Genomic DNA, 46,894 nt, shown 5'->3' on the forward strand with positions numbered 1-46,894 from the left:
GTGGTTAAATAATTTTATGTCCAACTAATATTTAAGTTTTTTGGTTCATAAAATGCTCTCAAAGATAATTTTTAATTAGTAAAAAACAATGCATGCATATAATTTTGAATTATTTTTATAAATAACTATAACGTTTTCGTAATAGTTTTAAGAAATTATCCGGAATCGTTCATATTACCAACTTTTTATCTAAATATTAAGAAAATAAATATTGATTAAAAAAATATAAATAAAAATCAAGTATATTTTTAATTGGAAAGCACTTTTTTTTCAGATCTTTATTTAGACAAATTTCATCAGAATTCCCACATGTTTTTTGTCCAGTATGACAATTTCACAAAAAACACAAGCCATAAGTACTTGGAATTTAGAAATTAACAGTAATTTTGCACTAAAACAAAAAAAATCGAAAGACTATGAAAAAGATTTTACTATTACTTACATTCATTTTAAGTTTACAGTTCTCAACAATCAATGCACAAAAAAAATTAGAAGTAGGCGGAGTTTCCATTCCAAGAACTCTTGATTTTAAAGGTAAGGCCCTGACGTTAAATGGTGTTGGGCAACGCTCTAAAATGTTTACAGAATTATATGTTCAGGCTTTATATTTATCACAGTTAACACAAGATGCCAATCTTATTTTAGAAAGTGATATCGAAATGGCTATCAGAATCCACATAACATCATCACTTGTTACCTCAAAAAAACTATCAAAAGCATTGGCAAAAGGGATGGAAAAATCTGTTGGTGAAGCAGGAATGCTAAAATTAACCAAAGAAGTCGAAGAGCTAGAAGCATTGATAGGCAGAGAAATCACAAAAGCTGGTGATAGCTTTAATTTGATCTATAACCCTTTAGACAGATCATTGTGGATTTATAAAAATGACAAATACGAAGGGAAAATTGAGAGTTTCGAATTTAAAAAAGCATTCTTTGGCATTTGGCTTTCAGAAAATCCAGTAGATAAAAATTTAAAAGAAGAGTTATTAGGTAAAAATAATTAAATCTGAAGCCTAAAACTTTATAATCTATATTTCTGCAAGAATAGAGTATTCGCATTAATCATTTCTATATATTTGCTAAAAATAAACATATCTCATTAAAATGAAAGATTTATTGCAGCAATTTGAAAATAAAGAGCCAGAAATTGTTTTTAACTGGAAAGATTCTGAAACAGAAGCTGAAGGTTGGACCGTAATTAATTCGCTTCGTGGAGGTGCAGCTGGCGGAGGTACCAGAATGAGAAAAGGACTTGATATGAATGAAGTCCTATCGTTAGCCAAAACTATGGAAGTTAAGTTTTCTGTTTCGGGCCCTGCAATTGGAGGTGCGAAATCCGGAATTAACTTTGACCCTAATGATCCTCGTAAAAAAGGCGTTTTACAGCGCTGGTACAAAGCTGTTTCCCCTTTACTAAAAAGTTATTACGGAACAGGTGGTGACTTGAATGTTGATGAAATTCACGAGGTAATTCCGATGACAGAAGAGTGCGGTGTCTGGCATCCGCAGGAAGGGGTTTTTAATGGACATTTTAAACCAACCGAAGCAGATAAAATCAATAGAATTGGACAATTACGTCAAGGTGTTATCAAAGTAATAGAAAACCCTAAGTTTTCTCCAGATGTAACGAGAAAGTATACTGTTGCAGATATGATTACAGGATATGGGGTTGCTGAAGCTGTTCGTCATTTCTATAGTACTTATGGCGGTGACGTGAAAGGTAAAAAAGCAATCGTTCAGGGTTTTGGAAATGTTGGTTCTGCAGCTGCTTTTTATTTAGCAGAAATGGGAGCGAAAATAATCGGGATAATTGATCGTGACGGAGGATTGATTAATGAAGGTGGTTTTTCTTTTGAAGAAATCAGAACTTTGTTTTTGAATAAAGACGGAAACAAATTGGTAGCCGATTATATGATTCCATTTGACGAAATCAATTCAAAAATATGGACCATTGGTGCTGAAATCTTTACACCTTGTGCCGCTTCAAGACTGGTTACTCAAAACCAAATCGACAGCCTGGTCGCAAACGGATTAGAAGTTATTTCATGCGGAGCGAATGTTCCTTTTGCCGATACAGCAATTTTCTTTGGTCCTATCATGGAGGAAGTAGATAATAAAGTAAGCCTGATTCCGGATTTTATTTCCAATTGTGGAATGGCAAGAGTTTTTGCTTATTTCATGGAGAAAAAGGTTCAAATGACAGACGAAGCAATTTTTAACGACACTTCGGATATTATCAGAAATGCAATTGTAAAAGCACATGTGATGAATCCTTCAAAAACAAATATCAGTGCCACAGCTTTTGAAATTGCACTGAAACAATTAGTATAAATTTAGTCTTTTATTGAAACGCTGTTATTTTATCAAGTTGTTAGGACTTTCCTAAATTGAAGAGAAACTAACAATTTTTGTAATATATTCGCGTTTCAATTACAAAGACAATTTCATATGAGTATACTGCTACAAACAGATAGTTTATCTGTTGCACAAAAAACTATGGCCGATGCCATTCCTGTAGAGAAAAAATTATCAATTATTGAACTCTTAACCAGCGGAGGTTTAGGGGGACAGCTAATCATGATTTCTTTATTCCTGATGTTTTTCGTCGCTTTATATCTTTATTTTGAGCGATTAATGGCGATCAAAAATGCCTCAAAAATAGATGCTAATTTTATGAACCAAATTCGTGATAATATACGAAATGGCCGAATTGACAACGCTAAAATATTATGTGCACACTCTACTTCGCCTGTCGCACGTCTCATTGAAAAAGGAATTTCAAGAATAGGAAAACCACTTGACAATATCAATACCGCTATCGAAAATGCTGGTAAATTAGAGATATACAAACTTGAAAAAAATGTAAGCATGCTGGCTACCATATCCGGAGCAGGCCCAATGACTGGTTTTCTTGGAACGGTTTTAGGAATGATTCTTGCGTTTCATAAAATGGCAAGCTCTGGAGGTCAAATTGAAGTTGGTGCCCTGTCTGAGGGTATTTATACTGCAATGACCACTACTGTTGTCGGACTGGTTGTTGGAATTGTTTCTTATGTTGGTTACAATCATTTGGTTGTAAAAACTGACAAAGTGGTGCACATGATGGAAGCCAATGCTGTAGACTTTTTAGATTTATTAAACGACCCCGCTTAGTTATGAATTTAAGAGGAAGAAATAAAGTATCGCCAGAATTCAATATGTCGTCCATGACCGATATTGTGTTTTTACTGCTCATATTCTTTATGCTAACATCTACAATGGTAACAACCAATGCGCTAGATTTAGTTTTACCAAAAGGAAAAGGAAAAACAGACAGTAACAAAAACATTGCCGTGAGTATTAATAAAAATTTAGAATTTTTTATTGATAAAGAACAGATCCCTGAAGCCGATTTAGAATCAAAACTATTAAGCATTTTAGGCACTGATAAAAACAAAGCTATTATTTTAAGAGCCGAAGAAGGTGTTCCTATTGAAAAAGCAGTAGGGGTTTTAGATATCGCTAACAGAAATCAAATAAAAGTTGTTCTGGCAGTACGTCCAAAATAGATTTACTTATATTTTATGAAATATTTAGAAACAGAAGAAGAAAAAAAATCATTTGCCATCACAGCAGTTTTGTTTGTGATTATGTTTCTTTTGTTTTTTTATTTAGGATTAACCTATATGGATCCTCCTCCTGAAAATGGCATAGCCATAAATTTTGGAACTACCGAAGTTGGCTCTGGTAACATACAGCCAACAGAAACAATTCAATCAGCTCCACAGCCAACAAACTCACAACCAACAACTGCCAATAATGAAGAGGTTTTATCTCAGGATATTGAAGAAGCAGTAGTAATGAAGGAATCAAAAAAAGCAAAAACAACCAACACCAATACAAAGGAAGAAGTTAAACCCAAACCCGTTGAGAGCCCTAAACCTTCTAAAAGCACCTCTGATGTGTTGTCCAGCTTTTTAAATGGCCCAAAATCTGATGGAAAAACAACTGGCAGTGAAGGCAATGATAATTCAGCAGGAGACAAAGGAAGTCCGAATGGAGATCCTTATGCAAATAGTTATTATGGAAATGGAGGAAATGGTAGTGGCAGCGGCTGGGGACTTAAAGGAAGAAAATTAAGTTCCTCCGGAAAAGAAACTCAAAAATGTAATGAATATGGAACTGTGGTTATTCAAATTACTGTAAATAGAAACGGTAATGTAATTGCAACCAAATATACTAAAGGAACCACAAATACCAATCCGTGTTTAATAGAGCCCGCAATTGCGACAGCTAAAAAATACAAATGGCAACCTGATCCCAATGCTCCTGAAACTCAAATTGGTTTTATAACAGTCAATTTCAAATTAAGCGAATAATTGCAACTAAACCTCTATGTCCGGAAAATCCATAGATTTGGCAGACTGAAAGCCTGCAAAGTTGTAATACTATTTATTAGCCACAAATTATACGAATTAGCACTAATAAATTTGTATAATTTTGTGTAATTTGTGGCTGATCCTTTTTTAGAAGCTAAAGTAAATAATTTTAAATTATATCTGAGACTAATAAAAAACTCAAGTATATTTGAGTTTTTTTTATTTATTTCCAAAATGACCTATCAAGAAACAACAGCCTGGATGTTTAATCAATTACCGATGTACCAGCTACAGGGTGCTTCTGCTTATAAAGAAGACCTGAACAATATTAAATTACTGGCAACGCATCTTGACAATCCTCAAAATCAATTAAAATACATACATGTTGCGGGAACCAATGGAAAGGGCTCTACCTCTCATATGCTGTCTTCGGTTTTGCAGGAAGCGGGATATAAAGTGGGCCTTTATACATCTCCACATTTAAAAGATTTCAGGGAAAGAATTAAAATAAACGGTAAAGAAATTTCAGAAGATTTTGTTTGCGAATTTGTTTCCAGGCACAAAGTGTTTTTTGAAGCAAATGACATGAGTTTTTTCGAGATGTCCGTTGGACTCGCATTCGATTATTTTGTTTCTAAAAAAGTAGATATTGCTATTGTCGAAGTTGGTTTGGGCGGACGATTGGATGCAACTAATATCATAACGCCTTTAGTTTCGGTGATTACCAATATAGATTTAGATCACACGCAGTTTTTAGGAAATACACCGGCAGCAATTGCGGGAGAAAAAGCCGGCATTATCAAACCTAATGTTCCGGTTGTAATTGGAGAGTATACATTTGAAACCCAACCTGTATTTTTGGCTAAAGCCGAAGAAAACAAGTCACCCATTTATTTTGCTTCCGATTTGATTTCTAAGGTTTTACCTTCCGATTTGATTGGAGATTATCAGTTTCACAATAAAAAAACAGTTCAGCAGACCATCAAAGTTTTAAATACTCAAAACGAATTTAAAGTTTCTGATGAAAATCTAAAAACAGGATTATTAAAAGTATCGAAAAATACTGGCTTGCAAGGAAGATGGCAGCAACTTGGAGAAAATCCAAAAATAATTTGTGATACAGCCCATAACAAACATGGATTATCCATTGTAATGAATCAGATTCAAAAAGAAACTTTTAAAAACTTACATATTGTATTGGGTGTTGTAAATGATAAAGACCTCAATTCGATTTTACCTCTTTTTCCTAAAAAAGCACACTATTATTTTTGCAGGCCGGATTCCTCCAGAGGCTTAGCTACTGAAATACTGAAAGAAGCTGCTAAGAAATATGATTTAATTGGAGAACAATACAACTCTGTGAATGATGCTTTTTCAAGTGCAAAGAAAAATGCTTCGGAAAATGATTTTATTTATGTTGGCGGAAGCACTTTTGTTGTCGCTGAATTGCCTTTGTAATAAGCTCAATCAAAATTGACCAAAAGAGGTTTAAAAAATTATCCTTATAATAAATTCAACATCAGCAATATATAAATCTTCTTAAAAAAAGTTTGAATATTTAATAGATTTTCTTTGCATAACTAAAAAACTAGCGTATATTTGCACTCGCAATAAGGCATTACACCTTATACGGGCGATTAGCTCAGCTGGTTCAGAGCACCTCGTTTACACCGAGGGGGTCGGGGGTTCGAACCCCTCATCGCCCACTATGAGGGATAACAGAAATGTTATCCCTCTTTTTTTGACATATAAGGTATTCTCTTTCCTCCATTTTTGTTGGGGAGAATATTAATCTAAGATCTACAATAGTCTTGGTTTTGGAGCTCCAGAGTAATTCTTGGGTTTCCGTATTGCTGTTAGCATTAAAGTATATTGAAGTAATTCCTTTTTTATTAAATCAGTTCTTCTCTGTGTTTCTAAATAACCTATCACTTCCAATTATAATAACTATGTAACTTACTTTCAAAACCCTGCACATCTTTTCAAACTAAACGCTTATCAATAGTCAGGAAGTTTAAAAAAAAATTAAATTTGCTTCTAGCTATATGAAAATCTGACAGTCATACAAATTGCCACAAACTCAATAACATAATTATGAATTTGAAATGTACTACTATGAAATTACCCTATAATGCTAAATACTATGTGTGTTTTTTATTTTTTTTTTTACTTTATAACAGCCTAAGTTGTTCTGCCCAAAATTTTGACCAAGGTAAACTAATTAATGGCCCCGGTTTCGGATACGGATTCATCAAAACTTTTGATGCCGACCGCGATGGCTATTTGGATGTATTAGCTTTTCCATACTTGTATTTTAATGACGGCCATGGCAAAAAACAAAAAATGGTGGTTATAGGAGATAGCAAAAAAGAACATGAACACTATTGTATTGAAGACATCGACGGCGACAAGGACTTAGATATTGTAGTATTATATAAAAGTGGTGAAATAGCGATTTATATCAATGACCCGAAAGGTTTTTCTAAAAAAGAGCAAAAAAACAAAATAACTTATTCCCCTTCTGAGTATGCCAAATTGTATTTATATGATGCCAATTCTGATGGTATTTGTGATATTATTATCTCTGGTCTGAGAGGAGTGCCAATTGCTTATGTAGGCAGTAAAAATCAGCAATACAGCTATTTCAAAACCTTCAACGATAATTTCCCTGACTTACATTTTGTTTTGGGAATTGATATAAATAAAGATGGGATTCAGGAACTGCTAGTGCCAAATTATTCAAATGAAAATGGTGAGAAGCGCTCCTTAAAAATCTATTCTTTCAAAGGAAATAAATATGTTTTAATAGATACCATTGTCCTTACAACTTCCGGAATGGACAATTTTACGTTAATGGATATGGATAAAGATGGTGATCTGGATTTAGTATATTCAGAAAATAATAGAAATCCTGGTATATATTGGATAGAAAGAAATAGTAAAGGCGGTTTCGGAAAAACACATACATTAATTAGTTCCCTTGAACTCGTGGATTTTCAACTTGGGGATTTTGATTCAGACGGAGATCTTGACATCGCTTATTTTACGCAACAAAACCAATACAAATTTATCAACTGGGCCGAGAATAAAGGAAATAATGTTTTTATCAAAAATCAGAAAAGTTTACTGCCAAATAGCAACGGATCTAAGGCATTCGTTTTTGAAGATTTTGACGGTGACAAAATAAAAGATATATTGTTTTACGATGACGATAAAGAACAAATCAGACCACGATACACGATGGTGTTACAGCAAAAAAATGGAGAAGTAAAAGAAAAGATCACCTGGGTTGTAAAATCTGATTGTTCCGGATTTCTTTTTACTGATTTAGACAATAATGGTACCAAAGATATTGTAGGCTATTATAATAATGAATTATTCTATACTTTGATAGACAATAAAGGAAAATATTCAGAAACATTAGAATTGGCAAGAAGTCCTTTTAAAATTGGAAATCTCAAATGTGGCGACATAGATAATGATGGAAAAGACGATTTAGTAATATATTCAGAAGATAGCGAAAATGGTAAACTAGGATGGTTTAAAAATGAAGGAAATATAAAATTTAATCATTTTGCCATTATACATAACGAAAAGGAAAGGCTTATAAACTTTGATATTATTGACTACGATAATGATGGCAATAAAGATCTGGCTGTAAACTACTGGACAAATGAAACACGAGGTTTTTATATCTATAAGAATAATGGAAATGGCGTTTTCAGCAAAACCAGAACTATGGTTACAGAAGTTAAAGATTCTTACCCTACAATTGCCGTATGGGATGTGAATGGCGATAAGACAGACGATTTAGTCGATCTGGGTTCAAAAACTTGGTTCAACTATCTGGGGAATGAAAAATGGGAGAAAAAATCAAGTCCGTTTGAAGAGCAATTTATTAAAGGCATTTATAAAGCAAGAGTAGATAATAATAATTCATCTGACTGCATAATGCTTTCAAGCAGCAATCTAAAATGGTTAAAGTATAACAATGGACAATGGCAAAGTAAAGTTGTGCCTGTTGATTTTGGCATTGATATGATAAGAGTTGGGGATATTAATGGAGACGGTTATGACGATATTGTATGCTTGGCTAATAAATATGATTTAGCCGAAGGATTTAACCAAGATATTGCTTTTAGCTACAAATATTCTATAATCTGCTTATTAAATGACAAGTCAGGTAATTTTACACCAAAGACATTATGCCCAGTTCCGGATTTAAGCAGCATTGGATTACAGGATATTGATAATGATGGTGATCTTGACATTCTCGCTTCTGTCAAATGGGGTTCGTCAGGTATTACAGTTTGGAAAAATTTACGCAATAATTGATTTATATACAATAAAAGAAAAATCTCGAAAGAATTTTGAGCCATAGTAATAGCCTGAGAATATATTCTCAGGCATTTGCATTAACCAGTAGCGGGAAGCATTCAAATATCTAACCATTTTATTGAGGATTATTATATGATTATTGCACTTGCGTCATAAATTAATATTGGAAAACTTTGAGAATTTGTTTGAAGAAAAAGAACTTAATTCATTTACAATTCTTTAAAGGTTTATTTAATTTATGTTTGTATTATAAATTTCTTGTTTTTTATTTTACGGCTAATAATATGTTTTTTTTATAAAATATGTATTATGAAATCTTTATGTAAGAAGAAGAGAAAGAAGTATTACTTATCAATCCTAAGCAAAAATTAAAAAAATTAGTAAACAATTGATTCAAATAGATTATCTAATCTTTTGCCTAATCCTCAACTTTTGCTTTGATTATTTTTTTGTTTTAATAATCAATTATCTCCTTTGTATCTTCTAATTTCAAGCAGATTGGATACTCTCTTTTAATGTTAATCCTAACAATATCTCAGTGTTCCTTATTAAATAGTTTTAAAAAATATTTCTTTCTATCTAAAATAAGTATTTGTTGGGTTACTCTATATATTACGTTGGACCATGATTCAATTCTGACATAATGATTATATTGATTTTAGTGCTTTTTATTTTACTTTTAAAACTTCTAACAGTTTAAAATTTAGATACAACTTTTCTTTATCCACTTATTCACTTTTTTAAGAAACCGTGATTTTCCAATTCTTTTAAATAGTTATCCCCCTTTTTTAGATTCCCTAATCCTGCATCTTCTAATTGGTCTCTTTTGGTATGATAAGCTAAAAAGTTCTTCCCTTAAATCTTAATATATTTTAGGAAGTTGGTGTTGAATTTCTTGCCCTATTCTATTCATCAATTCCTCGATTCTGCTATTTGGTTTCTTGCTTCTAAGGTAGTTTGTTCTGCATTTATGAAAATATGTTGAATATCTTGAAAAAATTACTGCCATAATATGTGAACAGCAGTTTAGTATTAAATTTACTTCATAAAATGAACATTGTTCAAAATATTTTATATATTTGCAAAATAAATTACATCTATGAGTACCGCAGATAGAAAAGCACGTGAAAAAGAAGCCTTAAAAGCACTCATTCTAAAAGGAGCAAAAAAGCTTTTTTTGGAAAAAGGAATTGAGCAAACAACTATTAGAAATATAGCCGATGAAATAGATTATAGTGTCGGAACGGTTTATGTTTATTTCAAGGATAAAAATGCAATTTTACACGATTTACATTCCATAGGTTTTCAAGAACTGGGAGGATACTTTCAAGAATTATTTTCAATCAAAGATCCAATGGAAAGATTAAGAAAAATGGGAGTTGTTTACATCAAATTTGCGATAGAAAATTCAGAAATGTATGATCTGATGTTTAATCTTAAAGCACCTATGGAATTTCTAGAAAAATCCGAAAATGATGATTGGGATGAAGGTGCTGCAACTTTTGACCGAGTTAAAAAAACAGTTGAAGAATGTATTAATGAAGGACATTTTGAAGGACATAATGTAGAACCACTTTCGTTTATGATTTGGAGTTTAGTTCATGGAATGTGTTGTCTTGAAATACGACAGAGAACCAAAGGTGTAAAATTTAATAATCCAGATACTATCCTATATGATGGTTACAATGAGTATTTAAAAATAATAGATAGATTATAAATTTTTTTGTTCAAAAAAATGAACAACGTTCAATTTAAAAACAATGTAATGATGATAAAAAAAGCACTAATTCTAATAGCAATTTTACTTGAGTATCAAGGATATTCGCAAAGTAAGCTGGACGGCTACATCGAAGCCGGACTAAAAAACAACGAAGTTATCAAACAACATAACTTCGATATTAACAAAAGCATGTGGGCTTTAAAAGAAGCACGTTCCTTATTCTACCCTACCGTTTCCTTAAATGGAAGTTATACCAAGGCAGAAGGTGGAAGAACCATTGACATTCCTATTGGTGATATGTTGAATCCTGTATATAGTACTTTGAATCAGATTACTAATTCTAATGCGTTTCCAACGTTAGAAAATCAGTCTGTACTTATTAATCCAGATAATTTCTATGATGCAAAAATTCATACTACAATGCCTTTACTGAATTTTGAAATCATATATAACAAAAGGATTAAAACCCAACAAACAACTTTACAAAAAATAGAGTTGGAAATCTATCAAAGAGAGTTAGTCAAGGATATAAAAATTGCCTATTACAAGTATTTGCAATCACTGGAAGGAATAAAAATTTATGAAGATGCTTTGGCATTGGTTACCGAAAATCAAAGAGTAAACCATTCCTTATTTAAAAATGATAAAATAAACCGTACTGCTGTCTTACGAAGTGATAATGAAGTAGTACGTATTGCAGCCAATTTAGAAACTGCAAAACAAGTAAGTAATAATGCCCAAGCCTATTTTAATTTCCTGCTCAATCAAAAACTCGATACACAAATAAAGGTTGATGAAAACAATGAAAACGTTCCTAATGCATTAGTCGAGGAAAATACCGAAAACAGAGAAGAATTAAAAAAATTGGGGCAAGTAAAAGAATTAAACGAGAACATTAATAAACTCACAAAGTCACACTGGTTTCCTACATTAAGCGGTTTTGCAGATTTTGGTGTACAGGATTTTGATTTTGAAATGAACAAAGATTCACGTTATTATTTTGCGGGTTTAGGTTTAGAATGGAACATTTTTTCAGGAAATAAAAACAAATATAAACTCAAACAAGTTGAAGAAGATACCAAAAAAATAAGTTCACAGATTGACAATGTAAAGCAGCAATTACTTCTTCAATTTCAGGTTTCACAAAATAATCTAAAATCAGCCTTGGAACAGTTCAATGCCGATAAAAATCAAAAAGAATCAGCCAGAAAATACAATGACGATATAACCAAACTTTACAAAGAAGGTCAAGCCATTTATATAGAGCTTCTAGATGCACAAAACCAATGGGTAAATGCCCAGCTTAACACAAATATCTCTCTTTTTAGTTCTTGGATAGCTTTTGCAGAATTAGAGAGAGCAAATGCAACTTTTAATTTAAAATAATTTTTTAAAAACAATAATTATGAAACCAAAGGTTCACGAATACCCAAAAAATAATTTTACACTTGTGAGTAAATCAAAAACGATAATAGTTTCCCTTTTAACTATACCACTTTTTTTCTCTTGTAAAGAAGAAAAAAAAGAAAACAATCCATTTGAATCAGCTGATATTATTTCAGTAAAAATAGCAACAGTTGAATCATTAGCATTTACCAACAATATAAGTGCATCCGGTTTAGTAACCACAGAAAATCAAGCTAATTATGGTTTTAAAATTGGTGGTGTGATAAGTAGAATTTATGTAGAAGAAGGTCAATTTTTCAAAAAAGGACAACTTTTAGCCACATTAGATCAAACTGAAATCAACGCAGGTTTAAATCAAGCCGATTTAAATTTAAAAAAGTTTGAAAGGGATTATGAACGTGCTAATAATCTACACAAAGACAATGTTTATACTTTGGAACAACTTCAAAACACAAAAACAGGTCTTGATATTGCCAAAAGGCAAAAAGACGCAGTAGCTTTTAATTCTCGCTATGCTAAAATATATGCTACTACCGATGGCTTTGTAGCTCATAAAATAGCAAATGAAGGCGAAGTTGTTGGTCCCGGGTCTCCAATTTTAGCCATAAACGAAACATCAAACAACAACAATTATCTTTTGAAAGTTGGTTTGACAGATAAGGAATGGGCTTCAGTAAAAATAGGTCAGAAAGCCATTGTTATCCTTGACGGGTTTCCTGATAAAAAATTTGAAGCTACCATTTTTAGAAAGTCGCAAGCGGCAGATGTTGCCCTTGGGTCTTTTCAAATAGAACTAAAACTGAATATGAAAGACCATAAACCAGCTGTGGGGATGTTTGGGAAAGCAGAAATACAAACCGATAAAGCAGCAGATTTTATGGTTATTCCATACAACGCTCTTATCGAAGCTGACGGTAACAAAGCATTTGTTTTTGCAGTTGAAAATAACAAAGTAAAACGTAAATCAATTACAATCAACAAATTTGATAATGATAAGGTGTATGTAAAAGACGGTCTTCAAAAAACAGACCAGATAGTAATTTCCAACAGTGCCTATCTTAACGAACAGTCAACAATAAAGATCATTAAATAACAACGTCATGAAAATAACAAACTTTTCAGTTAAGAATTATCAGTTTACACTGATTCTCGCTCTTTTGGTCGCTGTGGTAGGAGTTCTTACTTTATTCACAATGCCTAGAGCAGAAGATCCTGGAACACAACCACCACAATACTTAATTACGGTTATTTATCCTGGTACAAGTCCAAAAGATATGGAGGAACAAGTCGTAAAACCTATTGAAAATAAGATTTACGGATTAGAAAATATTGAAAAAATACTAACTACTGTAGAAGATGGTGTTGCCGCTTTTCAGGTGAAATTCAAATACGGAGTGGATGTTGACAATAAATATCAGGAGATTTCCACGGAAATGAATGCTCTTAAAAGTAGTGAACTTCCAAAAGATATTTATCAAATTAAAACGGAGAAAATTTCATCTGCTGATGTTAATATTCTTCAGATAGCTTTGGTTTCGGAAAATGCATCTGATAAAAAATTGCGTGATGAAGCGGACAAATTAAAAACAAAGATTGAAAAAATAACCAATCTTAAAGACGTCGAATACGCTGGAATTCCAGAACAGGAAATCCGTGTGGATTTAAACTTGGAAAAATTAGCACAATTAAAAATCCCATTGAATGTAGTAATGGGAAGCTTGCAAAGTGAAGCTGCTGATATTCCTGGCGGAAGTATTGATTTGGATACCAAAGTATTTAATGTAAAAACAAGCGGTAAATTCAAAAATGCGGAAGATGTTGCCAATACGGTTGTTTACAATGCCAATGGAAAAATCATCTATATGAAAGATGTAGCCGAGGTAAGCTACAAGTCTGAAGTGGTGCATCATATTACAAGAATCAATGGACATCGATGCGTTTTAGTGAATGCAGGAATGAAAGACAACGTAAACATCAGCGATGTTCAAAAAGAATATTTACCATTAATAGAGGAATTTTCAAAAGAATTACCTGCAAACATTAAACTAATTAAAAACTTTGACCAAGCCGATATGGTATCAAAGCGATTAGGGCATTTAGGTTTTGATTTTGGATTAGCTATTGTTTTGGTTATCGTTACATTATTGCCATTAGGATTAAGAGCTTCTGGCGTTGTTATGATTTCCATTCCTTTATCTTTAGCTTTAGGGTTAATTGCGATGAATGCTTTAGGCTATTCTTTAAACCAATTAAGTATTGTAGGGTTGGTCGTTGCTTTAGGATTGCTGGTTGATGATAGTATTGTTGTTGTAGAAAATATCGAACGTTGGCTCCGTGAAGGGCATTCTAAAATGGATGCTGTTTTAAAAGGTACAAAGCAAATAGGTGTTGCTGTTGTAGGTACTACGGCTACTTTGGTTATTGCCTTTATACCACTGGCTTTTCTTCCTGACATGGCAGGTGAATTCATCAGAAGTTTACCTATGGCTGTCATAACGAGTGTATTGGCTTCTATGCTTGTGGCTTTGACATTGGTTCCGTTTTTGGGAAGTCGATTCTTAAAAACACACGAGCACGAAGGAGGAAACATATTTCTTCAATATTTGCAAAAATTCCTTACCAGGTCTTATAAAAACGTCATGCCTAAAGCATTGAAATTTCCAAAAACCACGATTGCCATTTCAATATTTTTAAGTGTTATCGCTTTTGGACTATTTTCTGTAGCTGGATTTAAGTTATTCCCAACTTCGGAAAAGCCAATGTTTTTAATCAACATAAAAATGCCACTTCAAGCCAATATTTCAGAAAGTGACAGGGTGACAAAAATTGTGGAAGCCGAGTTGAAAAACCACAAAGAAATTGTGTATTTCACCTCAAATGTTGGACATGGAAATCCACAGATTTATTACAACGTACATCCACAGGACAGAAAATCTGATTTTGCTCAAATTTTCGTTCAATTGGAAGACGAAGCTACACCTAAAGAAAAAACAGCTTTAATTGAAAAATTGCGTGAAAAATTCAAAACAATGCCTTATGCTAAAGTAGAGGTAAAAGATTTTGAACAAGGAACACCACTGGAAGCCAATATTGTTGTACGATTATTTGGCGAAGATCAGGAAGTTTTACGCAAACTATCTTCTCAAGTAGAGACTGTTTTAAGAAATCAGGAAGGAACAGTTTACATCAACAACGAGTTAAACACCTATAAAACCGATGTCAAAGTAAAAATCAATAAGGAAAAAGCAAGAACATTAGGTGCACTTACAAGTGAAATTGACAAAGTAATTCGTCTTGCAGTTGCTGGTTTAACAGTTGGAGATTACATAGATGACCGTGGCGATGCTAGAAATGTGACCATTACTTTACCAAGAGATAAGTTTACCAATCTTGATGCACTGAAAAATTTATATGTAAACAATGTTCAGGGAACACCAATTGCACTAAATCAAATTGCAACAGTATCTTTTGAAACGGCACCTACAGCAATCAACCACTTTAATAAATCACGTTTTTCAAAAGTTAGTGCTATGACAAAAGAAGGTTATTTGGCAAATGACCTGCTGGCAGATATTATTCCAAAATTGGATAAACTCGAAATGCCAAAAGGCTATTATTACAAACTATCCGGAGAAAAAGAATCGGAAGGTGATGCATTGGGAGGTAATTTCCTGTCAGTAATTATATTGAGTGCATTTTTATTCATTGCCGTTTTATTACTTCAATTTAAAACATTCAAAGGAATTATCATCGTTATGTCCATCATTCCGTTAGGTATTTTAGGAGGTATATTATTTTTAATAGCTACAGGAAACCCAATGTCATTGGTTTCTATTATCGGTTTCATTGGATTGTCTGGAATTCAAGTAAAAAACTCCCTTCTTCTGGTCGATTTCACGAACCAATTAAGACAAGAAGGAAAATCAATTGATGAAGCGATTGCTATTGCAGGAGAAACACGTTTTCTTCCGGTAGTTTTAACATCAATTACCGCAATTTGTGGTTTGATTCCTCTAGCCTTGAATTCCAATCCTCAAATATCTCCATTGGCGATTGTATTGATTGGAGGATTGATAAGTTCAACAATTCTGGCAAGAATTGTAACACCGGTCATGTACAAATTGATACCTCCAAAACTAGATGAAGTATAATGATATACATTATTTATTTCAGCATAAAACAAGAGTTAATTGTCAAAAAATTAATGATGGAAATGCGTGCAAAAAATGATAAAACATTTTTTATTGAATCACTTATTCTAATTGAATTAAGCAATTCTGACTTTAAAGAATTGGTTCAATCTCTATACCATTTTTTTAAAGAACACAAATTAGATAGTGAAGATTTTGTTTACATATTTAATTTTTCGGGGATTTATGAAAACAATTGGTTTTGCCAAATACTGAAAGGAAAAGGATTAAAAAGAGTAAGTTCAAATTTTAAATAAAAAGTAATGAAAAATATGTATTCCTATTCTTGCTTATCACAGGAGTAATCGTAAAGTCAAATGCATAAAATGAAGAAACTAATAATAAAATAAATCAAAATTTAAGAAAATGGAAAAAACAATTTTAATAACAGGAGCATCATCAGGCATTGGGTATGAAATGGCAACTCAATTAGCCGCAAAGAAAATGAATTTAATCTTGGTTGCCCGTACCGAAACCAAATTGAAACAAATGAAAGCAGAACTCACAAAGGAGTATGGTATTCAGGTTCAATATTTTGTTGCAGACCTCTCTGATGTAAATGCTGCTAAAGACCTGTACAAAAAGGTGCAACAAGAGAATCTGGTAGTAACCCATCTGGTAAATAATGCAGGTGTAGGCAACTATGGTAATTTTACTGAAACTTCATTGGAAGAAGAACTGAATATGATTCAATTAAATATTTCCAGCTTGGTTGTACTTACTAAGCTCTTTGCAAAAGATATGGTCATCCGCAAATCAGGCAGAATTATGAATATCTCTTCAGTGGTCGCTTTTTTACCAATGCCTTATTTTTCTGTTTATTCTGCAACCAAAGCTTTTGTATTGGCATTTAGTGAAACACTTGCCGCAGAACTAGAAGAAACTGGAGTTATCGTTTCGTCTCTTTATCCAGGTACGGTGGATACTGGATTCACCACAACCGAAATGCAAACTACTAATCTTCATAAAACTAAACCGATGCATCCAAAAGAAGTGGCAATCCAAGGGGTAAAACACCTCTTAGAAGGAAACGGTAAAAAAGTTGTGGGTTTTCAAAACTGGTTTAACACCAAGCTCCCAAATTTTGTTCCCGATAGTATAATGATGAAAATCAAAAAGGGGTTAGCAAGTCAAAAATAAAAAATGATTATTAAATGAAAAATCTTACACAATGAAAACAACAAAATTATTATTGATAGCTAGTTTAACTAGTATGTCATTGCTACTTTCCTCTTGTTATTCACACAAAAAAGTAGTTGAATCAAGTTTGCCTTATTCCGATCAAATCAACTGGCCTGAAGGGTATAAACCATCTGAAGCTGATTTTTTTATACACACCGAAATAGACATTAAAGCCTCACCTCAAGTGGTTTGGGATATTTTCATCGATGCCGCCAAATGGCCAGAGTGGTATAAAAAAGCGGAAGGTATTGAGCTACTAAATTCACCTAACGGCAAGCTTAATCCATCCAGTGTTTTTATCTGGTACCCGGCAGGAAAATTCACTTCAACCATCAAGGAATTCAATCCTCCATATAATATTGCTTGGTTAGGCGAAACCGATAAAAAGAATATGACCATTTACAATGCGTGGATGATTATCCCTACCGCTGAAGGCTGCAAGGTTGTTTCAAACGAATCCCAAAATGGTCCTAAAACAAGAATGGAGAAAATTTTCGCACCCAATATGGTTCGCAAAAACATTCAGGATTGGTTAGTAAGATTGAAAGAACAGTCAGAAAAACAATAACACAATTAGAGTACAGAAACAATCTCTATTTGAATTCATAGCTATAAAACCTAGAGTTTGGCTAGAATGACACAAGATATTTATAAAAGTGATACATAGACTAAAAAAAGAATATGGAAAATAATAGACTTAAATTACTTCAAAGTTTTATTGGAAAACCATTTTCAGGAAGTCCGTCCCCATTCGCTAAATGGCTGAATGGGACGGTGATTTCTATTGATGAAAATTCCGTTGAATTTCAATTTGAGGTAAGAAAAGAGATGACTAATCCTGCTGGAACACTTCACGGAGGTGTTATTTGTGGGATGTTTGATGATTGTATCGGTGTAAATTTTATGATTTTGGGCACAGAAAATTTCTTCCCTACAATTAATCTAAACGTAGAATTTTTTAGTGCGGTAAAAGAAGGAGATACTGTAATAGTAAAAACAAATGTTGTAAAAAGAGGAAAATCTGTAATCAATGTAAAAGCTGACATGTTTAGTTCAAAAAGAATTATAGCCTCCGCAACATCAAATCTTGTTATAAGTGAAATGAAGATAAACATGTAGGCGCATTTGTATGCGATTAAAACAGCAAGAAAAAACAATTTTAATTAGAGGTGCAAGCAGTGGCATTGGAAAAGAAAATGCAAAGTTATTTCAATCTAAAAGCTGGCACAAATGTTAGCCGTCACTCTATGAGCGACGGTTCACACATTCAGCAGACAGACAAACTACTTGACTTTGACAACAACTTTTCCTTTGGCACGACCAGTTTCAACATAAGACATTGCTTCGTTGGTTTGTTCAAAAGGAAATACTTTATCAATTATGGGACGGATTTTTCCTGCTTCAATCAAAGCTGTAATTTCGCTTAACTGTTTGCCTTCTGGCCTCATAAACAAAAACTTAAAATTGACATTCAATTTTTTTGCTTTTCGTCTTGCAGAAAAACTCAACAAATTGGTGAGCATTTGTAGATGCCAACCTAAACCAATTTCTTTGGCGAATTCAGCTGTTGGTGGACCTGTAAGAGAAACCAATGTACCTCCTTGCTTCAAAATTTTCAAAGAATTTTCAAGCACTTTTGCATCTTTATTACTATGTAGCACAACATCATAATCTTTTAAAATATTGGCAAAATCTTCTTTTTTGTAATCAATTACCAAATCAGCACCCAAACTTTTAACCAATTCAATATTTGTTGTGCTTGTGGTGGTAGCAACATAAGCACCAATATGTTTTGCCAGTTGAATAGCAAATGTACCAACACCACCAGAACCTGCTTGAATAAATACTTTTTGACCCTTTTTGAGTTTTGCAATTTTAACAAGTACTTGCCAGGAAGTAAGCCCAACCACAGGAATAGATGCAGACTCTTCCATTGAAAGATTTTTCGGTTTTAAAGCCAAATCATTTTCATTTACAGCAATATATTCTGCAAAAGTGCCAATTTTATAGTCAGATGGTCTTGCATAAACTTCATCGCCAACTTTAAATTTAGCAACCTTTGCACCTACTTTTGTAACAACACCTGCCATATCTTGTCCATTTACAAAAGGTGTTTTGTAGGGCAGAAATATTTTAAAGTCGCCATTTTTAAGAAGTGTATCTGACAAGTTTATGGCTGCTGCATTGATTTGAACCAATACTTCATTTTCATTTACTGTTGGTTCAGCCCAATCAGTTAAATGTAATTTTTCTTTTTTCCCGTAGCGTTCTACTATGAATGCTTTCATTTTTTTATTTTTAAAATTGTTTACCATTTAATTCAAAAACTGTTCTCTATATTCGGTAGGTGTTATGCCTACTTCTTTTTTAAAAAGTCTTGAAAAGTAGGGTGGATTTTCAAAACCTAATTGATAAGCAGTTTCTGCAACGGTTTTATCGGTACTCATTAAAATATCTTTTGCCTCAATAACCAATGCAATGTGAATATGCTCCAGTGCTGTTTTGCCTGTTTCTTGTTTTAATAAATCGCTTAAATATTTTGGTGACAAAGCTAATTTTGTAGCCATATATTGTACAGACGGTAAGCCATTTTTTTGGAGACCTCCGTTTTCAAAATATTGTTTCAGTATGTTGGTGAATTTCGTGATTATGGTGCCTGATAAAACAGACCTATTCAAGAATTGCCGTTTGTAAAATCGTTGCGAATATTTTAAGATAGAATCTATTTGAGTAAGTATTATATCTTTGCTGTATTCATCCTGATTATTGTAATATTCCAACTTTATCTTGTTGAAAAATTCCCAGATGATTTCTTCTTCTTTTGGCGACAGATGCAAAGCTTCGTTTACTTCGTAATCAAAATATCCATATTTATTTATTTCTGAATGAAGGTTATGGTTCACTAAAAAATCTTCGTGGATATATAGTAGAAATCCTTTTTCACTTGTTTCTACATTATTCATCAATATTTTCTGATGTGGCTTTAGAAATGCCAAAGACCCATTTTCATGGTCGTACTTTGTTCTGCCGTATTGAAATGTCCCTGATTTTAATTTTGATAAGGCTATTGTATAAAATGCCATCGTAAATTCCTTCTCGATAAAAGTACATTTTTCTGACTCCTCAAAAGTTAGTAAGCCCAACATCGGATTTTCTGGTGGTGGAAATCCATTGGTTCTAAATAATTCACTTATGGTTTTATAATGTCTCATACCTGTTTTTATATTATAAAGTTATTCAAATTTATCACTGATTTATGAACCCAACTAACGAAATTACTTTCTTGCAAATTTTTCTACTGTAATGGTAGGTTTACCTAATTCGTCCCAAGTTTGTTGTGCTTCAAAGGTTTCTTTGTTGTTGTTCATTACGGTTATTAAAGGCACTACAAATCTCAATGGTTTTATAAAAATTGATAAAAACTTTGCCATTCCCATTGGTAACTTACCGATAGTCAATTTCTCTTTTGTGTGGCTCTCAACAAAAGCTTTTGTAGCTTCTGCTGTTGTGAAAGAGTCTAATCCTTGTACAGCATATTCTCTATTAATTGATTTTTCTGTTTTAAAGGCATTAGCCACTTGTTTTCCAAAGTCTTCGGCGTCAATCCACCAGGATTTTTCATTAGATGTTCCAATGATGTTTACTTTTTTTCCGTCTCTCATTCCAGCGTTAAAATTTTGCATAAAATTGGCTGGATAGAAAATAGTATAGGGAATATTTGATTTTTTTATTTTTTGAATCGCTTGCTTTTTAGCATTCATAACCCACCAATCACCAGCATAGTTTCTTGCCAGAAAAGAGGAAAGGAAACCGACTTGTTTTACCGATGATATTTTTAAGGCGGATAAGATATTTTCAAATCCGTGCATTTCAGGGTTAAATTCGTATTCCTTATCATTTGGCGATGATGAAATACTGATATAGACAGCATCTGCATTTTTCAAAGCTTCTGAAATTTCCGCTATATTTTGAAGGTCGCCGTTTACAAAATGTATCTTATCTGTCGGAAAAATTTGTTTTGCTTTTACAACATTTCTGACTAACGCTGTTATTTCAAAACCCGCCTTTAGTAATTCTTTTGTTACAGGAATTCCAATCATTCCTGTTGCTCCAATTACAGTTATTTTTTTACTCATTTTGTTTTTATTAATTTGTAATATTTACAATAGCAAGGCTAGTCGGTTACCTGAAAAAATCCTTTTGCTACGTGAATGAATTCCTGTAGTTTTTTAGGTATTGCAAGTTCATCAGCCTTAGACATACTTAAAACTTCATTCGCTTTTTCTTCATTAGATGCAAGCTCCACCCAATTCGGATTGATAATAAGCCCATGTCCAACAGCCACCAATGACAATCCTATTTTTAGTGCCTCTATTGCATCATTGAACTGTTTGATACCTCCTGCAGCAATCACTGGAACTCTGTGATTAACATAATCGAGTATTAATTTTAAAATAGTATCATCTCCATTTTCAGCATCTATAGGTTTTTGTGCAAGCAGATTAGCAAGTGAAATGTGCATATAATCAATTCCGCAGTCAATTAGTTTATCTATGAACGGAAAGGTATCTCTCACTCTATAACTTTCAGGCTCCTCTGGTGAGATTCTGAAACCTATCAAAAATGGTCTATCTGCATATTTTTTAATTACCGCTTGCACTTCTTTGATTACTTCAACTGCAAAGTTCATTCGTTTTTCATCGGTTCCGCCCCAGTGGTCTGTTCTTTGGTTGTAATAGGGCGAAAAGAAATTTTGCATTAGAAATCCGTGAGCTCCATGCAGCTCTATTCCGTCAAACCCTGCCTTTATTGCTCTGTGGGTAGTTTCGCCAAAAGCCTTTATTATTTCCAGAATTTCTTCATGTGTAAGTTCACTTGATACTACTCCTCCAGCATAAAACGCCGACGGTACTAATGCTATGGCACTTGCACTCACAGGAATACCATCTGGAATGAGATCTGTAACCGATTTATTTCCAGCGTGATAAATTTGAAGTATTGCAGGTGAGCCACCTTTTTTTGCAGCAGCGGCCAGTTTTTTAAGACTCGGTAAAAAAGAGTCATCGTAAGAGGCATATTCATTGTTAAAGCCAATTCCGTTTGCCATTACTCTGGTGCAGCCTGTTATTACCAATCCAACGTTTCCGCTTCGAGCTTCATAATGCTTTATTTCATCGTCCGATACTGTATAGTCATCATTGCTTGCCCAGGTTGTCATTGGTGACATCGTAATCCTGTTTTTGGTTTCTATCCCATTTTTAAATGTAAAGTTTTGGAATAATTGTTTGGTATCTATTGTCTTGCTCATTATTTAATTTTTATGTTACTAAATGATGATGCAAAGATGGGGTGTTAAATTATCCTGTTAGTTATACAAAAGTCTGAAGATGTGATACAAATTGCGGAAAGATTCTTGAGTTTGCTGTAGCATTACCGCTAACACAGGAATAATAAGTGATAATATTAAAGAAATAACAAATCAACTTATGGTGACTTTTTAAAATCAGCAGAAGGTATAGCGACAAACATTTTAGCATCAAGACTTCAAAGTTTAGAAGATAACAAACTCATCGAAAAGTTAGAACACCCAGATAGTAAGGCAAAAGTGTTATATAAGCTTACTCAAAAGGCAATAGACTTACTTCCAATAATTGTAGAAAAGGAAGGGAAATTTATAAAAGGTGATAAGCCTAAAAAATAAAAATCACAAAACACTTTAGAGCAAGAACAAAAACTTCATTAGAGATAATGGAGTTTTTTATGCCTTTTATTTCAACTTTTTATTTAAGCTTATAGCCACTTTTATTTAAGACAAACCTCATATTGTTAAACAAATTCAATATATTTGAGTCTATTATTAATTTAATGACAAAATATTATGAGAAAAAACAACGATTTAGGATTATTGATACTCCGTATCACAATTAGCGTTTTAATGCTTTTACATGGTATTCCAAAATTAAGTGCCGGTTTAGAATTCATTAAAACGATGCTTACCGCAAAAGGGCTTCCGGAATTCTTTGCCTATGGCGTTTTTGTGGGTGAAATACTTGCTCCAATTGCTATTTTAATTGGTTTCAGGACCAGAATAGCGGCAGCTATACTTGCTTTTAATTGTTTGGTCGCTATCTTCATAGTTCATAGTTCTGAAATATTCTCTATGGGAGAACATGGAGGCTGGGCTTTAGAATTAATAGGCCTGTATTTATTTGGAGCCTTGAGTTTATTCTTTACAGGTGCAGGTAACTTAGCTATTTCAAAAAATAACAAGTGGGATTAAAACCCTTAAATACATGTGATTATATTATAAACTAAAATCCCGTGTTTACTCCAACATAATAGAAATCTCCGAAGTCATTGATTTTGGAGGTTTCTGATTTAAAGCAGTTACGGTTTTAAAGAATAATAGGGAATTATGAAAATCAAACCCCAAATTATATAACGCATTAGCAGCATTGTCGATTTAATTTAGCCATTATAATTTATAAAATAAATCAACATGAAAAATAGAAGTATATTACTGGCATTAGCATTAAGCATAAGTTTTTTTGCTACATCTTGCAGTAGTGATGACAATGAAGGAGAAACACTTGCACCGTTAACAGGAAAATGGAATCTGTCGCAAGTAGGTACAGTCGTTTCAGGTAACGAAGTTCTTACTGATGCACCTCAAAATCAAAGCGGATGCAACAAGGATTATCTTGAACTTAAATTAGACAATACCGCAACAGAGGGGGATTATGATTCAACAATATCTCCTTGTGCTTTAGACATTGATTCAGGTATTTATTCGAGATCCCATAATAATTTAACAACCGTTATTGATGGTGTAGAAAAAACCCAGGACATTGTGAATCTTACACTTAAAGAATTAAAGTTAAAAGATGCAAATGGCGCTATTACAGTCTATACCAGAGATTAATTTTAAAAGCCTGAAGTATCAGTATTAGATTTGAATGATCGGATGAACGGAAACAATTTTCAAAGTTGTTTCCGTTTTTTTATTCTAAAGTTATAAATGATATATTTCAAAATATTTACCGAATATCGAAAAAATAATTATATCCCTAAATTTTTCTGTCTGCTCAATAATAAGTAAACTGCCATTAAAATAGTTCCTTTCAAAATCTTCATCTCCCTAAACTTCAAACTTTTTTTAAGGCTTTTAGTCTGCCAACCAAATCTATGGACTTTCTGCCATAGGTTTAGTTATTTTCTAAAAAAACCATGTTGATAAGAAAAGCTGAAGAAACGAGATTATACATTTTCTATTTCCAATCTGACACTATTTTTCGAAAATCTTCAAGCATTAAATCAAAATCATACTGTAGTTTTTTCTTTTTTAATTTATCCGTTATGTTCAACAATGCTGTTGAAATGTATTCGGTTAATTTAGCTTTTTGATCTTCATAACTCATTTCGCTGAATTCTTTTTCAAACTTTATTTCGGTTTTAATTATTCCTGTGTTCGATTGAAAATTACCGTAATCATATCTATTTCTTAAGAAATAGCCATTATCCGCAATTTCCTTTTTTGTAAACATTTTTAGAAGCGCCGGATAAAAATCTTTTTGTTTTAATTTTAAATTTTCATCAGCAATTATATAATTTGTTTTGCAACTATTATTGTCATAATAGCTCATGGAGAGCACAAACACAATTCGATTGATCGATTTTCCATATTTTTCAATCTGCATTTCCGAATCCAGTTTAGGCTGTAATTCATTTTTTATACCGTCTATTAACTTTTGTGAGTTTTCATAACAATTTGAAATACCTTGTGTAATTAGTATTGGGTTTTTAGGAATCCAGTTTTTCTGATTTTCCAGTTTTAAATTTTGAATTTCTTCAACAGTCGGATAATCCCATAAAATAGTTTGTTTTGCAGGAACATCAGGGCTTTCATGATAATCAGTTCTGCCTTGCTCCATTGTAAAACCTGTAGTCCTTGAAGACCAGATAGCGCTAACATAACGAGATTGCCTGTCTTTATTATAGAAAGTAGTTTCCGGATTTCCGTTATAAAACATTCCTTTTTTGGCTTCTACTGGTTCTTTTTCTCCCCAGCCAATAATTGTCAGACTTTCACAAAGACGTACTGCTTTATTCCATTCAGTTACGTTTTTATAGTCTGAATATTTTAGGAATTCAGTATATAAACTTTCTCTTATTTTATCTGTTTCGAACTGAACCAGATAATTTTCCAATCCATCTAATGTTTCTATCTGATATATTTCATCCATTACAATTTCAATTAAATTCAAAATTCCAGTTACTTTATAGTCCCGGATTGAGGAAAAATCTTTTAATTTCCTAATTTATTTAATATATCCTGCATCGCTTCAAATTGCTCTTCATTCGCTGAAGCATATACCAGATCATAATTATTCTCATTTTTCATTACCGTAATGACATCATTATCATTATTACCATAAAATTCAATTCCAATCCATCTCGTAAATTTAAAATCGCGTTTTTTATAACTGCATTTAATACTTTCAAATTCAGATTCGTTTATCATCAGAAATTCTTCTGCAGTATAGGGTAAAGCAAAAGTTGCCTGCAGATTTGACATTGCATTAAGAAAGTCTGATAACTTTTCATTCTCAACAACCCATTCTTTTTCATCATAACTCATAAACACCAGCGGATTGGCTTTATTCAGATCATTTTTATGAATACCCCAAACGCAAGCCCACTGATTTTCAGCATAAAATATTAAAAATTTCTTATTTTTAGAATATTTTAGTTGATTTGGCTCCAGTAATTTGTCTTGTGTCTGATTAAGACTTTTAATCTTTCCAAGCTGCAGATAATAGTCATACAAAACTTTTGGAATTGCATTAGGATGCTGTAGAAGAGTAGTCATCTCTTCTACTGAAAATCCATTGTCTTCTGTTATCTCAAATAGTTTTCTTATGGAATTAAAGTTCGTCATTCTTGTATTTCATTTTCTTATTTTACTTAAACGTTCTTGTGTATAATGACCATACGGCATCAGTTCTATCCTGAATTCTTCTCCAAACCGCAGTTCTCCATTTTTGGATTTAAATTTTGCCGTTCCATTTATATTGCCAGTTCCTTTATTTTTAAACCAACTGACCTCCTGATCACTAAAGTTATTATGAATTTTTATTAGCCTGTTTATCTGCCGGCTGTTTTACGGCACAGCTAGTCAATAAAATTGTAAACAGAAGCAATACCAATTTGTGTTTCATATTTTAGAAAGTATATTTGAAGAATTGATGGAATTTCATTTAAATCTTGTTTATTATTTTATTCATCTTTGGGCCTGATAACCGTAATTGTTGGCAGGGTTTTTCCTTGTGATTTTGCGACTTGATAATGCGACCAACTTTCGATTTCCTGATCACCATAAATTATCATTCGGACTTCTGTATCTTTTGTATCCATGTCGCCAACATACATTTTTTGATGGTCTGGTACCTTTTCGTAACTGTTTTTAAGTTTTTCCCTGTTAGCAATGGTTGGGTTTTCAATATAATTACGATAAGCCTCCCTGCAAATAACAATTGTAGATGGCTGACCATTTAAATCCCGCAGGATATCTCTAATTTCCAATACTTTCTCTTCAATAGTTGTATGAAATTCATTTTTGACTATTTCAAAATTCCCTAATCCGTAAATTAATACCTTTGAATGAACAGGTATTTCTGTTAGTATAATTTTTTCCTTTACTAATTTTTCAAATTCTGAGATCGTTAAATCAATTGGGGTTTCTAATCTTGAAAGCTGAAGAGTATTATCTGCAAATACATTTACTTTTATCAGATAATAGCCTTGTGATTCTTTGTAAAATAAGTTAACACTTTGTCCTTCTAATTTTTCAGGGAAAATATCATTTGGGTATTTTTTTAATTCTTTAAATACTGTCCCGTTGCCGTTTTCTCCAATACTTACACCATTTATTGTCTTTTTAGAATATTGAAATAAATTTTCTAACTTCGGATTTAGTTCCTTAATCAGCTGCTGCACATAATATATAAAAGTGTCTTTATCAAATATCCAGTTTCCATTGCCAATAGTCCAGTCTCCTAATCCGTGTATCGAAATTCTTTCGTTGTCTGGAATTGACACAGACACCCAGCCTCTGTTTACATCATTTTTAAAATGTTCAAAATCTTCAAAATTCCAACACGCTACCCTTCCGTTTTCATACACGTCAAGATCAGTAAAAAAATGAGTTCCATTTTTAATAATTGCCGGTATTGAATATCCTTCGAGTACCTGTTTTCTGTAAACTCTCGTGGTCGGTTTTATAAACTTATTGATGTCCATTAAAATATTAAAATTAAAAGTAAAGGTCGGTTAGCGTGGAATTGGTTATTTTATCAATATTAATTATGTATGTAAACTTTGCCATTGCTTTTTAGTCATTTCAAACTTCAATTCTTTTGTACCGTACCAGCCATTTTGTTTCCATCCGGCTTTTCTATAAAATTTTTCTGCCCTTGTATTTGGTGAAGTTCCCAGCCAGACATATTCCTTTTCGGTTGAAAAATACCAGTCAAGCATTATCTTATGAAGATTAGCTCCAATACCCTTGCCTTCAAAATCAGGATGCAGAAACAATGCCCAGATGTTGTCTTCTTTTAAATCAGCTATGGCAAAGCCAATAATAACATTCTCAATTTCACAAACCCAGCCTTTTCCTCGCTGGAATAAAAATTCTTCACAATCCTGATCGGTTACCAAATCAGGATTGGATAATGTATTTTCTTTAACTGAATTTCTGACGATCTGAATTTGTTTTATGTCGCTAATTTTAGCTTCTCGAAATATCATTTTTTTTGTTATATATTAAATTACTTTTACTCGTTTACCAATTCTTCGAAAAGTATAAAACAGCATAAGGATGTAGGCAATAATTGGCAAGTAATATTTTTTGCCAATTTCTGATGTTTTTTGCCATATTGGTCCCCAAATATCTTCTTCAAAATCAGGATCAGAACCACCAGAACCACAAGTAATAATTCGTAAAGGTTCTGCATTTTTGTCAAATTTTATTGGTTTTGGGGGTTTCGGATTTGTAGCCCATATATCATCTTTATATACAAAAAAGGTATAACATTGCTCAACATACAAAATATCCAAAGCTCTGATAAAAGTCCAATACTTAGATTTTTGCCCAAAGTGAAATTTAATTCCCGCAACTGAATCTTTTGATTTTACCAATTCTTTGATGTCGTTTTGAGCTTCTTCTAATTTAATACTATCCGAAAAATTATTTCCCGTTAAGGCAACAGTCGTGAATTTTTTAGTATTTAAAAAAGCTGTATAGCTTTTAAATAATTCTGTGTCTTCCTGTCCACCCATACTTTGAAAACCAATTGAATTGCTGTTTCTAAATGGATTACTATTTTTGATACTAATCAAGCAAAAAATAGGAAGCAATATAATGCTTATTAATCCTGCTGAATAATATATTCTCTTTCGTTTCTGCATTTTTTGATTTTTAATTAGTTTTTCAAAATGTTCCTAATTCACACTGTAACTCTACGCTACTTCAAGTTCATCAAAGTCTTTAATTTCAGATAACTGAATCAGTTTATCAACCTTTATTTTTTCTATTTTCTCTTCAAATACCTCGTCTCCGCTTTCTGCATTTTCATTGGTATTGGTTTTCGTTACTTTCTTTTTCGTTAAAAAATTAATACTGGTTTCGCTATTTACCACTGGTCCGTTGTGTTCGGTTGAATCATAACCAATCAATTCGAAATCATTGTTTTTAAACCTAAAAGTATACGACCAATATCCGTATCTTCCGTGACCGTAATGAACATAAAGTTTCCCTTTTTCGATACTAACCTCTAAATCCGGTGCAAAATAAACCCCGCCATCTTCATTTTCAGAGGAAAAACAATCGTAATTTTTTACTGCCTGAATGTAATTTTCCTTTTCCTTAAAAAGCACAATAATTCCTCTTCGGTTGCGATCGAGTTTACCGCGGTGTTCATCTGTAATAACGTTTTCTTTATTAGTGCCTTTGATAATTACAATACAGTCTTCTATCCCATCTTTATTCAGGTCACCATAAATTTCCTGGAAAATTTTGTACCCTTCCGGAACAAAATCGGCTATTTTTTTTCTGGTTTCGGCTTGTGCTAATTTTGTTTCTAATGGTTTTTCTTTCTTAATCGAAATCTCCTCTTTTTCAGTAGAAGTTTGATTTTTATTCGAATTATTGCAGCTTTGAAGTAGAACAAAAAATACTGCTAAAACTGAAAAGGAATAATTTTTATTAATAGATTTTCTCATTACTTTGATATGATGATGTACATTTTTTTAGTATTCTAATTTTTATAACCTTTTTATAAAAGGTCAAAGGAAGAACCCACATAACTTAAAATTTCAACCTTATGCGTGTTGTCCAATCCGCTTTTATCTCTTTCCTCCTGAAAAGATTTAAAGGATTCAATGTTGAGGATTTGTCTTTGTATTTCTTCATTTTTATAAGTTGAAAAATGCAGGAAGGTTCTTCCATCTTCTTGCAAATAAACATTATAACGAAATTCAGATGGATTCAATTTTTTGAAGTCGCTTAGAAATGTGTTAATATTTGCTTTGTTTGCTTCTACAAATTCAGGTTTTACTGTATAAGTTACTTTTACCGTTATCATATTATGTTATTTAATTGTTTATCTGTTCATTTTCTGTCAGACAGTTGATAGTTCTTTTATCATTAATTGAACTCATTTATACCAACCTTAAATCGGTAATTTAGATATAAAGCAAGGCTTTAATTCCTGCTAATATAATATTATTATTACAAATTAGAAATATTAATTTACCCTAAATCCTGTTATAAAACGAATTTGCATGAGAGATGAAAATAACATCTCCCGATTTAGAAAAATACGGCAAAAAGCTTTGTTTTTTCTAAATCGGGAATATAATTGAACAGCCCTCCCGATAGCTATCGGGATTGTGGTCGTGCCCAAATAATAAAAACAATTGAAACTTAATTTCATAAAAAACTCCATCAAAATAATGGAGTTTTGTGTATTTAATTTGTTGTATCAGCAATGATTTCTGTTTCTTCCCTATCTCCTTTTTTACGCCAGTAATTAGCCAACAAAGAACCGGAAACATTCATCCAGAGACTAAATACCGCAGAGGCCAATCCTAGCGTAGCCAATTTTCCCATCGAACCAGCCAATCCAGATGCCATTCCGCCGTTTTGCAAGCCTACTTCAAAAGCAATCGTTTGACAGCTTTTTTTGTCCAAACCACTTATTCTACTCAGCCAATAGCCAAAAAAGTAACCTGCTCCATTATGCAATACCGAAGCCAGGAACAATAAAAATCCTATTTGAATTAAATTATCTCGTCCCGCAGCGGTGGTTACCAAAGTAAAATAAATGATCCCGAACATCGAAAAATAAGGCATGATTGCATCTATTTTCGGATAGACTCTGTACAGCCAATGATACAAAACGCCCACGATAAAAGCACCGCAGGTAAAATGGACAATTTCTAATACATGAGCTGCTGTACTGTCTTGCGGAACAGAAAAGGAATTCCCGAAGAAAAGAACAAATCCCAGCCAAAACGCAGACAGGATTGTCAAAACATAAATTCTTGTTGTGGCTACATTTCCGTAGTTTTTTAAAATATCGTGAACCATTGCTGCCGCCAAAGGCACGAGAACAATCTTGATAATTTCCATCATCATGTTAAAAAAATGGACTTCGACTAAAGTCCCTGCAAATATTTTCATTAAAAACGGAGTCATAATAGGCGCTGCCAATGTGGACATCGCCGTTACGGTAACGGATAAGACCAAATTCCCTTTGGCAATATACGTCATCACATTCGAAGCCAATCCGCTGCTGCAAGACCCGATCAGGATAATTCCTGCTGCAATTTCGGGCTCAAAACCAAAAGTTTTGGCAATCAAAAAACCCATAATAGGCATAATGGTAAAATGTCCCAGCAAACCAATCAAAACTCCTTTTCCTGACTTTCGGATGCCTGTAAAATCCTTGATGCTCATTTGTGTCCCCATTCCGAACATCACCATTTGAATGATAATCAGAATGAGCCATTTATTACGCATATCGAAACTGCCGACGTGCAGGAAAAAATCGGGATAGATTAATCCAGCGCAAACGGCTGTGATAATCCAAAACGTGTATTGATAACCGCTTAATAATTTCAGATGTCCTACCCCAATGGCAATACTTGAAAAACCAAAGATTAATCCCAGCTTCCATAGTATCTCTATTTGCTGTAACCAGCCGAAACCGGCAACAATGAAAAATAGTGGGGCAGCCCAAAGAAAATATTTACGCATACTAAATCATTATTAAAATGTTATTATTAAACCATATAAGTGATATAAGTTCATTTAAACTAAATTGAAAACAAAAGCTAACTATAAGGTCATTTAAGCTAACTCAAAAATCAAACTTAATATGAACTTATATAACTTATATGGTGGAAAAATTTTTGGTTAAAAATAATGCTCTGCCAGTTTTTTCATTGCGATGGCGGGACTTGCCAAGATCGGCACTAGTTTTTCTTCGGCACTTAAACCGTCAACTACGCGCGCCATTGAAGCCTGCGCCAGAACAATAACATCGACTTCTTTCATTAATTCTTTTAGGGCTTTGGCTACCATTTCGTCGTGCTTGGCAGCGTCTCCGCTCATCAACGCTTCAAAAGCGCCTTCGCATAATTTGGAAGTAATCATTGCATTTTTGCCTGCCAACTCTGCTCTTCTTCTGACCAAATCACTTGTTGGTTCCAAAGTGGTTGGTAAGGTTGCGATAACACCTATTTTGTTGCCAATTTGAACTGCTTCATCCGCCATTGCCTGATCTACGCGAATAACCGGAACTGTTGCTAATGTGGCAGCAGTTTCAATCGCTACGCCAATAGACGAACAGGTTACCAAAATTACATCAGCACCTGCAGATTCAGCAAGTTTAACGTGACTCACTACTCTGGAAGCCGTATTGGGCATTAATTTTCCTTTTTTGATTACGTCTTTTATCAGGCTGTCATCGACTATATTGAATGTTTCGATTCCCTCTAAAAACTCGTTGCTCAATTGTTGAAACAACGGAACCAATGTTGCCGATGTGTGTACAAAACCTAATGTTTTTGCGCTCATAATTTCTCTCCTTTTAAAACTTTTATAAAATAATCGGCGGTACCTACTTGGCCGCCTTTAAAATTCATTTCTATTCCATTTACCCATTCATTGTCCGAAACAGCCTTACAAAGCGGTGCTCCCGGAGCCAACGGCGCAATCATTTCCAATGCCAGAATACCCAATTCGGAGGCTGCGTAACTCGAAGTATCGCCACCGGCAAAAAGAATTCTTTTTATTTTGACAGCTTTTAATACTTCTTTGGTTATTTGTCCCAAAACACTTCCGTAAATACTACTGCATTGTTTTTGAATTTCATTTTCAGCAATTCCTTTTGACTTAAAATAGGACTCTGTTTCGGTAATACGCGGATCGTTTGAACCTGTGCTCGTATGCAGAATGGTGCTTTTACCATTATTGAAATTTTCAATAATTTGAGCAACAGTATTTTTTATAATTCCCTCCTGATTTTGAATATCAACAGCCTTGCTTTCCAATGCAATTTCCAAAAAACCATTTTCAAGTGCATATTCAATTTGGCTGGAAGTTACCGGTGAACAGCTTCCCGATAAAACAAGTATGGGCGAAACTTCTCCTGCTGATTCAAATACCGTTTCATTTGCTATGATTTTTTCGTTTTTCCAATCTAATCCTAAAGCCATTTCGATTCCGGATGAACCTACTGAAAATAATGTTTTTTCGTTTGCCAATTGGTTAAAAACACTTCCGATGGTTTTAAGATGTTCCAAATTGAAACCATCAAAAAACAGAATGTCTGCTTTGTTGTTTTCTACCGCTTCGATAACTACTGAAGTACCTTTTTCAATTGTGGTTAAGTTGACAAGATTGATGGATTTCTCCGTTTGTTTTGCCAAATGTAAAGTCAAATCTCCCTCCAAAGCGGGTGTAACGGGATGTTTACTCATAGATGGATGACGATCGATACGGTAAATTTTTCCGTTTCCAATAGTTCCCATTCGGGCAAAAAGATTTCCGAAAATACAAAACCGTCCCAAATGTGGTGCTGATGGCGAAACCAAAACCGTTTTTTGATTAAAGACTTCGCTTCCGATTTCGATTGCTTTTCCGATGTTTCCCACATGTGGCGCCGAATCGAAAGTGGAACAGACTTTATAATGAAAGTGATTTGGGGCAAAACTTTTCAGATTTTCAAAAGCACTATAAAGTTCTGTGTCCATTTCCGACGGCGACATTGATCGGCTTTTTCCCGCCAGACCAATCGCCTGAATTCCCGGAAAACGATCCAGGTCTTTTTGTTCCGGTTTTCGAAGAAAGAGAACGGTTTTCACTCCGGCAAGGGTCAGGAATTCCAAGGCATCCGTAGAGCCTGTGAAGTCGTCGCCATAATAGGCCAAAAGCAATTTATCGTTCTTCATTATTTCGAAAATTTCTTTACCGATTCGGCAAATTCCGGATATTTTAAAGCGGTTTCTTCGACAGATAAACCGTCAACGGCTCCTGTCCAGGCTTGCTGTAACGCATTTACGCCGGCTTTTGGTCCCATTGGATGTGCCAAAATTCCGCCACCTGCCATATACAGCAAATCAGTCGTTTGGGTTCTTCGGTAGGTTTCTACGGCTTGTCCGCCCCATTGTCCCGAAGATACTACGGGCAAGATTTCGTATCCGCCCAAAAAGGGTTTCAAACAGGATTTTATCGAGGTCACTACCGAATCATCCGATTCCCAAAATTTATTCTGGATACCGTTGACATGCAGTTGATCGATTCCTGCCAGGCGCTGAATTTTTTGATAGGCAGGAAATTCGATTCCCAACAACGGATGCCGGTTCAGCATTCCCCAGCCATTTCTGTGACCGTGAATAACGAGTTCGCCCTGATCACAAATTTTCTTTGTTCCCGAAAGCCCCACACTGTTGATGCTGATCATCGCACAGCTTCCTTCTTCCTTTTTAATTAAATCGTATTTTCGTTGCATTTCGTCAATTTCATCGCTGATATTGAACGCATACATTACTTTTTTACCAGTTTTTTGTTCGTTGTCACGAATGACTTTCATAATCGCTTTTACCCTTTCATTAAAAGGCGAATTGGCGGCAGATCCCATCAGTTCATCGTCTTTGATAAAATCGATTCCGGCATCAATCAGGGATTTTACCAAAGTGGCGGTTTCGTCCACACTCATTCCGATACTTGGTTTTATAATCGTTCCAATCATCGGTCTGTCGGTTACGCCACAAGATAGTTTCGAACCTTTGATTCCGAATTTTGGTCCTTTGAAATGAGTTGCGAAAAAATCCGGCACTTCAAAATCCATTAGTTTTAAACCCGTAAATTGCGTGATTTCGTATAAATTTCCTTGTAAAGTGCTAATCAAAACCGGCAGATTATAGCCGAAGTTTTCTATCGACCAGCTTACCTTTACTCTTGCTTTCTGGTACTTTTTTCCGGGAATACTTCCGCCCGGAATGGATGGTTGGTCTGCCAAATCCAATAACTGAATATCCTCTACCCTTGCAGCAAAACGTTTTTTCAATTCTTCGGTTTCACCCGGAACAGACACAAAAGTTCCCGAGGACTGCTCGCCCGCCAAAACCGCCGAAGCCTGTTCTACATCATAAGGAGTTTCGATAAGATATTCTGCAAACACTCTTTCCATTGTCTTCAATTTTTTAAGAAATCCTAAATAAATGAATTTATAGGGAGTAAGTGTCCTGCTGTGTGCTGTATGGGAAATTTATTTTGAAGTTAAGATAATAAGCCTGAATCTGATTTTTAATTTCCGGAGCAGAAAGATTAGGCACTATCAGTAAGCAATGGTCCCGCTCTTCGTTGCAAACGAAGTTCACTGAACTCCGATGAAAATAAAAGTATAGTGAAGTAATTTTGTATGCCGAACCCCGGCACACAAAGATTTTCACTTCGATCGGCGCTAAAAAACAACATTTTGCTTTTTTGTAATCATTAAAAAAAGAAAACAAGTAAGAATTGAATAGCAAACATCACAAACAAATCAGATGGAAAACAATTATTTCCTGTTATGTTTGAATTCGTATATTCGCCCATTATTTGAAAAAGGAAAATGATTATAAAATTGAATGAAAAAAAATCCTATCCATGGATTGTGGTTGGCTTATTGTGGTTTGTCGCTTTACTGAATTATTTAGACCGACAAATGCTTTCAACCATGAAATCAGCGATGATGGATGACATTCCTGAATTGGCCAAAGCTGAAAATTTCGGTCTCTTAATGGCTATTTTCCTTTGGATATATGCGCTTATGAGCCCTGTTTCCGGAGTTATAGCAGATCGGTTTAACCGAAAAAGAATCATCATAGCCAGTCTTTTTATCTGGTCTGGTGTTACTATGGCGATGGGTTATGCCACAACTTTCAATCAGATTTACATTTTGCGCGGCATTATGGGTTTTAGTGAAGCTTTTTATATTCCGGCTGCCCTATCCTTAATTGCAGATTACCATCAGGAAAAAACACGGTCTTTTGCTATTGCCATTCATACCACCGGAATCTATTTAGGACAGGCGCTGGGTGGTTTTGGAGCCACTGTTTCAAAGCATTTTTCCTGGCATTTCAGTTTTCACTCCGTAGGTTTACTCGGTGTACTTTACAGTTTAGTGCTGCTGTTTTTTCTACAGGAAAAGAAAACGTACCTTTTTGATCCTGCAAAAAAGTCATCTGTTCGCTATGAATTCAGGCAAATGTTCAAAGGATTGGGAATGTTATTCGGTAATATCTCCTTTTGGGTTATACTCTTTTATTTCTCTGCACCAAGTTTACCGGGTTGGGCGGCCAAAAACTGGTTACCCACCTTATTTACTGAAACGTTACATCTAGACATGTCTCTGGCGGGACCAATTGCAACGGTAACCATTTCGATGTCTTCCTTTTTTGGCGTTTTAATTGGCGGTGCCATTTCAGACAGATGGGTGATGAAACATCTTAAAGGAAGAATTTACACCAGCGCTATCGGATTGTCTCTTACCATTCCGGCATTGTTTTTATTTGGCTACTGCTGTGACATTGAAGCTATTATTTTTGGCGCTATTCTTTTTGGACTTGGATTTGGAATATACGACACCAACAATATGCCTATTCTTTGTCAGTTTGTCGCGCCTCGCTACCGTGCTACCGGATACGGAATTATGAATTTTGTAGGTATTTCGGCAGGCGCTGTTATCACCGAGTTTTTAGGAAAAGCCGCTGATAATGGAGGAATGAGAAATGTTTTTGTTCTTCTATTGTTTGTAGTTGTTACTGCTATCGTTGTACAACTGGTTAGCCTGCATCCAAAAACTATAGATATGACTGAGGGGAATGAGATTTGAGGGAGATAAACACATTTAGACTTAAGGATGGATAAGTATGAATGTAAAAAGTATATCGGTGTGTTGTATTTTTTATACGATAATATTCGATAGAATCTAATTCTAAAAAATTTAAAAACAATTAAGTACTTTAAATTGTTATTAGTGAGCTGTTATTCTTCAAGTTCTATTCTGATATGAGATAATAGACCTTTTATCCACTTAGCTACTTTTTCCGAATTATCTATACAGTGAACGTGTGTTTGATCATTTTGCCAATTTCCATTCATCGCAAAATGAATTTTTTTGACATCAAACAATTTTGACTTTTCTTCTTCTAGTAAAGAAATGAAATCTCCATTATCAAAATGATTAGAATATTCTTCAAAAGTTTTTTCTATCGCTTGACTTGAAGTTATATGCCAATGTGGTTGCGAATGTCTTTCGGAAGAATTATTCATGTCATCCCATTCAGCTCTAAATAACTGAATCTTCCTTTCATCATAATCTTCTCCCTCATATATAGATAATGAAATATTAGTATGAGTATCTTCTTTAAATTTATTACCAATTTTTGATTTTTCTACTATAAATTTAATCTCTATGAATAACCAAAATTTTCCAAACCATCGCAAAACTTTTACAGGTTCTGAATCATATCTATTCAATGCAGAAGAACTACCTTCAATTCTAAACACAGAAATATTATGATGTCCTGTAAATGGAACTAATTTAAAATTCTCAACGAATAACACCTTACATTCCTTATTAACCTTTTCGGTAATTCCCAGAAAATCGCTCATATTCTAATAATTAGGATAGAAGTAAGATTTCAATATATCATTTATAACAGGTTTTACAAATGAATTCCCCTTTTCTAATTCTTTTCCCAGTTCCGCCAACTTAAAATAAGCCTCACTCTGTCTTAAGTTATTTTTTTGAACATTTGGTATAGGAATGTTTTTTATTTGGATTTTACCCAAATCAAAACCTGACATTATAGGCTTAGAATATATTGATAATAGGACATCAAAAATATTACTACTAAAGCATGCCAAATAAAAATAGTAATCTAATGCTTCGAATTCTTTTTTAGGAATAAAAGCATTTCCTTCTTCTATTACAAATTCTCCTTTTTTATCAAAAGCAAAAGAATTTGAATTTCCAAATCTGTTTGAATATAATGCTGGCTCTTTTACAAACTGCCAATTCCTAGGTCTTGTTAATGACCACCAATTTGAAATTCCTTGTCGTTTCTCTAATAAGTCTTTGTTTGGCAATAATTTTGAGGTGTAAAAATCCAATCCAGACAATTCATCCTCTTCTTTAAAAATTGATCCATTTTTATTATATGGAAACCATACATATTCAAAAATAGTTATGCATCCTGTTTTAACCGAGTTATTAGTAATAATTGGTCTAAAATATTTTTGTTCGTGTGCTGGCATCATCTCGAATTCATCGATAGTTACCTTAAATACATTTTTTACTCCTAATAACGCTCCTTGATTGATACTAAAAATATCAGATATAGCAGATAATTTCCCTGCTTTATAATATATATCTAACTCTTTTATAAATTCATTTTCATTTAGAGATATAACTTTCCAGCTATTGTCAATTATTGGAAAATAAGGAGGAACATATATACTATAATTTTTATTATTTATTGATTGCTCATTATTTGCATTCATTCGTCTAAACTCTCTTAAAGCATCTTGTACAGTGCCTTTTTCATTTTTAGTCCAAATTAATTTAGGTAATAATGCAGATTTATTATTAGACGCAATAAACAAACTTACATCAGTTAATGCGTCTTCAAAAACATAATTACCTAATTTAGCAAGTACTTTAAAAGATAATTCTTGATTTAATTTATTTCTTAAGTCAGAATATATTTCTGAATAAAAAATAGATGTTGGTAATATACAACCTATTATACCTCCATCTTTTAAAGATTGGCATGCTTTATAAAAAAAAGCTGTTGCTTGATTTGGTCTTGATTTTTTTACAACATCATCAAGAATTGATAAAACATTATCTCTACTTTCTTTACTTTTTAACAACTCCCAAGAAATGAACGGAGGATTCATCAGAATAATATCATTATTGCCCCAATCCTCAACTAATGAATCCTCAACTTTTTTAATTGTAATTTCAAGAGAATTATTCCATTGTTGACGATTTTCATATGCTAATAAAAAGTTTGACGTTTTAATTGCGCTATCAGACGAATCAAATCCTTTGATTGTAATCTTTCCAGCATAACGGGAATTTTTTAATTGTTTTAAAATTTCTATTAAAAATTCAGATGAGCCACACGAAGGATCAAGTATATTAATTTCTTGGCTACCATAATCTAATGATTTTAATACGTTTTCTACAATAGTTCTTGCAATATACTGAGGTGTGTAATGAATACTCGAATATGCATCTTTTCTTGTTTCTAATTTACTTGAAGCACCGCCAAATAAATCTCTTTGGGGATTAAAATAAATAACTTCTCGATGAGCTTCTTGAAACAGTATTCCCGCTGTATGTCTTAATATCAAATCTAAATTTGGCTTAATACCTCTAACACCTTGATTGATTAATTCAACAAAATAATCAAATTTATCTGGAAATTTTGAAGCTGATATATTCCATTTTCCAGTATCGATTTTCGTGTAATCTTCCTCTAAACTTATTAATAGAGAAAACAAAAGATTAATAGCTTCAGAGGAATCATGTTTTTCAAATGTTAGATTTCTAAGCTGTCTAAAAATATCTAAAATAAATGGAACAACATCATTTTGAGTTTTAAATGACTTGGATGATAAGTATTTATAAAATTGGCTTAAATTTGACTCTATTTTGGTATTAGGTATTTTTTCTATTTTATTATCATACCAATTTGTAACTTCAATAGATTCTTCGCCAATGAATAAAAAATTTTTAGTATTTGTTGACCAAGATTCTTGATAAATATTTTCTAAAACCTCATCTCCAAATGAAGACGTTTTTAGGCAAAAATCACCTAGGCCGCCATTTAACATAAGAAATTTTTCCTCTTGAAAAACAGGATTTAGTTTAATTGGTAGAAGTCCAAAATTAGATTTCCACGTTTCTATGTTTTTTAAATCATTCACTTCACAAAAATAGTATTTGTTTCTGACTATCCAATTTTAAACTGGTATTATAATATCTTCAATCATTTATATTTGACATTGTATAAGTGAAAATTATTCAATTTCATTTATAAATCCATATTTAACAATGCTAATATAGTATTATTTTTACTACAATTACTAGAATAAATTTAACCAAGACATCTTCTAAAAACCAACTCCCGCATAAGGGATGGAAATGGCATCCTTTTCTTTTCCTTCTTTAGGAAAAGAAAAGATATAATGGACAGCCCGACCCGTAGGGATATGCCCAAATATTAAAAATCAGGTGTAAAATATTTTTAATAAAAAAGGCTGCCCTTTCGGACAACCTTTATAAATTATATTGAATATTTATTTTGTTCTTTTAATTTTTGCCGGATTTTGTCTGGTATCAAAAACATCGGCAATCATTATAAATTTTTGCTTGGAATCTATAGAGTAAACTATTTTATAATTATCGCAAATTAAATATCGATATTCATTTTCTCTGTCGAGCAATAATTCTTCGATTTGCGTAATTTCTGGATGCGAAAGTATTTTATTAGGTTCGAGAATGATTTTCGTAATTACATTTTTCGCAACCAGTAAACTTGCGTTTTCAATGTAATATTCGAAAATTTTGTCTAATTCAGTTTCTGCAAAATCCGACCATATTATTTTAAAAGCCATTATTTATACTTTGATAAAAGCTCTTCACTGGTCTTGAATTTACCATTTTTAAAGTCATTTTCTGACTGGTCTATTCGTGAATTTAATTCAGCAACAGACATCGGTTTTGTATTTTTTTGCATTTTACTTTTCAGCAAATTTTCGAACTGAGAAACTAATTCTTCGCTTTGAAGCTTTAGAAACTCCTGTACAAATTCTATTTTTCTGGTTTGCAAATCCATAACATCATATTTTATTCAAAAATACAAATTATTTGCCTCAAAACCTTATTCTACTTTAATTTCAATCACTTTGCCAGAAATTCCATTACCTGTCGAAGCTTTTAACTGAATGTTTTCTTTCTTACCGTTGGATTGAATGATGGCGATACATTTACCATTAAATACTTTGTAGGATGAAGCTTTAAAAGAATCCAGATTGGCCTGATAACCATTGTCGAGTCCAACGAGTTTTCCGCCTCCGGTTACCTCAAAATCGATTTTATGATTGGCATTCGGAACCAGATTTCCGGCAGTGTCTGTGATAGAAACGGTTACGTAAACCAAATCGTAAGTATCATTTTTTATGGTTGTTTTGTCCGCTTTCAAATCTATTTTGGAAGCTTCTCTGGCAGTGTGAATTTCCTTTTCCAAAACTACTTTTCCGTCTTTTCTGGAAATGGCTTTTATGGTCCCGGGTTCGAATTTTACGCGCCAGGAAATATGCAAATCATCATTTTGTTTGGCTTTTTTGCCCAATGATTTTCCGTTGAGGAACAATTCTACTTCATCGGCATTGTTGTAATACGCCCAAACGTCGACTTCCTGATCTTTTTGCCAGTTCCAGTGCGGGAAAAGATGCAAAACGGGTTTGGCCGACCATTCGCTTTGGTACATATAATAGACATCTTTGGGGAAGCCCGCCAAATCTACGATTCCGAAATACGAACTTCTTGCAGGATACGGATACGGATCGGGTTCGCCCAGATAATCGAAGCCTGTCCAGATGAAAGTTCCCGCCATAAAATCCTGTTTTTTGATGGTTTTCCAATTGGCTTCGTGCGTAGTTCCCCAATAGGATTGCACCTGATCGTAAGCCGAAACGGTCCAGTCTGCATTTCCGTCAAAAGGCGCGCCGTGTTTTGGAGGCCAGGCCTTAATTCCGTCCGAAGGAAAATCGTAATGTCCACGGGTTTCGAGTGCCGAAACACTTTCGGAAGCGAGTATTTTTTGCCCTTTGAAACGAACCGGAAAGTCTTTGTAATCTTCGTGTTTGTAATTAAATCCCAACAAATCCAAAGCGCCCGACTGGTAAATGAAATTTTTCTCGATAACATTCTCGGTCAAAGCACTTGTAACGGGACGAGTCGTGTCGAGCGACTTTACGATTTGAGCCAATTCTCTCGTAATCGCAATTCCGGTGCTGTCAAATTGTTCACGGATTTCGTTTCCGATACTCCACATAATCACCGACGGATGGTTGCGATCTCTTTTGATGAAATCTTCGAGATCCTGTTTGTGCCACGCATCCCAGTCTTTATGGTAATCGTTGGTTACTTTTTTCTTTTTCCAGACATCGGTAAACTCATCCTGAACAATAAATCCCATTTCATCACACAACTGCATCATCTCCAAAGAATGCGGATTGTGTGCCATTCGGATGGCATTAGCTCCCATCTCTTTCATTATTTTTAGTTTCCTTTTAACGGCGTGAATATTCTCCACCGTACCCAAAGCTCCGTTGTCGTGATGCAGACAAACTCCCAAAATTTTGGTGGGTACACCATTCAGCGAAAATCCTTTTTCGGCATCGAAACTGAAGAATCGGAATCCTAAAGGTGTTTCGTAATTATCGACAGCTTTTGAATTTTCATAAATAGTAGTGACAATTTTGTACATATTCGGATTTTCGGTATCCCACAATTTTGGCTGATTTACATTTAGATTGTGAACCTTTTTTGCATTGGTATTGGCACCTATTTTTTCTGTTGTTTTGGCATTCGCGACTTCTTTATTATTCGCATCCAGAATAGATGTTACCAATTGGAATTCTTTTTCGGAAGTGGTTTTATTTTCGATGGTTACCTCTAAATGTACGGATGCTTTTTCTTTTGAAACTTCCGGTGTTGTCACATACGTTCCCCATTTTGCGACGTGCAATTTTTCGCTCGCCAACAATCGTACGTTTCTGTAAATTCCGGAACCAGTATACCATCTGGAATTGGGCTGTGCATCGTTATCGACTTTTACGGCAATTACGTTTTCCTTTCCAAAATTTAAATATTGCGACAATTCATAAGTAAATGAAATGTATCCGTTCGGACGCATTCCCAATGAATGTCCGTTGATGAAGACTTCACTGTTTTTGAAAACGCCGTCGAATTCTATCGAAACGTTTTTGGTTGCCCAATCTTCGGGAAGTGTAAATGTTTTGCGGTACCAGCCTTTTCCTGCCGGCAAAAATGCCTGTGCCTGTTTGGTTTTACTCTCTTTATCGAAAGTGCCTTCAATACTCCAATCGTGTGGTAATTGCAACGTTCTCCAATCAGCAGTACTGAAATCAGGCTGAATCGCTGTTGGATAATCTCCTAATTTGAAATTCCAGTTTTGATTGAAATCCTCGACGATTCTCGCATTTTTACTTTTTGAAGCACAGGCAACTAAAAGCGATAATGTCAATACAATTGTTATTTTTTGTAAAATATTTTTATGTTGTTTTACCATTGTAATTATTTTTTTATGCTGTTTGTCATTGCGAGGGACGAAGCAATCTCATCACGAGAGCAACTACTGTGATTGCTTCGTTCCTCGCAATGACGTTACTGAAACTCAAAAGAATCCAACATCAACCCTTTCATATCCTCTGATTCTATTGTGATTTTATAGGTACCAGCGTTGATGTAACCACCGGAAGTTGTATTTAATATCTTCCATTTTTCTGTTGCCGAAGGAAATTCAATCGTGTCGTTACGCATCAGGATTCCGTAGGCGTCTTCCATTTTGAATTTGACTTTTAATGGCGTTTCATTTCTGTTCATAAATCGGAAACGCATCAGGTAAATTCCTGCAACTCCTGGTTTTACTTCAAACTGAATGCTGTTTTTTGTTTTTTGTGTAAATTCGATGTAATCGGCTTTTTTGAAATTGCCTTTTTCGATTCCGGTTCCAGTGGTTTTGGCGGTTTCTGCTTCCAAAAGCACAACTGGTCTTGAATCGTCTTTTTCGCCCATATCGTAAGTTGGAACCACTGCGATTGAATTGTTTTCAAAACCAACTTTTTCTCCTTTTTTTATTTTTTTATGGAAAACCGAAAACTTCACTTTATCTGAATTTTTAGCGGTTTCTGTCATTCTTTTATAACCCGAAATTGAATCTTTTGATTGGCTAAAAAAATAAATTTCCGAATCTTCTTTGGTTATAAATGAACCCGAAGATTTTGACTTTGATGAAGTTTGTAAATAATCTGCTCCATAAACTTCAGCAGGTAATTGCGTAAAAACTATATCAGAATCTGAATATTGTTTTGAATTGATATCCAGCCAGGAACCGATTTTAGTCTCCGAATTACTAGCAACATTCTGAATATTTCTTGGCGAAGCCGAAGCTCCTTTTAAAGTTTTGTCTTTGGTGGCTATTGCAATTGCCGAAATAATCGCCTGACTTGCTTTTACATTCGGGAACGAGATAACTATTTTTCCATTTTTGCTTTTTACTACGAAGGTTTTCTTTAACGCCGAATCGTGTCCTACTTCTTTCCAGATATCCAAATCTTTCAAAACGACATTGTCATTTATCGCTACGTCAAACAAACGCCAGCCTTTGCAATCCAGTCCTCCTCCGGTTCCGTACCAGGGTTCTGTGAAATATAATTCGACCAGATATTCTCCGTCCGGAGCTGGGAATTCGTAACGCAATTTATCGATTCCATATCTGAAACTTTGAAATAATTTCCAGTCTTTTGTTCCTGAAATTGGGTCGAAAGTACTTCTTTGGCTGGCATAAAAATCAGGCAATTGTTTGAAATTATCCGTCCAGGACAAAGAACCCCAGGTATTGTCTTTGTTTTTATGAACATCAGCCTGCCATAAGTTTCCGAGAGAATCGGAGATTTCACTTCCGCCACTATTGACTCTGTAAATGTAATTGTAGTTTTTTTGAGGCTGTAAAAGTGGTTCTTTTTTAGTTTCTAATTTGTTGAAATTTGGCGCTTTTGGCAAACTGTTCAAAACAATATAATCTTTAGCAACAGCTTTTCCGTTTACATAACCTACGGCATACAAAACGTTGTATTGAATATTGACATTATTCCATTGAAAATGCTGTCCCAAGCCTGGATTTTTTAGTTTTCCGAGTGAAGTTCTATTAACATCATTGAACAATTCAACCTCATCACAATTGGAATATACATCGATTCCGTTTTTAATTCCAGGAGCCGCCCAACGATTCGGCCAGGTGTGCGAAACGATATAGACCATTGGATTGGTCTTGTTCGAAACATAATTAGCGCGGTACATATAATACGCATCCAGAGGCTCGCCCCAAATACTGAAAAGTCCTTTATAATTGACGGGTCCAACTTTGTCAATATCTCTAAATCCTTCTCCGTTTTGCACGCGTCCCGGATTTTCGTGCGAGGCAAAAAGCCAGTTGAATTGTCCTGCGATTTTATCTTTTACCGATTCGGCTTCACGGACTTTTATTTCCATTAGTTGCGAGAAACGATTTTCGCTTAAAGTTCCTTTTTGGTCGAATTCCCCTTCGGTGTGTAAATCGTGTGAACGCCAGGCGCCGTATTCTCCGTTTAGCAATTGCGTGCTCATTTCGACATCGTAATTAAACGGATCGCCACCATAGGTTCCCGACCAGTTTTGTACGACATTCCAATCGGTTCCTTCGCCTCCGTTGCAGGTTGTGACGATGCGTTGCGAAGCGGACATGGGATCCATTTCGCGGATGATTTGGGTACATTCTTCGGCAAATGCTGCCGGGATGGTGCTTTCGTTTTGCAATCCCCACATCACGACTGACGCATTGTTTCGGCGTTCTTTGATCCATTCACGCAATAGAGTTTTGAAATTCTCTTTGAATTCGGGTGTGTCGTACCAAATATGTGCCGAAAACTGACTCCAGAATAGAATTCCGTTTTGGTCCAGTTCTTCCTGATATTTTAAATTATGAGGCTGGTGCGCTTCGCGAAAAGCATTAAATCCTCCTGCTTTAATTTGTTCGATTCTCGAATGAATTTGCTCGTCTGAAAACGAATGGCTGTTCCCGATTAAATGTTCATATTCGCAAGTTCCGTTGATAAACAAAGGTTCGTCGTTAATATAAAAACGATTGTCTTTTCCGTCCCTGCTCACGGGCCAAGAAACCCAACGGATTCCATAAGGTATTTTTAATTCATCTATTTTCTTCCCGTTTTCAATAATCGTGGTGACCAATTGATACAAATACGGATTGGCTGGCGACCATAATTTTGGGTTTGTAATTTCGGGAAGTGTTTGTGCTATTTGTTTGGTTTCTCCTGAAGTATTTTTGACATCACTTTTTACGCTAACTACTTTCTTTCCGCTTTTATCAAAAAGGGTGTTTTCGATGGTTAGGTTTCGGTTTGAAGTTCCGTAGTTTTTGATTTCGGTGGTAATATTCAGAACGGCTTTTTCTTTCGAAGTGGTTTTGTCATTCCAAATGTGAACGCCGAAAGGTTCTATGCGACCTTCATCGGTAACGACCAAAGTTACGGGTCTGAAAATCCCCATTGGCTGTGAACCTTCCGAGAATCCCCATTCTCCTGAACAGCCTCCACAAACCCAAGGCAAATCGGCAATGAAGGATGGATGCGCCGCTTTGACAATTATATTATTTGCTCTTTCGAAAGAAATGGCTTTTGTAATATCGACTGTAAAAGTGGTTCTTCCGCCTTTGTGTTCGCCGACTTTTTTGCCGTTTACCCAAACCGTGGCATAAGAACTTACGCCTTCGAAAAAGAGGAAAAGTCTTTTTGAAGTATCTTGTTTGTCTAATTTTAATGTTTTGTGATACCAGGCAGTTCCGTGTAAATTACCATGTTTGGTTCTTCGGAATCCGTAATACTGATCCCAATTATGAGGTACGTTTACTTTTTGCCATTGTGCATCTACTTTTGGATTTTGCACAAAGGTTTCTTCTTGTTCCGGAAGCTTGTCCAAAACAATGGTTTCCCAGGAGGAATTCAGCGAAACTTCTTTACGAAACTTCGCTGGTTCCTTGCTACTTTGACTCCATACAAAGCAAGCACCTACAAAAAAACAAAAAATAAAAAAAACTATTTTCTTCATATATTTTAAACCATATAAGATATAAGGTTATTTAAGTTTGTTATTCCTATGAGACCTAACAGGTTTTAAAAACATAGGTGTTCGGAAGTTATCTAAGTTGTATTAAATAGTGGTGATTTGCTTGGGTCCCCATCGCAGATTACCACTATTTCTTTTATTATTTCC

At 34.1% G+C, this 46,894-nt stretch carries 39 protein-coding genes, 1 tRNA gene and 1 pseudogene; 20 read left to right on the forward strand and 21 right to left on the reverse strand.

What is annotated here, in order from left to right:
- The first annotated feature begins 416 nt into the window (after positions 1-416).
- The 16 genes from J2W48_RS05180 (at position 417) to J2W48_RS05255 (ending at position 18,314) form a co-directional block, all read left to right on the forward strand.
- Complete coding sequence (locus J2W48_RS05180; RefSeq protein WP_310279023.1) at positions 417-1,004, forward strand: chalcone isomerase family protein; 588 nt, start codon at positions 417-419, stop codon at positions 1,002-1,004.
- Between the two features lie 100 nt (positions 1,005-1,104).
- Entirely contained in the window at positions 1,105-2,331 is a 1,227-nt protein-coding gene (locus tag J2W48_RS05185; protein ID WP_310279026.1) for a Glu/Leu/Phe/Val dehydrogenase dimerization domain-containing protein, read from the forward strand.
- Between the two features lie 117 nt (positions 2,332-2,448).
- On the forward strand, positions 2,449-3,153 hold the full coding sequence (locus J2W48_RS05190) for a MotA/TolQ/ExbB proton channel family protein (RefSeq protein WP_310279029.1): 705 nt from the start codon (positions 2,449-2,451) through the stop codon (positions 3,151-3,153).
- A gap of 2 nt (positions 3,154-3,155) precedes the next feature.
- Positions 3,156-3,548, forward strand: a complete 393-nt coding sequence (locus tag J2W48_RS05195) for an ExbD/TolR family protein (RefSeq protein WP_310279032.1) — start codon at positions 3,156-3,158, stop codon at positions 3,546-3,548.
- 15 nt (positions 3,549-3,563) lie between these two features.
- Positions 3,564-4,358 carry an energy transducer TonB gene (locus J2W48_RS05200; protein ID WP_310279035.1) on the forward strand — a complete coding sequence of 265 codons (795 nt, stop codon included), beginning with the start codon at positions 3,564-3,566 and terminating at the stop codon, positions 4,356-4,358.
- 234 nt (positions 4,359-4,592) lie between these two features.
- The gene (locus tag J2W48_RS05205) at positions 4,593-5,816 is read left to right on the forward strand and encodes a bifunctional folylpolyglutamate synthase/dihydrofolate synthase (protein ID WP_310279038.1); all 1,224 of its coding nucleotides are present in this window, start codon (positions 4,593-4,595) and stop codon (positions 5,814-5,816) included.
- Between the two features lie 173 nt (positions 5,817-5,989).
- Positions 5,990-6,064, forward strand: a tRNA-Val gene (locus J2W48_RS05210).
- Positions 6,065-6,473: 409 nt separating this feature from the next.
- Positions 6,474-8,693 carry an FG-GAP repeat domain-containing protein gene (locus J2W48_RS05215; protein ID WP_310279041.1) on the forward strand — a complete coding sequence of 740 codons (2,220 nt, stop codon included), beginning with the start codon at positions 6,474-6,476 and terminating at the stop codon, positions 8,691-8,693.
- A gap of 1,102 nt (positions 8,694-9,795) precedes the next feature.
- Positions 9,796-10,413 carry a TetR/AcrR family transcriptional regulator gene (locus tag J2W48_RS05220; RefSeq protein ID WP_310279044.1) on the forward strand — a complete coding sequence of 206 codons (618 nt, stop codon included), beginning with the start codon at positions 9,796-9,798 and terminating at the stop codon, positions 10,411-10,413.
- Between the two features lie 18 nt (positions 10,414-10,431).
- Complete coding sequence (locus tag J2W48_RS05225) at positions 10,432-11,802, forward strand: TolC family protein (protein WP_310279048.1); 1,371 nt, start codon at positions 10,432-10,434, stop codon at positions 11,800-11,802.
- A 19-nt stretch (positions 11,803-11,821) separates the two neighbouring features.
- Positions 11,822-12,916, forward strand: coding sequence for an efflux RND transporter periplasmic adaptor subunit (locus tag J2W48_RS05230; protein WP_310279051.1), 1,095 nt, complete (start codon positions 11,822-11,824; stop codon positions 12,914-12,916).
- Positions 12,917-12,923: 7 nt separating this feature from the next.
- Positions 12,924-15,974, forward strand: a complete 3,051-nt coding sequence (locus tag J2W48_RS05235; RefSeq protein ID WP_310279053.1) for an efflux RND transporter permease subunit — start codon at positions 12,924-12,926, stop codon at positions 15,972-15,974.
- The gene (locus J2W48_RS05240; RefSeq protein ID WP_310279056.1) at positions 15,974-16,270 is read left to right on the forward strand and encodes a hypothetical protein; all 297 of its coding nucleotides are present in this window, start codon (positions 15,974-15,976) and stop codon (positions 16,268-16,270) included. The genes J2W48_RS05235 and J2W48_RS05240 overlap by 1 nt, the downstream gene beginning before the upstream one ends.
- 109 nt (positions 16,271-16,379) lie before the next feature.
- Entirely contained in the window at positions 16,380-17,153 is a 774-nt protein-coding gene (locus tag J2W48_RS05245; RefSeq protein WP_310279059.1) for an SDR family NAD(P)-dependent oxidoreductase, read from the forward strand.
- Positions 17,154-17,226: 73 nt separating this feature from the next.
- Complete coding sequence (locus J2W48_RS05250) at positions 17,227-17,763, forward strand: SRPBCC domain-containing protein (RefSeq protein ID WP_310279062.1); 537 nt, start codon at positions 17,227-17,229, stop codon at positions 17,761-17,763.
- 113 nt (positions 17,764-17,876) lie between these two features.
- Positions 17,877-18,314: a PaaI family thioesterase gene (locus J2W48_RS05255; protein ID WP_310279065.1), complete on the forward strand. Its 438-nt coding sequence runs from the start codon at positions 17,877-17,879 to the stop codon at positions 18,312-18,314.
- Between the two features lie 164 nt (positions 18,315-18,478).
- Here the strand turns inward: J2W48_RS05255 and J2W48_RS05260 are convergent, their stop codons facing one another.
- The 4 genes from J2W48_RS05260 to J2W48_RS05275 form a co-directional block, all read right to left on the reverse strand.
- Positions 18,479-19,483 (reverse strand): NADP-dependent oxidoreductase, encoded by a 1,005-nt coding sequence (locus J2W48_RS05260; protein ID WP_310279068.1) that lies wholly within the window; start codon positions 19,481-19,483, stop codon positions 18,479-18,481.
- A 27-nt stretch (positions 19,484-19,510) separates the two neighbouring features.
- Positions 19,511-20,407 (reverse strand): helix-turn-helix domain-containing protein, encoded by an 897-nt coding sequence (locus tag J2W48_RS05265; RefSeq protein ID WP_310279071.1) that lies wholly within the window; start codon positions 20,405-20,407, stop codon positions 19,511-19,513.
- Between the two features lie 63 nt (positions 20,408-20,470).
- Entirely contained in the window at positions 20,471-21,331 is an 861-nt protein-coding gene (locus J2W48_RS05270) for an SDR family oxidoreductase (protein WP_310279074.1), read from the reverse strand.
- A 38-nt stretch (positions 21,332-21,369) separates the two neighbouring features.
- The gene (locus tag J2W48_RS05275) at positions 21,370-22,503 is read right to left on the reverse strand and encodes an NADH-dependent flavin oxidoreductase (RefSeq protein ID WP_310279076.1); all 1,134 of its coding nucleotides are present in this window, start codon (positions 22,501-22,503) and stop codon (positions 21,370-21,372) included.
- Positions 22,504-22,683: 180 nt separating this feature from the next.
- On the opposite strand from J2W48_RS05275, the pseudogene J2W48_RS05280 reads away from it, so the two are divergent.
- The 3 genes and pseudogenes from J2W48_RS05280 to J2W48_RS05290 form a co-directional block, all read left to right on the forward strand.
- Positions 22,684-22,896: pseudogene (locus J2W48_RS05280) on the forward strand (winged helix-turn-helix transcriptional regulator); the annotation flags it as partial.
- A 177-nt stretch (positions 22,897-23,073) separates the two neighbouring features.
- Positions 23,074-23,475 (forward strand): DoxX family protein, encoded by a 402-nt coding sequence (locus J2W48_RS05285; protein ID WP_310279079.1) that lies wholly within the window; start codon positions 23,074-23,076, stop codon positions 23,473-23,475.
- 219 nt (positions 23,476-23,694) lie between these two features.
- On the forward strand, positions 23,695-24,117 hold the full coding sequence (locus tag J2W48_RS05290) for a lipocalin family protein (protein WP_310279082.1): 423 nt from the start codon (positions 23,695-23,697) through the stop codon (positions 24,115-24,117).
- Positions 24,118-24,463: 346 nt separating this feature from the next.
- On the opposite strand, the gene J2W48_RS05295 is transcribed toward J2W48_RS05290, so the two are convergent.
- The 11 genes from J2W48_RS05295 to J2W48_RS05345 all read right to left on the reverse strand — a co-directional run bounded on the left by J2W48_RS05295 (position 24,464) and on the right by J2W48_RS05345 (position 34,951).
- A complete protein-coding gene (locus tag J2W48_RS05295) occupies positions 24,464-25,438 on the reverse strand; it encodes a hypothetical protein (protein ID WP_310279084.1) in 975 nt (324 codons plus the stop codon).
- A 62-nt stretch (positions 25,439-25,500) separates the two neighbouring features.
- Complete coding sequence (locus J2W48_RS05300; protein ID WP_310279087.1) at positions 25,501-26,133, reverse strand: hypothetical protein; 633 nt, start codon at positions 26,131-26,133, stop codon at positions 25,501-25,503.
- 338 nt (positions 26,134-26,471) lie between these two features.
- Entirely contained in the window at positions 26,472-27,494 is a 1,023-nt protein-coding gene (locus tag J2W48_RS05305; RefSeq protein WP_310279090.1) for a DUF7638 domain-containing protein, read from the reverse strand.
- A 63-nt stretch (positions 27,495-27,557) separates the two neighbouring features.
- Entirely contained in the window at positions 27,558-28,001 is a 444-nt protein-coding gene (locus J2W48_RS05310; RefSeq protein WP_310279093.1) for a GNAT family N-acetyltransferase, read from the reverse strand.
- Positions 28,002-28,016: 15 nt separating this feature from the next.
- Positions 28,017-28,661 (reverse strand): hypothetical protein, encoded by a 645-nt coding sequence (locus J2W48_RS05315; RefSeq protein WP_310279097.1) that lies wholly within the window; start codon positions 28,659-28,661, stop codon positions 28,017-28,019.
- 51 nt (positions 28,662-28,712) lie between these two features.
- Positions 28,713-29,474: a hypothetical protein gene (locus J2W48_RS05320; protein ID WP_310279100.1), complete on the reverse strand. Its 762-nt coding sequence runs from the start codon at positions 29,472-29,474 to the stop codon at positions 28,713-28,715.
- A gap of 53 nt (positions 29,475-29,527) precedes the next feature.
- Positions 29,528-29,836, reverse strand: a complete 309-nt coding sequence (locus J2W48_RS05325; protein WP_310279103.1) for a hypothetical protein — start codon at positions 29,834-29,836, stop codon at positions 29,528-29,530.
- A gap of 386 nt (positions 29,837-30,222) precedes the next feature.
- Positions 30,223-31,512: a bile acid:sodium symporter family protein gene (locus J2W48_RS05330; RefSeq protein ID WP_310279110.1), complete on the reverse strand. Its 1,290-nt coding sequence runs from the start codon at positions 31,510-31,512 to the stop codon at positions 30,223-30,225.
- Between the two features lie 159 nt (positions 31,513-31,671).
- Positions 31,672-32,334 carry an aspartate/glutamate racemase family protein gene (locus J2W48_RS05335; protein WP_310279113.1) on the reverse strand — a complete coding sequence of 221 codons (663 nt, stop codon included), beginning with the start codon at positions 32,332-32,334 and terminating at the stop codon, positions 31,672-31,674.
- Positions 32,331-33,710, reverse strand: coding sequence for a four-carbon acid sugar kinase family protein (locus J2W48_RS05340; protein WP_310279115.1), 1,380 nt, complete (start codon positions 33,708-33,710; stop codon positions 32,331-32,333). The genes J2W48_RS05335 and J2W48_RS05340 overlap by 4 nt, the downstream gene beginning before the upstream one ends.
- Entirely contained in the window at positions 33,710-34,951 is a 1,242-nt protein-coding gene (locus J2W48_RS05345) for a ribulose-bisphosphate carboxylase large subunit family protein (RefSeq protein ID WP_310279119.1), read from the reverse strand. Before J2W48_RS05345 ends, J2W48_RS05340 begins: the two co-directional genes overlap by 1 nt.
- Positions 34,952-35,374: 423 nt before the next feature.
- Between J2W48_RS05345 and J2W48_RS05350 the strand changes: the two genes are divergently transcribed.
- Positions 35,375-36,637, forward strand: a complete 1,263-nt coding sequence (locus J2W48_RS05350) for an MFS transporter (protein ID WP_310279122.1) — start codon at positions 35,375-35,377, stop codon at positions 36,635-36,637.
- Positions 36,638-36,789: 152 nt separating this feature from the next.
- Here J2W48_RS05350 and J2W48_RS05355 read toward each other — a convergent pair whose 3' ends face one another.
- From J2W48_RS05355 to J2W48_RS05380, 6 genes are all read right to left on the reverse strand, one after another.
- Complete coding sequence (locus J2W48_RS05355) at positions 36,790-37,419, reverse strand: hypothetical protein (protein ID WP_310279124.1); 630 nt, start codon at positions 37,417-37,419, stop codon at positions 36,790-36,792.
- A gap of 3 nt (positions 37,420-37,422) precedes the next feature.
- Entirely contained in the window at positions 37,423-39,744 is a 2,322-nt protein-coding gene (locus tag J2W48_RS05360) for an HsdM family class I SAM-dependent methyltransferase (protein ID WP_310279126.1), read from the reverse strand.
- 372 nt (positions 39,745-40,116) lie between these two features.
- The gene (locus tag J2W48_RS05365; protein ID WP_310279128.1) at positions 40,117-40,434 is read right to left on the reverse strand and encodes a type II toxin-antitoxin system RelE/ParE family toxin; all 318 of its coding nucleotides are present in this window, start codon (positions 40,432-40,434) and stop codon (positions 40,117-40,119) included.
- Positions 40,434-40,655, reverse strand: a complete 222-nt coding sequence (locus J2W48_RS05370; RefSeq protein ID WP_031455573.1) for a hypothetical protein — start codon at positions 40,653-40,655, stop codon at positions 40,434-40,436. The genes J2W48_RS05365 and J2W48_RS05370 overlap by 1 nt, the downstream gene beginning before the upstream one ends.
- Positions 40,656-40,700: 45 nt before the next feature.
- The gene (locus J2W48_RS05375; RefSeq protein WP_310279131.1) at positions 40,701-43,136 is read right to left on the reverse strand and encodes a glycoside hydrolase family 2 TIM barrel-domain containing protein; all 2,436 of its coding nucleotides are present in this window, start codon (positions 43,134-43,136) and stop codon (positions 40,701-40,703) included.
- 95 nt (positions 43,137-43,231) lie between these two features.
- On the reverse strand, positions 43,232-46,729 hold the full coding sequence (locus J2W48_RS05380) for a malectin domain-containing carbohydrate-binding protein (protein ID WP_310279133.1): 3,498 nt from the start codon (positions 46,727-46,729) through the stop codon (positions 43,232-43,234).
- Between the last annotated feature and the right edge of the window lie 165 nt (positions 46,730-46,894).

This window comes from Flavobacterium piscis, from assembly GCF_031457575.1.
In the GTDB taxonomy this organism is placed as follows: Bacteria; Bacteroidota; Bacteroidia; order Flavobacteriales; family Flavobacteriaceae; genus Flavobacterium; species Flavobacterium piscis_A.

Excerpts from the sequence above, each read along its gene's own strand:
- J2W48_RS05180 (WP_310279023.1), top strand. The coding sequence starts at position 417 with ATGAAAAAGATTTTACTATTACTTACATTCATTTTAAGTTTACAGTTC.
- J2W48_RS05185 (WP_310279026.1), top strand. The coding sequence starts at position 1,105 with ATGAAAGATTTATTGCAGCAATTTGAAAATAAAGAGCCAGAAATTGTT.
- J2W48_RS05190 (WP_310279029.1), top strand. The coding sequence starts at position 2,449 with ATGAGTATACTGCTACAAACAGATAGTTTATCTGTTGCACAAAAAACT.
- J2W48_RS05195 (WP_310279032.1), top strand. The coding sequence starts at position 3,156 with ATGAATTTAAGAGGAAGAAATAAAGTATCGCCAGAATTCAATATGTCG.
- J2W48_RS05200 (WP_310279035.1), top strand. The coding sequence starts at position 3,564 with ATGAAATATTTAGAAACAGAAGAAGAAAAAAAATCATTTGCCATCACA.
- J2W48_RS05205 (WP_310279038.1), top strand. The coding sequence starts at position 4,593 with ATGACCTATCAAGAAACAACAGCCTGGATGTTTAATCAATTACCGATG.
- J2W48_RS05215 (WP_310279041.1), top strand. The coding sequence starts at position 6,474 with ATGAAATTACCCTATAATGCTAAATACTATGTGTGTTTTTTATTTTTT.
- J2W48_RS05220 (WP_310279044.1), top strand. The coding sequence starts at position 9,796 with ATGAGTACCGCAGATAGAAAAGCACGTGAAAAAGAAGCCTTAAAAGCA.
- J2W48_RS05225 (WP_310279048.1), top strand. The coding sequence starts at position 10,432 with ATGAACAACGTTCAATTTAAAAACAATGTAATGATGATAAAAAAAGCA.
- J2W48_RS05230 (WP_310279051.1), top strand. The coding sequence starts at position 11,822 with ATGAAACCAAAGGTTCACGAATACCCAAAAAATAATTTTACACTTGTG.
- J2W48_RS05235 (WP_310279053.1), top strand. The coding sequence starts at position 12,924 with ATGAAAATAACAAACTTTTCAGTTAAGAATTATCAGTTTACACTGATT.
- J2W48_RS05240 (WP_310279056.1), top strand. The coding sequence starts at position 15,974 with ATGATATACATTATTTATTTCAGCATAAAACAAGAGTTAATTGTCAAA.
- J2W48_RS05245 (WP_310279059.1), top strand. The coding sequence starts at position 16,380 with ATGGAAAAAACAATTTTAATAACAGGAGCATCATCAGGCATTGGGTAT.
- J2W48_RS05250 (WP_310279062.1), top strand. The coding sequence starts at position 17,227 with ATGTCATTGCTACTTTCCTCTTGTTATTCACACAAAAAAGTAGTTGAA.
- J2W48_RS05255 (WP_310279065.1), top strand. The coding sequence starts at position 17,877 with ATGGAAAATAATAGACTTAAATTACTTCAAAGTTTTATTGGAAAACCA.
- J2W48_RS05260 (WP_310279068.1), bottom strand. The coding sequence starts at position 19,483 with ATGAAAGCATTCATAGTAGAACGCTACGGGAAAAAAGAAAAATTACAT.
- J2W48_RS05265 (WP_310279071.1), bottom strand. The coding sequence starts at position 20,407 with ATGAGACATTATAAAACCATAAGTGAATTATTTAGAACCAATGGATTT.
- J2W48_RS05270 (WP_310279074.1), bottom strand. The coding sequence starts at position 21,331 with ATGAGTAAAAAAATAACTGTAATTGGAGCAACAGGAATGATTGGAATT.
- J2W48_RS05275 (WP_310279076.1), bottom strand. The coding sequence starts at position 22,503 with ATGAGCAAGACAATAGATACCAAACAATTATTCCAAAACTTTACATTT.
- J2W48_RS05285 (WP_310279079.1), top strand. The coding sequence starts at position 23,074 with ATGAGAAAAAACAACGATTTAGGATTATTGATACTCCGTATCACAATT.
- J2W48_RS05290 (WP_310279082.1), top strand. The coding sequence starts at position 23,695 with ATGAAAAATAGAAGTATATTACTGGCATTAGCATTAAGCATAAGTTTT.
- J2W48_RS05295 (WP_310279084.1), bottom strand. The coding sequence starts at position 25,438 with ATGGATGAAATATATCAGATAGAAACATTAGATGGATTGGAAAATTAT.
- J2W48_RS05300 (WP_310279087.1), bottom strand. The coding sequence starts at position 26,133 with ATGACGAACTTTAATTCCATAAGAAAACTATTTGAGATAACAGAAGAC.
- J2W48_RS05305 (WP_310279090.1), bottom strand. The coding sequence starts at position 27,494 with ATGGACATCAATAAGTTTATAAAACCGACCACGAGAGTTTACAGAAAA.
- J2W48_RS05310 (WP_310279093.1), bottom strand. The coding sequence starts at position 28,001 with ATGATATTTCGAGAAGCTAAAATTAGCGACATAAAACAAATTCAGATC.
- J2W48_RS05315 (WP_310279097.1), bottom strand. The coding sequence starts at position 28,661 with ATGCAGAAACGAAAGAGAATATATTATTCAGCAGGATTAATAAGCATT.
- J2W48_RS05320 (WP_310279100.1), bottom strand. The coding sequence starts at position 29,474 with ATGAGAAAATCTATTAATAAAAATTATTCCTTTTCAGTTTTAGCAGTA.
- J2W48_RS05325 (WP_310279103.1), bottom strand. The coding sequence starts at position 29,836 with ATGATAACGGTAAAAGTAACTTATACAGTAAAACCTGAATTTGTAGAA.
- J2W48_RS05330 (WP_310279110.1), bottom strand. The coding sequence starts at position 31,512 with ATGCGTAAATATTTTCTTTGGGCTGCCCCACTATTTTTCATTGTTGCC.
- J2W48_RS05335 (WP_310279113.1), bottom strand. The coding sequence starts at position 32,334 with ATGAGCGCAAAAACATTAGGTTTTGTACACACATCGGCAACATTGGTT.
- J2W48_RS05340 (WP_310279115.1), bottom strand. The coding sequence starts at position 33,710 with ATGAAGAACGATAAATTGCTTTTGGCCTATTATGGCGACGACTTCACA.
- J2W48_RS05345 (WP_310279119.1), bottom strand. The coding sequence starts at position 34,951 with ATGGAAAGAGTGTTTGCAGAATATCTTATCGAAACTCCTTATGATGTA.
- J2W48_RS05350 (WP_310279122.1), top strand. The coding sequence starts at position 35,375 with ATGATTATAAAATTGAATGAAAAAAAATCCTATCCATGGATTGTGGTT.
- J2W48_RS05355 (WP_310279124.1), bottom strand. The coding sequence starts at position 37,419 with ATGAGCGATTTTCTGGGAATTACCGAAAAGGTTAATAAGGAATGTAAG.
- J2W48_RS05365 (WP_310279128.1), bottom strand. The coding sequence starts at position 40,434 with ATGGCTTTTAAAATAATATGGTCGGATTTTGCAGAAACTGAATTAGAC.
- J2W48_RS05370 (WP_031455573.1), bottom strand. The coding sequence starts at position 40,655 with ATGGATTTGCAAACCAGAAAAATAGAATTTGTACAGGAGTTTCTAAAG.
- J2W48_RS05375 (WP_310279131.1), bottom strand. The coding sequence starts at position 43,136 with ATGGTAAAACAACATAAAAATATTTTACAAAAAATAACAATTGTATTG.
- J2W48_RS05380 (WP_310279133.1), bottom strand. The coding sequence starts at position 46,729 with ATGAAGAAAATAGTTTTTTTTATTTTTTGTTTTTTTGTAGGTGCTTGC.